Origin of the sequence: Rhizobium sp. Root708 (assembly GCF_001429725.1) — a bacterium.
Lineage (GTDB): Bacteria > Pseudomonadota > Alphaproteobacteria > Rhizobiales > Rhizobiaceae > Rhizobium.
Genome location: NZ_LMHV01000001.1, coordinates 223355 through 280088, shown reverse-complemented (window position 1 = coordinate 280088; position 56734 = coordinate 223355). Strand labels below are relative to the sequence as shown.

The following is a 56734-nucleotide window of genomic DNA, read 5'->3' as shown; positions in this document are numbered from 1 at the left end:
AGGCATTGCCAGAGACAAAGGAAATCTTGGACAAGTGATCGACAATTCCGTTGCAAGCTCAAGCCCGCTCGTGCCAAACAGCCCGCCATGAGCGCAAACATTGACACCTTCGAAAGCCGATTGTCCTCCAATGCGACCGCGATCGAGGCGCTGCTCGACAGATTGCTGTCGACAGAGGTGCTGACCGACGAGATCGCCCGACCGGAACGCTTGCGTGCTGCCATGCACTATGCCGTCCTCAACGGCGGAAAGCGGCTGCGGCCATTTCTCGTTGTCGAGGCGGCGGCATTGTTCGGGGGGGACCGCGATGCGGCCCTGAGGGTCGCCGCCGCGCTTGAATGTGTGCACTGTTATTCGCTGGTGCATGACGATCTGCCGGCCATGGATGACGACGATCTTCGCCGTGGCAAGCCGACCGTGCATATCGCCTTCGACGAAGCGACGGCAATTCTCGCCGGCGACAGTCTGCTGACCTACGCCTTCGACATCATCGCCTCGACGCGAGGCGCTCTAGCGGAATCGAGCAAGGTCGCTCTGGTGCTCGCTCTGGCGCGTGCGGCGGGTGTGGGCGGCATGGCCGGCGGTCAGGCCCTCGACCTCGCGGCGGAAAAAGAGAGCCCGGACGAGCAGGGGATCGTCACCCTACAGGCCATGAAGACAGGCGCGCTCATCCGTTTTGCCTGCGAAGCGGGCGCAATTATTGCAGGCACGCCGGCTAACGATCGTGCCCGGCTGCGGCTTTACGGCGAGAAGATCGGTCTCGCGTTCCAGCTCGCCGACGACGTTCTTGATCTGACGGCGGACGCGGCGACGATGGGCAAGGCCACCGGCAAGGACGCGAGCCGGGGCAAGGGCACGTTGGTCGGGCTGCATGGGCTTGCCTGGGCAGAGGCGACCCTCAACCGGCTTGTTCAAGAAGCCGAAGAGCTCCTCGCTCCCTACGGCGAGCGAGGAAAGGTGCTTGCTGATGCCGCGCGGTTCGTGGCCAATCGCAAAAGCTGAAATGTGACCGTGACAAGATTTCTTCCGGGCTGGCCTCCGGGTGCCTTGCCTCAAAGGAAATGCGTCGCATAAGCTCGGCAGCCGAGACGCTGGCGTGTGCCGGCAAACACGAGGCATCCATGCACGAGACCCTGAGCTACCTGCCGCAGATCCTTCCGGCTTACATCGCCTATATCGTCGCCGTCATCAGCCCCGGCCCGGCCATCATGGCGATCGTCTCGACATCCATGGTGCATGGCCGCAAGGCCGGCATGACGATCTCGCTCGGCATTTTCGCCGGCTCCTTCACCTGGGCCTGCGCTGCCGCCCTCGGGCTTGCCACCATCCTCAACACCTATGCGGTGGCGCTCGAGATCCTGAAAATCTTCGGCGGCCTCTATCTGCTCTACCTTGCCTACAAGGCCTTCAAGGCCGTGCGCGCCAACCCCGATATCCAGCAAGCCACGACACCGAAGAACATGTCGACGCGTGCGCTGCTTCTGCGCGGCTACGGCATTCACGTTACCAACCCGAAGGCGATCTTCGCATGGCTGGCAATCATCGCCCTCGGCATGCCGCAGGGCGCGCCGGCATCCGTCGCCGGCCTGATCGTCGGCATCTGCCTGACGACGGGCTTCATCGTCTTCATGGGCTACGCAGTGCTCTTCTCGACACCGCAGGCACTGAGGATCTATTCAAGCCTGCGTCGCTGGATCGAAGGTGCCATGGCGGCCTTCTACTGCTTCGCAGGGCTGAAGCTGCTCACCAGCCGGATCTGATTTTGGATAGGGAAAGCGACGGCGCGGATTACTCCGCCGCCGTCCTGTTCTGGCCGAAACGCTTTTCGATGTAATCGGCGACCAGCGCCTCGAAATCGGACGCGATATTCGGGCCGCGCAGTGTCATAGCCTTCTGCCCGTCGATATAGACGGGCGCCGACGGGCTTTCGCCCGTTCCCGGCAGCGAAATGCCGATATCGGCATGCTTGCTTTCACCGGGGCCGTTGACGATGCAGCCCATGACCGCGACGTTGAGCGCCTCGACACCCGGATACTTGTCGCGCCAGACAGGCATGTTTTTGCGCAGGTCGTTCTGAATGTTCTGCGCCAATTCCTGGAACACCGTCGACGTCGTGCGGCCGCAGCCGGGACAAGCCGCGACGACAGGAATGAACTGGCGGAAGCCCATGACCTGCAGGATTTCCTGCGCCACCTGCACTTCGCGCGTGCGGTCGCCATTCGGCTCCGGCGTCAGCGACACGCGGATCGTATCGCCGATCCCGTGCTGCAGCACATAGCCCATGGCGGCGGAAGAGGCGACGATGCCCTTGGTGCCCATCCCGGCTTCGGTGAGGCCGAGATGCAGCGCGTGATCGGAGCGCTCCGACAGCATGGAATAGACGGCGATCAGGTCCTGCACCTGGCTGACCTTGGCCGACAGAATGATGCGGTTGCGCGGCAGGCCGATCTCTTCGGCAAGATTGGCGGAGATCAGCGCCGACTGCACGATCGCCTCGCGGGTGACCTGGCGCGCCGAAAGCGGCGAACCGGTCGCCGAGTTCTGGTCCATCAGCGCGGTCAGCAGTTCCTGGTCGAGCGAACCCCAGTTGACGCCGATACGCACAGGCTTGTCGTAGCGGATCGCCATCTCGATGATGTCGCCGAACTGCTTGTCCTTCTTGTCCTTGAAGCCAACATTGCCGGGATTGATCCGGTACTTCGCCAGCGCCTCGGCGCAATCGGGATGATCGGCAAGCAGCTTGTGGCCGATATAGTGAAAGTCGCCGACCAAAGGCACGTCCATGCCGAGACGCAGCAGACGGTCGCGGATGCGCGGCACGGCGGCAGCGCTTTCATCACGGTCGACGGTGATGCGAACGAGTTCGGAGCCGGCCTTGTAGAGCGCGGCCACCTGGGCGACCGTGGCGTCGATATCGGCCGTATCCGTATTGGTCATCGACTGGACGACAACGGGCGCGCCGCCTCCGACGATGACGCCGCCGACATCGACGGCGACGGATGCGCGGCGCGGTTTCGGATCAAAATCCGTAGCTGAAGACATGGATAGAGCTCTTGAACCCTTAAATTTCGTGCCTTTCAGGTGGATCATGACCGTCCGCTTGTCAACCCGCGGCATCCATCACTTTGTTTGACGTCCGCCTCAGTGTCCGCCACCGGAAATGCCGTCGGCGTAGCGCGCCAGATTGGAAAGCGCCAGCACGACGAGGAGCAGCACCGGCAGCGCCATGAACACGACGGAGAAGCCGACATGCTCCGCCACGAAGCCTATCGCCGACGGCGCCACCAGCATGCCGGAATAGCCCATGGTGGTGACGACGGAGATACCGATACCGGCCTTCAGATGCGGAATGTTGCCCGCCGCCGAGAAAGCGATCGGTACCATGTTGGAGATACCGATGCCGCAGAAGGCGAAGCCGAGGATGGCAATCTCCGCATTCGGCGCGAAGCCTGCGAGAAGCATGCCCGCGATGGCGAACAGGGTGCAAATCCTGAGCGTCATGACGCCACCCAGGCGATCACGAACGAGGTCGCCGGCAAACCGCATCGCCGCCATCGTCAGCGAGAAGGCCGCGAAGCCGAAGCCCGAGAGCGCGATTGAGGCACCGAGTTCCTCGCGCAGGTAAAGCGCGCCCCAATCGAGCACCGCACCCTCAGGCATCATCGAGAAGAGCGCGACAAGGCCAAGCAGCCAGGGCAGCGGCACCATCGGCAACCGCGTCTTCTCCTTCTTCGTGTCGGGATGCGGCTGGTCGGCAAGGATCATGTTCCAGGCAACGGCAAGCGTGATGGTGGCGAGAGCCGTGGCGACGACCGCATGCGCGAACACGCCGAAATGCGCGATCAAAAGCCCGCCGAGGCCGGCGCCGATTAAGCCGCCAAGGCTCCAGAAGGCGTGGCAGGACGACATGATCGCCCGCCGCATCGATTGCTCGACGGCAACGGCATTAGCGTTCATGGCGACATCCATGGCGCCCATGAACCCGCCGAACAGGAAGATCGCGATCGCCGCCGTCACGATATTGGGCGCCAGCGTCAGCGCCAGCAGGCCGGGCAGCAGGCAGACCGCCATCGCGAGCGACACGACCCGCGATCCACGCCGGGCGATCTGCGCGCCGGCAATCGGCATCAGCGTCAGCGAGCCAATCCCGAGCACCAGGATCATCAGCCCGAGGTGAAACTTGCTTAGCTCCAGCCGCTCGGCGAACTCGGGAATCTTCGGCGCCCAGGAACCGACCGTGAAGCCGTTGATCAGGAACAGCAGCGACACCGCCGTCCTGTTCCTGGTGACGTAGCCGCTTCTTGCCGGAAGCGCTGTGTTGACGTGATTGTCCATCATTTCATCCATTTTCCGACGGCAACTGCCTCCCTGGCCGATGCCGGATTGACGTATGAGTGTGGCTTACCCAGCCACCACTGTTCTGCACCCGCGATCGCGGTATTGGACGAGCATCTCCGGATCGGCGTCGCGCTCGACGACGAGGCATTCGCAATGGGCAACCGGCAGCACGGCATGGGGGGCGGCCGTGCCGAATTTCTCGGAGGTTGCAGCGACCAACACGCGCCTGCTGCGCGATGCAGCAAAGCGCTTGAACTCGGCATCTTCGAAGCCGAAGGTCGTGACGCCTGATGTCAAATCGATGCCGCAGGCGCCCAGGATGCAGAGATCGGGCGACAAGGCCTCCATATCGCGCATTGCCTTGGCACCCAGCGAGCCTCCCACCTGCCTGTCGAGCAATCCGCCGATCAAAACGACATTCAGGCCCGGCTTCTCAAGCAAGGCCGAGGCAATTGCCGGCGCGTTCGTCGCAGCTGTCAGCACCATGTCGATCGGAAGCGCCGCAGCGATCGCAAGATTGGTGCTGCCTGCATCGAAGAAGACCGTAGAACCCGGCGCGATCTCGGAAACGGCGGCGACCGCCAGCGACTGCTTTCGATCCGGCGCCTGAGTGGCGCGGTGGCTGAGCGTTCCGCCGGCGGGCGATACCGGTAGCGCACCGCCATAGACCCGTTCGCAAAGGCCGGCTGCTGCCATTTCGCGGAGGTCGCGCCGGACCGTATCCTCCGAAACGCCGAATTCCGCCGCAAGTTCGGCGGCGATGACTCGGCCGTCCGATTGCAGCTTGCGCGCAATCGCGCTTTGCCGTTCTGCCAGCAGCAGTTCATTTCCGTTCATGCCGATTTGCCCTGAAAGATTGAAATCAGATGACAACACGTACAAACGTGCACAAACATGCATTGCCAGTCGCTCATTGTTTTTGCAATTCACAAAATGAAACACTCGGTACGAAATCTGCGATAAATGAGAAAATTTTTCGCAGATGCCGATTTTCTTCGCAGTTTTCTGCGCATCGCGGCGCCCTATTTTCTGCAATTTTCAACGCATCGAACACACCTCGTGAATTGGATAGAAAAATGAACCTCCTGAAAACCATCGCCGCTGCAGCCCTGATTCAGGCCGCTGTGCTCCTTCCCGCCGTCGCTGGCGAAAACCTCGCCGCCGTGAAGTCATCAGGTGTGTTCAAGATCGGCACCGAGGGTACCTACGCCCCGTTCACCTATCATGACGACAGCGGCAAGCTCGTCGGCTTCGATGTCGAGATCGGCGAAGCGGTTGCTGCCAAGCTCGGCGTCAAGGCCGAGTTCGTCGAGGGCAAATGGGACGGTCTGATCGCCGGTCTCGATGCCAAGCGCTACGACACCGTCATCAACCAGGTCGGCATCACCGACGCGCGTAAGCAGAAGTATGATTTCTCCGAGCCCTACATCGCCTCGAAGGCTGTGCTCATCGTTCGCGAGGGCGACGACAGCATCAAGGGCTTTGCGGATCTTAAGGGCAAGAAGTCGGCGCAGTCGCTGACCAGCAACTTCGGCAAGCTTGCCGAACAGTCTGGCGCCGAGCTCGTCGGTACCGACGGTTTCGACCAGTCGATCCAGCTCGTTCTAACCAAGCGCGCAGACGCAACGATCAACGACAGCCTGTCCTTTCTCGACTTCAAGAAGCACAAGCCCGACGCCCCGGTAAAGATCGCCGCCCAGCAGGAAAATGCCGACTATTCCGGCATCATCATCCGCAAGGGCGAACCGGAACTGCTGGAAGCTATCAACAAGGCGCTGACCGACATCAAGGCTGATGGCACCTACAAGAAAATTTCCGACAAGTATTTCGGTCAGGACGTTTCGAAGTAAGTCCAGGCTACAGGGAATGTCCCCTCCTCAACCCCTCCCCACAAGCGGGAGGGGCTTTTTATTGGGCGCTTTCCAACTAAGTCCAACATGAGCGCCGGCGCTTAACGGCATTTTGGCGCAAACGGCGCATCCTCCGAGCCTCTCCCCCCTTGTGGGAAGGGGTTGGGCAGGGGTATTCCACGTCAACGCATAAACCGCGAAAGGGAACGCCCGTGCCGCACTGGCTTCAATTGATGGCGGATTCGCTCGTGCCCCTATTGTGGGCCGGGCTGGTCTTCACCATTCCGCTGACATTGCTGTCCTTCACCTTCGGGCTGGTTCTCGGCCTTGCCACTGCCATCGCCCGGCTCTTCGGCGTTGCCCCTTTGGTTGCCATCGCCCGTTTCTACGTCTGGGTCATCCGAGGCACGCCGCTTCTCGTTCAGCTCTTCGTGATTTTCTATGGCTTGCCCAGCATCGGCATCCTGCTTGATGCCTTCCCGGCCGCCCTCATCGGCTTCACGCTCAATATCGGCGCGTATAGCTCGGAGATCATCCGCGCCGTCATTTCGTCCGTGCCCAAGGGGCAGTGGGAGGCCGCCTATTCGATCGGCATGAGCTGGCGTCAGGCAATGAGCCGCACGATCCTGCCGCAGGCCGGACGCGTCGCCGTGCCGCCGCTCTCCAATACATTCATCTCGCTGGTCAAGGACACGTCGCTTGCGGCCGCCATTACGGTGCCGGAGCTGTTCCAGGCAGCGCAGCGTATCGTCGCGACCACCTACGAGCCGCTTATTCTCTATATCGAGGCGGCGTTCATATACCTTGCTCTGAGCTCGGTTCTGTCCGCGCTGCAGGTTCGTCTTGAGCGTCGCTTCGCCCGCTACGGCGGCATGCTGGAGGCAAACGCATGATCGAGCTTTCTCACATCGAAAAGCGCTTCGGCGACGCCATCATCCTCAAGGACATCAGCATCCGCATTCCGGAGGGCAATGTCACGGCGCTGGTCGGTCCCTCGGGCGGCGGCAAGAGCACGTTGCTCCGTTGCATCAACCTGCTGGAGATCCCGACAGCAGGTACGATCCGCCTCGGCGATGAAACGCTGAGCTTCGCGCCTGGCCAGAAGACGGGCTGGCAGGCGATCCAGAAGATCCGCCGACAGACCGGCATGGTGTTCCAGAATTTCCAGCTCTTTCCGCACCAGACGGCCATCGAGAATGTGATGGAGGGTCTCATTACCGTTCTGAAGTGGCCGAAGGAAAAGGCCCGCGAACGGGCGATGGAACTGCTGACGAAGGTCGGCATGGCACACAAGGCCGACGCTTGGCCTTCGACGCTGTCGGGTGGCCAGCAGCAGCGCGTGGCGATCGCCCGTGCGCTTGCTCCATCGCCTCGCGTTCTTCTCTGCGATGAGCCAACCTCGGCGCTCGATCCCGAACTCTCGGCCGAAGTTGTCGACGTCCTCGGTCGCCTCGCCAGCGAGGGTACGACCATGGTGATGGCGACGCACGACCTGCGTCTTGCGTCGAAGATCGCCAATGACGTGGTTTTCCTCGAAGCCGGCAGTGTCGTCGAGACAGGCAGCGCGCGGAACATCTTCACCGCGCCGGAACGCGAGCGCACCAAGCGCTTCATATCAACGATAAACGCCGCCCACACCTACGATATCTAGGCATGAGCGGCGTTTGAATTCGGTGGCATTCAGGAGTGGCAAGTCGCATCAGCGAAGACGCGACTTTGCGTCCCGCTGATTAGTTCTTTGCGCGTTCGACGTAGGAATTGTCTTCCGTCGCGATCACGACGCGGGTGCCGGCATCGATGTGCGGCGGGACGGAGGTGCGGACGCCGTTCGACAGCATGGCCGGCTTGTAGGAAGACGATGCCGTCTGGCCCTTGACGACCGGCTCGGTCTCGGTGATCTCGAGCGTCACGTGGCGCGGCAGCTGCAGCGCGAGTGCGATGCCTTCGTGCATCGACAGAATGCAGACCATGCCTTCCTGCAGATAGGCCTTCTGGTCGCCCATGGTGTCGTTGTCGACGACGATCTGGTCGTAGTTCTCCGGGTTCATGAAGTGGAAGCCTTCACCGTCCTCGTAAAGGAACTGGTGGTTGACGTCTTCCACGAAGGCGCGCTCGACCTGTTCGGTCGTACGCCAGCGCTCGGAAACTTTTACGCCATCGACGATGCGGCGCATGTCGACCTGAGTGACCGGCGTGCCCTTGCCCGGGTGGAAGTTGTTGGCCGTCAGAACGACGTAAAGCTTGCCGTCCACATCGAGGACGTTGCCCTTGCGGACGGAAGAGGCGATGACCTTGACCATAAGAGTTCCTTGTAACTGGGCTTTTGGCGTCGTAGAGGACTGTCGAAATGGTCCCGGAGACGCAATCAGATGTTCTTTGGGGGCGCAACTAACCTAAAATCCGGCAAATTGCCAGCCCTGGATTGACTGATCGGTCAGGACTTGTTCGAATGAAAGCTTCGATCACTAATGTCTCTCCCTGGTGGACGCCCAGCGTTCATACGGACCGTCGCCCGTTCCTGATGGGTCGGAATGCGGTTCAACTGGCTGTGCGGGGCTATTTCCTGAGCGAGGACTTCGTCGAGGTCGACACGGCTGCGCTGCAGGTTTCTCCGGGAAACGAAGCGCATCTTCATGCTTTTGTCACCGAAGCGCTGACGACCGACGGGCAGGCGACGCCTTTTTATCTCCACACCTCGCCGGAATTCGCATGCAAGAAGCTGCTGGCCGCCGGCGAGCGGCGTATTGCGTGTTTTGCGCATGTGTACCGCAATCGTGAGCGCGGGCCTCTTCACCATCCCGAATTCACGATGCTCGAGTGGTACCGAACGGACGAGAGCTATGAGAGCTTGATGGACGATTGCTCGAGGATCGTCGCTCTTGCTGCCGAAACGACAAAGAATCCGAAGTTCGTCTATCGTGGCAAGGAGTGCGATCCGTTCGCGGAAGCGGAAAGGCTGAGCGTTGCCGCGGCATTCGACCGGTTTGCCGATATCGACCTGCTGGCATCGATTTCGTCCGATGGGTCCACCGATACGGAGCGTCTGGCATCAGACGCAAGAAACAACGGGATTCGCGTTGCCGATGACGACGGTTGGGCAGACGTCTTCAGCCGTGTTCTGGTTGAACGCGTGGAGCCGCATCTTGGTGTCGGGCGCATGACGATCCTCGACGAATATCCCGTCTCGGAAGCAGCGCTCGCGAAGCCTTCCACGCGTGATCCCCGCGTCGCCGAGCGTTTCGAAGCCTATATGTGTGGTGTCGAACTGGCGAACGGTTTCGGTGAGCTGACGAACCCCGTCGAACAGCGCCGCCGTTTCGAGATCGAAATGGCGGAAAAGTCGCGGATTTACGGCGAGACCTATCCGGTTGACGAGGATTTTCTGGATGCGCTGGCGATCATGCCGGATGCGAGCGGTATCGCCCTCGGCTTCGATCGTCTGGCGATGCTTGCCACCGGCGCCTCGCGGCTCGACCAGGTATTGTGGGCGCCTGTCGCGGAGTATGGGCGATGAATGTCGTCAGGCCGATCAAGTCTCTCAACGACCTTGCCGAAGCCGGTTTGCTTCAGGGCCGGGATAAGGCTGAGCTTGAGAAGGTAGCCGCGCGCTACGCGATCGCGGTCACGCCGACCATTTCGGGGCTGATCGATCCCGCTGATCCCGCCGATCCCATCGCGCTTCAGTTCGTGCCTGATGCCGCGGAACTCCACGTCACTCCCGAAGAGCGAGCGGATCCGATCGGCGATCACGCGCATAGCCCGGTGGAAGGGATCGTGCATCGATACCCGGATCGAGTGCTCCTCAAGGCTGTGCACGTCTGTCCGGTTTACTGCCGCTTCTGCTTCCGGCGGGAAATGGTCGGCCCCCAGGGACTCGGGACGCTCGACGCGGCGGCGATGACGGCTGCGTTCGACTACATCCGGTCGCACGAGGAGATATGGGAGGTCATTCTGACAGGCGGCGATCCGTTGGTGCTGTCGCCTCGCCGCCTAGGTGACATCATGGATGAGCTCGCATCCATCGGTCACGTCAAGATTGTCCGGTTTCACACGCGCGTTCCCGTCGTCGACCCCGAGAAGATCGATGCGGCCCTGATCGACGCCCTTAAACGTAGCGGCAAGACGGTCTATGTCGCCCTGCATGCCAATCATCCGCGCGAAATGACGGATGAGGCGCGGGCTGCCTGCGGTCGCCTTGTCGATGCGGGTATTGCCATGGTCAGCCAGTCGGTGCTCCTGAAGGGCGTCAACGACGATCCTTCGGTGCTTGCCGAGTTGATGCGGGCCTTTGTCGAGACGCGCGTGAAGCCATACTATCTCCACCACCCCGACCTTGCGCCAGGAACCAGCCATTTCCGCCTGACCATCGAGGAGGGGCAGAAGATCGTTGCCGCGCTGAGAGGTCGGATTTCCGGACTCTGCCAGCCGACCTATATTCTCGATATACCCGGCGGTTACGGCAAAGCAGCCATTGGGGCGCAGCCGATCCGGCATATGGAGGATGGATGCTATGTCGTTTCCGACTTCCAGGGGCGCGAGCATACCTATCCGCCTACCTGATAGTTCAGCCACGCGAAAGACGTACTGAATCAGGACGATTTGTCGCGCACGACAGGCGTCGCCGTTCACGCGGCCTCCAAGTTAAGTTTTTGGTATCTCTCGATTTTCTTGCGCGCCTGCGCTCGCTTCTTGGTTTTTAATGACCGGGGTTATTTTCCTTTAACTACGTCATTTAGGGGAATCTTGGCTTTTCGCGAATAGAGCTAGTGTTATTGCGGCGTTAGTTGCCCCCTCGGGATATGATGATCTTGGAGATATTACGAATGAATACGACAATCCGCGAACTTCTGGTCAAGTTCGGTAAGCTCCCTGTCGCCGTTGACCAAGTGGCGGACGATGCGGATCTCTACGCAGCGGGTCTCACTTCCTTTGCTTCCGTACAGCTGATGCTCGGCATCGAGGAAGCGTTCGACATCGAATTCCCGGATAACCTTTTGAACCGAAAGTCTTTCGCCAGCATTTCGGCGATTGCCAAGACGATCGAAGTCATCAAAGACAGCCGGAAGGTTGCCTAGATGAACATCCCGGTCAAAATCACGGAAGAAGATTTGAGTGTCAGGGTTTCGCGGGTTGCGGCAATCGCTGCCAAGCACGCGGACTCCGTTGATTTTGAAGCGAGATTCCCGACCGAGGCCGTGGAGGCGATGAAAGCCGAACGGCTGCTCGGCATCCAGATCCCCAGCCAGTTCGGCGGGGAGGGTGCAACCATTGCGCAGATCGCCGAGCTTTGCTCGATGCTGGGTCAGGCCTGTTCGGCCGCCGCGATGGTGTTCGCCATGCACCACATCAAGCTCTGCAGCCTTGTCGAGCACGGCGACAGCAGCGAATGGCATTGCTCCTTCATGCGCCGCGTGGCATCCGAGCAGCTGCTCGTCGCATCCGCGACCACCGAGGGTGGTATCGGCGGCAATCTTCGAAACAGCATTTGCGCCATTTCGATCGAGGGCGATATCTGCCGTCTCGAAAAGGATGCAACAGTCATTTCATACGGCTCCCATGCCGATGCGATCATGATCACGTCCCGCGCTCATGCGGATGCCGCGTCTTCGGATCAGGTTCTGACCGTCTTCCTGCGCGATCAATACACGCTCGAAAAGACCCACGTCTGGAACACGCTCGGCATGCGCGGAACCTGTTCCGACGGTTTCCTTTTCAAGGGTGAGGCGCCGGCCAACCAGATTTTGCCGAAGCCGTTTGCAGAAATCGCGGCGCAGTCGATGCTCGCCTCCTCGCATCTCCTCTGGAGCAGCGTCTGGTACGGTATCGCGGTCGATGCGGTCGCGCGCGCCCAGGCATTCGTACGAGCCGCGGCGCGCAAGTCGCCGGGTTCGCCACCGCCAGGTGCGCTGCGCCTTGCCGAGGTTTCCAATCTTCTACAGATGGTTCGATCCAACGTGGTCGCCGGGCTGAAGGCATACGAAAACGCCAAGAGCGACGCTGACAAGCTCTCGTCGATGGGTTTTGCGGTGGCGATGAACAACGTCAAGATCGCCTCGTCGGAGACGATTCTCGAGATCATCAATCATGTGATGCTGATCTGCGGCATCATGGGATACAAGAATGGCACGCCTTTCAGTGTGGGCCGTCATCTGCGCGATGCACATTCCGCGCAACTTATGATTTCCAACGACCGCATACTCGGAAACACATCGAGCATGCTCCTGGTCCACAAGCAGGACACAAGTCTACTGGGGTGATGACATGGATGCACAAGTGACGTTTCTCGATCGACTTTTCGAATCGGGACTTCTCATCGATACCGGGGTCGATGGCCTCTACGGCCGTAGCGGGCAGTTCGAAGACGTCATCGCTGCCTTCGAACGTTTGATCGATAAGTTTGGTGGTGCGGATGGCGCTGAAGCCATGCGTTTTCCGCCTGGCATGAACCGCGCGTTCTTCGAAAAGAGCGGCTACATGAAGAGCTTTCCGCAGCTGGCGGGCACCGTCCACAGCTTCTGCGGCAACGAACTCGATCACGTCAATCTTCTTCAATGCATGGAAGTGGGTGAAGACTGGACGGCGGAGCAGAAGGCCACGGACATCGTTCTGACGCCTGCCGCCTGCTATCCGCTCTATCCGACCGTTGCCAAGCGCGGTCGCCTGCCGGCTTCGGGCGGCCTGTTCGACCTGCAATCCTATTGCTTCCGTCATGAGCCGTCGCAGGATCCAGCGCGCCAGCAGCTCTTCCGGATGCGGGAATATGTCTGCATGGGTACCGAGCAGCACGTCACCGACTTCCGCCAGCGGTGGATGGACCGCGGCGTCGAGATGATGAGTGCCGTGGGACTCGATGTTACGATCGACGTCGCAAACGATCCTTTCTTCGGTCGCGCCGGTAAGATGCTTGCCAACAATCAGCGCGACCAGAACCTGAAGTTCGAGCTGTTGATCCCGATCACCTCGGTCAGCAAGCCCACCGCCTGCATGAGCTTCAACTATCATCAGGATGCCTTCGGCGCGAAGTGGGGCCTCAACCTTGAAGATGGCAGTGTCGCGCATACGGCGTGCGTGGGCTTCGGGCTTGAGCGTATCGCTCTTGCGCTTTTCCATCACCACGGGCTCGACGTTAAGGCGTGGCCGGCAAAGGTGCGTCAAGCGCTGTGGGGCTGAGCGTATCCATGACAGCTGTGTTCCCGGGGATTCGCCCGGAGGGCTACGAGCCACATGCCCTGCATTCAAGCGAGCGCATGTGGCCGGAGACCAACTGCTACGTCGACCTCTGGATCGAGGTGCTGAGCGCTGCCGGCGTTTCGCCGGAAGCCATGCTTGGCTTCACCTTGACGCAGGATTTCGAAGGCGACCAGTTCACCTTCTTCAAGGTGCCTCTCGAAGATCTGGAGGCACTCTACGATATCCGCGTGACGGAGCTCGCGATTTTCGACGAGGTGCATCGGCACGTCGAGACGCAGATCGCGCGTGGCCGGCTTTGCCTGCTCGAAATGGACTCCTTCTACATGCCGGATACGCTGGGCACGGCCTACAGGACCGAGCACGGCAAGACGACGGTTGCAATCAACCGTCTCGACTTCACCAGCAAGCGGATCGAGTATTTCCACAACGGCGGGTATCACGCGTTGCAGGGCGACGATTTCGACGGACTTTTCCAGTTTCATCTCTCGGAGACGAATCCGCCGTTCCTTCCCTATACCGAGTTTGCCAAATTCCCTGAGAGAGTGAAGCCGCAAGCCGAGGTTCTCGACGTGGCAAGACGCCTGCTTGCAACCCATTTCAAGCGCCGTCCGTCGTCGAACCCGATCCGCGCCTTTGCAAGCGTGTTTCCTCAACAGGTAGAGGCGGTTGCAGAGCGTCCGTTCGGCTTCTTCCACAAATACGCCTTCAACACGTTGCGGCAGTTTGGCGCCAACTTCGAACTTGCGGCGGATCACCTGCTTTGGCTTTCCAAAGATGAATTCTCGGTCGCCGTCGATCATGCCCGCCGGATTTCCGAGGTCGCAAAGTCTGTCCAGTTCCAGCTCGCGCGCGCCGTGACCCGCAAGAAGTTCGAGCCTTTGGCGACTGTACTTGATCCTGCCGCAGATGCATGGGATTCCATGATGGCTTCGCTTGCGGAGCGTCTGTGAAGCCGAGGGCCTGACGATGCGGGGGAGACTGGCGAGTATAGGAGCGGAAACGACTCCGCTCAGCGAAGGCTGGAATCTGGTGCTGACGGAGCCGGGCGCCTGCGCCTCGCCGCATGAGTTGCCGCTATCCGGACATGTCATTCCTGCCGAGGTGCCCGGTACTGTTGCTGCGGCCCTGGAGAGAGCCGGCCTGTTCGACCGCGAGAATCCGCGGCCGCTCGACACGCAGGATGCCTGGTATGTCTGCCGCCTATTCGACACCCCGCCGGGAGATGCCATTCTCCGGTTCGAGGGTCTTGCGACGCTCTGCCACGTCTTTCTGAACGGCCAGGAAATCCTCGCCTCCGAAAGCATGTTCACGATGCACGAGATTCCCGTCACGCTTTCGGGCGGCGACGAGTTGGCCATGTGTTTTCGCGCGCTGGCGCCGCGATTGTCCGAGAGCGGTCCGCGCGCCCGGTGGCGGCCACAGATGATTGCGCCACAGGGTCTGAAAAACGTCCGGACGACACTGCTTGGTCGGATGCCCGGATGGTGCCCGGAAATTCATGCTGTCGGACCCTGGCGTGCTGTGACGCTCGTTCGGCGCGATGTGGTTTCGATCGACAATGTCTCCGTGCGGGCGACACTCGAAGCGGATGGAACCGGCAAGCTCAGCGTTTCGCTCTATGCCGATGTCGACAATCCAAGTCTGATGCTGCGATGTGCCGGTCGCGAGCAGCCGTTCGAGAAGGTGGGAGAGAAACACTACTCCGCCATTCTCAGGCTGGCAGACGTCGAGGCCTGGTGGCCTCATACACATGGCGAGCCGCACCTCTATGCGTTTTCGATCGTCGTCGATGGCGTCGAGATCAATGTGGGAAAAACAGGGTTTCGCCGGATCGAGGTCGACCACGGCGACGACGGCAAGAGCTTTGGATTGCGCCTAAACGGAGAGCCGGTGTTCTGCCGGGGCGCCGTCTGGACGACCGCCGACATCGTGCGGCTGCCGGGCCAGCGGCATGACTACGAGCCGTTCCTTCGCCTCGCCGCTGAGGCCGGTATGAACATGATCCGCATCGGCGGGACCATGGCGTACGAAACGCCGGAATTCTATGCCCTGTGTGACGAGCTCGGGCTGCTCGTCTGGCAGGACTTCATGTTCGCCAACTTCGACTATCCGAAGAACGACAAGGCGTTCATGGCTCATGTGCATGCCGAGGTGGAGGAGTTTCTGCACGGCGTCCAAGGGTCTCCTTCGATCGCGGTGCTTTGCGGTGGCAGCGAGATCTATCAGCAGGCGGCAATGCTCGGACTTCCCGCCGAGTTCTGGAATAACCCGATCACCGAGGAAGTCATTCCGGCAATCGCATCGCGGTTGCGGCCCGATGTGCCCTACATTCCGAACTCGCCTTTCGGTGGAGCAATGCCTTTCTCGCCGAATGCGGCGGTGACGCATTACTATGGTGTCGGCGCCTACATGCGCCCGCTCGCCGACGCGCGTCGCGCCGACGTCCGCTTTGCTGCCGAGAGCCTCGCTTTCGCAAATGTTCCGCAGCAAAAGACGCTGCAGCGATATCTCGACGTGCCGCCGGTCCACAGCCCTCTCTGGAAGACGCGCGTGCCTCGCGATCGCGGCGCCTCATGGGATTTCGAGGATGTCAGGGATTTCTATCTCGGCGAACTCTATGACGTCGATCCCACTGTGCTGCGCCGCGAAGACAAGGATCGCTATCTCGATCTCTCCCGGGCGGTCACCGGCGAGGTGCTTGAAGAGACCTTCGCGGAATGGCGCAGGAACGGTTCGCGATGCAACGGCGCGCTGGTCTGGACGCTTCAGGATCTGCTTCCCGGTCCAGGCTGGGGTGTGATCGATTCGACAGGCGAGCCGAAGCCGATCTGGTACGCGATGCGACGCGCGTTCCGGCCCGTGCAGGTGGTTTTGACGGACGAGGGAACCAATGGGCTCGACGTCCACGTCATCAATGAAACCAATCATATCCTAAAGCTTGATCTCGAGATCGTTTGCCTTCGCCGCGGCAAGCAGCACGTCGTCAGCGGTGGACGCATCCTGACGCTGGAGCCGAGAAGCCGCGAAACCTTTGCCGCCACGGATCTTTTCGGTGCATTTTTCGATACGACATACGCCTTCCGCTTCGGGGCGCCGTCGCATGATGTGGTCGTTGCGCGACTGCGCCTGCCGGATGGCGGGCTGGTTGTCGCGGATGCATTCTATTTCCCGATCGGCCGCGCCAAGGCATCCCATGATGCCGATATCAGCGTCGCTCTCACCCGCGACGGCAAGCACTGGTTCGCCGATCTGACGACGGACTGCCTTGCGCAATCGGTCCACCTGACCGCAGACGGGTTCAGGGCAAGCGATGACTGGTTTCATCTCGCGCCGGGGGCACCGAAGCGAGTCGAGCTTGTGCCGTTGCCGGGGAAGACCGAGGAAGACGTGCCATCCGGCAAAGTCGCAAGCATCGGCTGCGCCCGATCCTTTGCCTTCTAAGCGGCACGGTTCGGAAAAATCGACCGGCTTTGCAAACCAATTTTGAAAGACTTTCGCATTAGCATGGCCGGCATCTGACGGCCTTGAACAGGATTGACATGTCGAAGGGAATTATCGCGAATTCGATGATGAATGGAGCGGCAGGAATGCTGCTGCTGCTGACCGGATTCCTTTCGTCCATCATTACCGCGCGTCTCCTGGGACCGGAAGCAAACGGCATCATCGCCTTTTCGCTCTGGCTCGTCGTGACAGGCGCCTCGATCGCCGAACTGGGGTCGAGCATTACGCTCGGAAAGACGCTGCCGCAGCTGCAGGCCGACGGTTTCGACGCGCGTCGCAGGCTTGGGTTCGCGTCGCTGCTCGTCACTGTCATGCTGTGCTCGACGGTCGTGCTGCTTGGCCTCTACACCCTGTTCTTCCTCACTTCGGAAGAGATGCACTGGGCAAAGACGGCGCCGTCGATCGCCTATGTGACCGCCGCGCTGTTCTTCGTCCAGTCGATCGGGTCGTTCGTCAAATTCTACCTTATCAGCGAGCGCAGGCTCGGGGATTTCTTCAGGCTCGCGATCGGCGTCTGCATCCTGCAGCTTGTCGGCGTCGGCGCGGGAGCAATCTTCTATGGCGTCGAGGGCGTGCTTGTCGGTTATCTGCTCGGACAACTCGTGTTCTTCGTCGCGACGCTGCCCATCCTATTCACCAAGCGCGACCGATGCGGCGTGCCGCTGAAGTATCTGGCGACTTCGTCTGTCATGATCTCGACGCAGTTCCTGATCGACTCGATCTTCCTGAACAGGGTCGAAATTCTCTTCCTGCAGCAGTTCTGGTCGGTTGAGATGGTCGGCTTCTATGCGGTCGGTCTGTCGATCGCCAACATCGCGCTGCAGTTGCCCATACAAATGACCGGCAGCCTATTGCCTTATTACTCCGAAAGGCGGCACGCGAGCGACGACCGCGCTTTGCCGGTCGAGGTTTTCGCGGCCGTTACCCGCAGCATGGCTTACATCATTCTGCCGATGAGCTTCGGACTTGCGGCGATCTCGGGCGAATTGGTCCGGGTCATTTTCGGTGAGGCTTTCGAGAGAAGCGGCACTGTCGTGGCGCTGCTCGCGCTTGCGGCACCCTCCTACACTTTCATGCAGACTCTCAGTCTCTATCTTCTTTCGATGGACAGGGTGCGCGATCGCGTTCGCGTCAGTGTTGTTGCCGCCGCGATCATGACGGTCGGATGCCTGGCGGTCATACCTTATTTTGCCGCGGAGGGCGCTGCGGTCGTCAGAATCGCGGTCTTCACGATAATGTGTGTGATCATGGTTCGTCAGACAGGGTTCGGGAAACAGCTTTCGGGCCTATACGTAAGCCTATTGAAGACGGTGACGTCCGCGGCCATTTGCGCTTGTATTGCCGTCGTAGTTTTACACTTCCTAAACGGTTCTATTGGACTTTTGATCGCAATAACGGCCGGGGGGCTCGGTTATATTGTTGCATTGAATATCCTGAACGTAATTCCGTCCGAGGATGCCGAGGTTATGCTTTCAATCGTGGATAAAATGCCCAGCTCGCTCAAGGGGCGCGCCAGGAAGGCTGTGGAGTTCATCGCTCCCGTCAATCGCGACAGAGCCGAAGAAACGGCTCCAGCCGACGTGCAATCAGATGAAGATCTCTATGCGGGAACCGCGGATGGCGCCGGCCGGGAGGCCGCGCTTCCATTTGCGTCCGATCAGACCGTAGCGCTTTACAAGCCTGAGACCACAGGCGTCAGAAAGCGCTCGACCGCGGTGCTTTTCATCAACCCCTGGGGGTTTGAGGAAATGTGCACCCGGCGCTTCTTCCGCGTTGCCGCCGAGCATTTCGCTGACGTTGGCGTGCCGAGCCTACGGTTCGATTATCCGGGTACCGGCGATGCGCTCGATCTCGGTGCTGCGCCCGCGAGCCTCGCGGTCTGGGAAGATTCGATCCGCGCGCACGCTTCGAAGCTCAAGGAGCTCAGTGGGTGCGATCGCATTATCTTCGTGGCCCAAGGCCTAGGCGCGACGCTGGCACAGCGGATCGGCCAGACGATCGACGGCCTGGATGCCGTCGTCATGCTTGCCCCGGTTCTCAACGGGCGTTCCTATCTGCGCGAGCTCAGCGCATGGTCGAAGTTCATCAATCATCATCTCGGCCTGACCGAGGACGATCTTCCGAAGGACCAGCACATCATTGCCGGTCTCGTGCTGCCGGATGGTATTGCGGCCGAGTTGTCGAAGCTGAAGATCGGGACGCCGGAACAGATTGCCGCGCCTCGCTATCTTATCCTGGAGCGTCCCGCGCGTGCCGATGAAACGGCTTTCGCGGACGGACTCAGCGCTCTCGGCGCTGCTGTCGAGCAGCGGTCATTCGATGGCTATGACGATCTTGTCACCGATCCGCTTTTCGCCAAGGTTCCGCTCGGCACGGTGCACATGCTCGCCGAATGGATGGATGCGCAAACGTCGCTCGATAACAGCGAGGTACGGTCGGTGCAGATTGTCGATGCCGGGGTGCTGAAGGGCAACGGTTTCGAAGAGGTGCCGGTACGCTTCGGTGAGTTCAATCATCTCGTCGGCGTGATCTGCCGTCCTATCGGACCCGCAAGCGGCAACGCCGTTCTGTTTCTTTCGACCGCCTACGACCGCCATTGCGGTTGGGGACGTACGATCGTCGACATGGCCCGCAATCTGGCATTGGAGGGGATTGCCTCTCTGCGCTTCGATTCGGCAAATGCCGGCGATAGCCCGCCGCGCCCCGATGCACCGGCTCAGATTCTCTATTCGGCCACCCAGAACGAGGATGCACGCGCGGCCGTGGATCTGCTGGAGACTGTCGTGCCCGGCCCGCTCATGGTGGCAGGGCGTTGCAGCGGCGGATATCTGGCGATCCGCGCTGCCGTCGCGGACGACCGGCTGAAAGCCGCGGTGTCGATCAATCCGTTCGTGTTCTATTGGGATCCGGACCTCGCCGTCGAGAAGAGGCACGTGGTTTCCGTTCCACGCAGCTTCGAGGATTACGGCGAGCGGCTGGCGAGCATGGATACGTTCAAGCGCCTGATCCGTGGCGAGATCGATATCAAGGCGGCGATCAAGAACGTGGTCATTGCCTTCGCACGCCGTATGTCGGTGCGTATCGCTCCGCTGATCGAATATCTGCCGGGCCGTCGTCACACCGCTGTCGAGGTCAAGCGGTCGTTTTCGATCTTCGGCAAGCGGAAGGTGCCGCTAACGTTGATCTACAGTGAAGGCGATGTCGGCCTCGAGCACATGTACTTCCATTTCGGCCCGGGCGGCCGGAAGTTCGCCCGCCATCCGAACGTCCGGCTGGTGATGCTGGCGGATGCCGATCACAACCTTACGCCGCCGGAATCACGACGGACCGTCTTCCAGGAAATCGTTCGGCTGGCAAAGGGGTAAGGCCGGCCTAGCCGGCGATCAACTGCTCGTAGACCGAGATGTACCGGTCCGCGACGACGTCCCAGGAATAATCACCTGCTTCTTTCAGCAGCTGCGCCCGAATTGCGGGCGCACTTGTCTGAAGACGTTGGAAGGCTGCGTCCAGAGCGTCGGCTGCTGTCGCCGCATTGGAAAAGTCCGTTACCGAGATCTGTTCGTGGCGATCCGCGAGCGTCTTGTAGGCTTCGTTGGCGTTCAACACGGGCAGGAGGCCTGCACTCATCGCCTCCAGCGCAACGAGGCCGAAGCCTTCGTAGGCGGATGCCGACGCGAAGATCGACCCGCCGGAGATAATCTGGCGAATAGCGTCGTTTTCAGGCGAAACGTGGATCGTGACCGCCGTTTCGATGCCGAGTTTCTTGGCCTGCTCAATGAGCTCGTTTCGGCTTAGGTCATATTCCACCCCGACGATATCGAGATGCCAGTCTTCCGATCGGGTCCTCAAGGCGGCAAGGGTCTTGAGGAGATTGTCCAGACGCTTGTTCGCCGAGAAACGGCCAATGGTGACGATCCGACGCCGCGGGATCCGGGAAGCCTTGTCGGCAAACTTGCCGATATCGGCACCGTTCTCGATGACGATGGTCCGGCTCGGCGCAATCTTCGAGAACTGCCGGAGATCGGACATGCTGCAGCCGATGACCTTGTCGTAGCCCATGGCCGAAAGGCGGGTGATGGTCTGAAACCACACCTTCTTCAGGGATGCGTAGTTCGGCGTGTGGAAGAAGCCGCCGTGCGTGGTGACGACCATCGGCTTTCGATGCAGCTGTCGCCCCCAGGCGAGCGCGTCGTAAAAGAAATCGATCGCGTGGACGTGGATGAGATCGGCGTCGGAGAGGTGGCGAAACACTTGCGGCGCGATCGGATATCGCGTGCTGCCCGACCACGGGATACGGACGACCTCCGTGCCGTTTATGAATTCATGAGCCGGCAGTTTGGAGTCGGGCACTGTGAACAGCGAGTCCAGCGTAACAACCCGGACGCGGTAACCTCTCTTGAGCGTGTGCTTTGCGAGGTTTGAGACAACGTCCTCCAAGCCCCCGCGGTTCGGCAGGAACTGGCGGATGACGTGGACGATCAGCGGCGCGGAAGCAACTGCTGGCTCTGCGTCTTTGACGTAGGTTTCGACGGCGGACATGGCTCACCCCTTTGGCCGCAGACGGCCAAGAGTTACAATCCAGCCAACAGAACTACGCGCGTCGTTAAAGTGGCGTTTAAACGCCGTCTTTGCTTGTTTTAGTCGTCGGCAAAGTTAACCGATCATGATCCTCAATCAGAAAGCCTTGAAGGTCAGCGTCGTGAGGGAGCGAACGATCCCCGGGATGTTGGCAATGTTGTCGTTAATGAATTTGCCGATATCCTGCCCTTCCTGGATGTAGACTTTCAGGAGAAGATCATAGTCGCCGCTCGTGGAATAAAGTTCCGACACCAGCTCGGTCTGGTAGATGGCGTCGGCAACCTCGTAGGTCTTGCCTGGAGCGCACTGGAGCTGGACGAAAATCGGCTTCATGGGGAGTTCCTGCGTAGAGTTCAGTTCGGGCCGCATAATGGTCGAAATGACCGTATGGACGCAAGCTGTTATGCGGAAGCTTCCAGTACGATCCAGTCGCGAAAGGCCGCCAGGGGCGCATAATCCGCACGCTCAGGCGGATAGGCGAGATAATATCGCTCGCTGCTCTCTGTCTCGCGATCGACGGCGGCGACGAGGTCGCCCCTTTTGCGCTCCTCTTCGATGAGGAATGTCGGCAGCAGCGCCACTCCAAGGCCAGCGATGGCAGCCTGCGCGGCGGTCGCAAACTGATCGAACAGCATGCCATGAACGTTCTGGAACGGCACGGCATTGTCGCCGAACCACTGTTCCCAGGCATCCGGTCGCGTTGTCAGATGCAGCAGTGGCAGGTCGAGCAAATCTTCCGCGCTATTGATCGCGTGGAGATCGCGGAAGATCGGGCTGCAGGCGGGAACGGTTCTCTCGGACATCAGAAATGTCAGCTCGGCTCCCGGCCAATGGGCGTGGCCGAAGTGGATGGCGGCGTCGATCGAATCGAGGCGGAAGTCGAAGGAGGAGAGCCGCGTGACGAGGTTGATCGTCACGCCGGGGTTGGTTGCCAGGAAACGGCCAAGACGAGGCGCCAGCCAGCGCGTTCCGAAGGTCGGGAGAATGGCGAGGTTGAGCGTGCCGCCGTGCGGATTGGCGCGCAGGTTCAGCGAGGCGTTGGAAATACGCCGCAATGCTTCGCGAATCTCGCGAGCATAGCTGTCGCCAGCCATCGTCAACCGCACCGTCTGGCGCTCGCGAATGAAGAGTTCGACGCCGAGTTGCTCTTCCAGAGCCCTGATCTGCCTGCTGACAGCGCTTTGTGTCAGGTCGAGTTCGCGCGCAGCGGCGGTGACGCTGCCGGTTCTCGCCACGGACTCGAAGGCGCTGAGCAGCGATGTGGAAGGTAAAAAGCGTCGCGACGGCAGCATGGGTCATTCCATTTGAGAATGAGCTATTTCCTAAATGTCGATATTTCTGGCTTATGTGCGCTTGTAAAGGACTCTATCGATCAAATTCGGAATGAGCGCGGAGTTCACCATGCAGGCAGGTTTCGTTTCCACAGATCGCATTCGCTCTCTTTTCACGGAGGCGATGTCGCAGATGTATCGGGCCGAGGTGCCCCAGTACGGAACGCTGCTGGAATTGGTCGCCGAGGTGAATGCCGAAGTGCTCGCCATGAATGCCGATCTTCGCGAGCGACTGACGCGTGCGGGCGAGTTGGAGCGTATCGACGTGGAGCGCCACGGTGCGATCCGTCTCGGCACCGCGGAGGAACTCCACACTATCAGCCGGCTCTTTGCCGTCATGGGCATGCAGTCCGTCGGCTACTATGATCTCTCGGTCGCCGGTGTCCCGGTTCACTCCACCTGCTTCCGCCCGATCGACGATCAATCGCTGAGCATCAACCCGTTCCGGGTATTCACATCCCTGCTGCGTCTCGAGCTGATCGAGGATGAAGGGCTGCGTGCGGAAGCTGCGGAGATTCTCGTAAGACGCCGCATCTACACCGAGCGCGCCATCGAGCTGATCGAGCGGCATGAGCGGGCGGGCGGGCTGACCGAGGCGGAAGCGACAGAATTCGTTGCCGAAGCGCTCGAAACGTTTCGCTGGCACGGCGAAGCGACCGTCACTGCCGAGACCTACAAGCGCCTGCATGACGCCCATCGTCTGATTGCCGATGTCGTCAGCTTCAAGGGGCCCCATATCAACCACCTGACGCCACGGACGCTTGATATCGATGCCGTTCAGCAGCGGATGCCTCAGCGTGGCATTACGCCGAAGGCTGTCATCGAGGGGCCGCCACGGCGGGCGTGCGATATCCTGTTGCGCCAGACGAGCTTCAAGGCACTGGAGGAATCGATCCTGTTTGCTGGCGCTGATGGAGTAGCCGAAGGAACCCACACGGCCCGCTTCGGGGAAATCGAACAGCGCGGCGTTGCGCTGACGGCGAAGGGTCGGGCGGTCTACGATCGGCTGCTGGCTTCCGTTCGCGGCGAAGTGCAGGTTGGCGCCGCTGGTGCGAAGGCCAGAGATTATGACGCAGAGCTCTCCGAGCGCTTCCAGCAGCTGCCGGACAACTGGAGTGCCCTTCGGCGACAGGAGCTGGCATTCTTCCATTATTCCGCGACGCCTGCGGGTATTGCGGCTGCGGTCGGCGGACAGCTGCCGTCGAATGTCGAGGAGCTGATCGCGAAGGGATATCTGACGTTCGACCCGATCGTCTACGAAGACTTCCTGCCCGTCAGCGCCGCCGGTATTTTCCAATCCAATTTGGGGACCGACCAGCAGCAGAACTATGCGACCCGGTCGAACCGCGCGGCATTCGAGGACGCGCTTGGCGGGGATGTCACGGACGAGCTCGATCTTTATGCGGAACGGCAGGCCCGATCGCTCGAAACCGCCATCGACTTGCTCGGGCTTGCGGCGCTACAGTTGAGGCCGGTCGCCTGAGAGTTTCCTGAGTAATCCACTGGCGCTACAATGCCGTCTATCTCGTTTCATGGACAAGCTTGATGCTGAATGATCCGCGCTCCCACGGGCTTTGGGAAAAGACCGCTCCACCGGCGCCCGCGACCTCATTTTTGGACGGGAGCATTTCCGCCGACGTCGTTGTCATCGGTGGAGGCTACACCGGCCTTTCGGCGAGCCTGCATCTGGCGGAAGCCGGGGCGAAGGTGGTTTTGCTGGAGGCAAGGGAAGTCGGCTTCGGCGGTGCCGGCCGAAATGTCGGGCTGATCAATGCCGGGATGTGGGTCATGCCGAATGACCTGCCCGGCGTGCTCGGCCCTGTCTATGGCGAGCGGCTGCTCGACCTTCTCGGCAACGCGCCCAAACTGGTGATGGAGCTGATTGAAAAGCACTCGATCTCTTGCGAACTGGAGCGCAATGGCACCCTTCATGTTGCCGTCGGGCCGGATGGCCTGAAGGAGATCGAGGACCGCCACAGCCAGTGGGCAGCGCGTGGCGCCGCCGTGACGTTGCTCAACGCAGCGGAAACAGCGAGACGCGTCGGCACCGACGCCTACACCGGTGCTCTGCTCGACATGCGTGCCGGGACGTTGCAGCCGCTGGCCTATGCCCGCGGTCTTGCTCATGCGGTCGCCGCCGCGGGCGTTCGTCTCCACACGTCGAGCCCGGTCATTGCCGCCGAGAAGAATGGCAGCCGCTGGACGGTTCGGACCGAGAAGGGCGATGTGACCGCCGATTGGGTCGTGGTGTCGACCGATGCCTATAGCGTCGGGCCATGGCAGCAGGTCCGCAACGAGCAGGTGCACCTGCCCTACTTCAATTTCGCGACGACGCCGCTGAGCGACAATCTGCGCAAGTCGATCCTCGCCGGTCGTGAAGGCGTATGGGACACGAAGGAAATCCTGTCGTCCTATCGTATGGACAAGGCAGGACGCCTTATATTCGGCAGTGTCGGGGCGCTGCGCAACACTGGGCTCTCCGTGCACAAGGCGTGGGCCAAGCGCTCGCTGCGCAAGCTGTTTCCGCAGATCGGCGATGTCGAGTTTGAATGCGAGTGGTACGGCAAGATCGGTATGACCGACAATGCTCTGCCGCGATTCCACAAGTTCGCACCCAACGTCGTCGGTTTTTCCGGATATAACGGCCGTGGTATCGCACCGGGAACGGTTTTCGGGCGCACGCTCGCGCAGCATATCCTCGGCCATCTCAGCGAGGCCGATCTGCCCTTGCCGATGACGGCGCCGGCCGAACCGCGCTTCCGCGCCGTCAAGGAATTATGGTACGAGGCTGGCGCGCAAGTCGCCCACTTCGCCGATGCACGTCTTTAAAAATATGAGGTTGGAACACGACATGACTATCAACGCAATCGATCTCGCCACTGAGACAAAGACACTGCTTGCCGACCTTGGCGTCCAGGCGGACCGCTTTACAGGCGGCACGCTTCGCGTCACCTCGCCTGTCACCGGCAAGGAAATCGGCGCGCTGAAGGAACATTCAGCCGGCGACGCAAAGGCTGCAGTCGCCGAAGCGCACAAGGCTTTCCTCGAGTGGCGTTCCGTTCCCGCGCCGAAGCGCGGCGAGTTGGTCCGCCTGCTCGGTGAAGAACTGCGCGCCGCGAAGACGGCTCTTGGTCGCCTCGTTTCCATCGAAGTTGGCAAGATCACCTCCGAGGGGCTGGGCGAAGTCCAGGAAATGATCGATATCTGCGACTTCGCCGTCGGCTTGTCGCGGCAGCTCTACGGTCTGACGATCGCGACCGAACGTTCCGAGCATCGCATGATGGAAAGCTGGCATCCGCTCGGCGTCGTCGGCATCATCTCGGCGTTCAATTTCCCTGTCGCGGTCTGGTCGTGGAACGCAGCCCTTGCGCTGGTTTGCGGCAACTCCGTCATCTGGAAGCCGTCCGAGAAAACGCCGTTGACGGCGCTGGCGACCCAGGCGCTCTTCGAAAGGGCGCTGAAGCGCTATGTTGCCGAAGGCGGCCAGGCGCCGGCCAACCTTTGTGCGTTGCTGATCGGCGGACGCGAGCTTGGCGAGGTTCTGGTCGATAATCCGAAGGTGCCGTTGGTATCGGCGACGGGCTCCACGGCCATGGGCCGGGCGGTTGGTCCACGGCTTTCACAGCGTTTCGCGCGGGCCATTCTGGAGCTCGGCGGAAACAATGCGGCGATCATCTGCCCGACCGCCGACCTCGACCTGACGCTGCGCGGCGTCGCCTTCTCCGCGATGGGCACGGCCGGTCAGCGCTGCACGACCTTGCGCCGCCTGTTCGTGCATGAAAGCGTGTACGACAAACTCGTTCCGCGCCTACAGAAGGCCTATGGTTCGGTCTCCATCGGCAATCCGCTCGAGAGCGGCACGCTCGTCGGGCCGCTGATCGACAAGCAGGCCTTCGACAAGATGCAGTCGGCATTGACAGAAGCCAAGGCCGTCGGCGGCAAGGTCACCGGTGGCGATCGCGTCGAAAACGGTGCCTCCGAGGCTTACTACGTTCGTCCTGCCCTCGTCGAAATGCCGTCGCAGTCCGGCCCGGTGGAGCACGAAACCTTCGCGCCGATCCTCTACGTGATGAAGTACAGCGACTTCGATGAAGCGGTCGAACTGCACAATGCCGTTCCGCAGGGCCTATCGTCGTCGATCTTCACGAACGATATACGCGAGGCCGAGGCGTTCGTTTCGGCTCGCGGTTCCGACTGCGGCATCGCCAACGTCAACCTCGGACCTTCCGGCGCTGAAATCGGCGGCGCGTTCGGCGGCGAAAAGGAGACGGGCGGCGGCCGCGAGTCCGGGTCCGATGCGTGGAAAAGCTACATGCGCCGCGCGACGAATACGATCAACTACGGCAAGACCCTGCCGCTTGCACAAGGCGTCAAGTTCGACGTCGAGTGATCGCTGTTATTCTGCATAGAAGGGCGACGGCGCAATCGTGCCGTCGCCTTTTTGTTTCCGAACAGTCCCTTGTCTAGAAGTGTTCTAAAATTGATGAGATATTTCAAGCATTTGTGATCGACAGGCTTGCGCGTAAACTTGAAATGCTAATTCAAGAAAAATATACGAGCTTCACCGCGTCCGGGACGTGGAGTGAACCAGCATGGAGGGTATCATGGACTTTTCCTTTAACCGTCTTTCGGGTGCAATGGCTGTCGCCACGGCTTTGTTTACGGCAACTGCGCTGACGAGCGGCGTTGCACGGGCAGACGATTCCGAAGGCATCGTGGTCTACAATGCGCAGCATGAAAGCCTTGGTCGCGAATGGGTCGATGCCTTCACCAAGGAGACCGGCATCAAAGTGACGATGCGTCAGGGCAGCGACATGCAGTTCGCCAACCAGATCATTCAGGAAGGCGACGCTTCTCCCGCCGACGTCTTTCTCACCGAGAACTCGCCGGCAATGACGCTGGTGGACAGCGCCGGCCTCTTTGCTCCTGTTGACAAGGACACGCTGGCTCAGGTTCCGGAAGAGTATCGCCCGTCGGACGGCATGTGGACCGGCATTGCCGCTCGTTCGACGGTCTTTGTGTACGACAAGACCAAGTTGACCGAGGACAAGCTGCCGAAGTCGCTGCTCGATCTGGCTGATCCGGCCTGGAAGGGCCGCTGGGGTGCATCTCCGGCCGGCGCTGATTTCCAGGCGATCGTCAGCGCTCTGCTTGAGCTCAAGGGCGAGGAAGCAACGGCTGCCTGGTTGAAGGCACTCAAGGAAAACGCAACCCCCTACAAGGGTAACAGCGTTGCCATGAAGGCGGTCAACGCGGGCGAAGTCGAAGGCGCCGTCATCTATCACTACTACTGGTTCGGCGATCAGGCGAAGACCGGCGAAAACAGCAAGAACGTCGCGCTTCACTACTTCAAGAACCAGGACCCGGGCGCATTCGTCAGCATTTCCGGCGGCGGCGTCCTCAAGTCGAGCCAGCACGCGAAAGAGGCGCAGGCCTTCCTCAAGTACGTGACCAGCAAGGCCGGTCAGGACATCCTGAAGACGGGCACGTCCTATGAATACGCCATTGGCAAGGATGCCGCTTCGAACGACAAGCTTGTTCCGCTGAGCGAACTGAATGCGCCCAAGGTTGATGCTGCGAAGCTCAACAGCAAGAAGGTCACGGAACTGATGACGGCTGCCGGCCTCATCTAAGTTCCTCCGCATCGGTCTTCTAAGCCAAAACTGTTGCTTTTGGCTCAAGAAAACCTTACGGCATGCGCAGTGGCAACCGCTTTTCCATAAGCGGTTGCCTTCCTTTTTCAGCGTTTGAAGGCGGTTGCCTTGCTGCAAGACAATAGATTGCTCGCTCCTGGCCATGATGCGCCAAAGGTGCGGCCAGTTAAGGGATTGGGCCGGCTGCGTTTCCGCATGCCGCATGTCTCCGTCGTCTTCATCGCCTCCTTCGTTGCGTTGCTCAGCCTCGTTCCGCTCGGCTTCATTGCCTGGATCACCATCGATGTCGGCTGGCAGACCGTGCGCGAACTCGTGTTTCGTCCGCGCGTTGGCGAGTTGCTGGTCAATACGGTTTTCCTGGAAGCGCTCACGGTGCCGCTCTCGATCGCGCTGGCTGTCACCTTGGCGTGGCTTACCGAGCGCACCGATATACCCCTCGCGCGGCTATGGTCCTGGCTTGCGGTTGCTCCTCTTGCCGTGCCGGCTTTCGTACACAGCTACGCCTGGGTCAGCCTGGTTCCGGGCATGCGCGGGCTGACGAGCGGCGTCTTCGTTTCCGTGATCGCCTATTATCCGTTTCTCTATCTGCCCGTCGCTGCTGCCTTGCGGCGGCTCGATCCGGCGATCGAGGATGCGGCTGCTTCCCTTGGTCTGAACTCCTGGGGGGTCTTCTTCCGGACGATACTGCCGCAATTGCGATTGGCGATCTGCGGCGGCTCGTTGCTGATCGCGCTGCACCTGTTGTCGGAATACGGGCTCTACGTGATGATCCGCTTCGACACCTTTGCCACGGCGATCGTTGATCAGTTTCAGTCGGCCTATAACAGCCCGGCAGCGAACATGCTCGGCGGCGTGCTGGTCGCTTGCTGCCTGCTGTTGCTTTCCCTCGAGGTGCTGATCCGGGGCAACGAACGCTATGCGCGCGTCGGTTCGGGCGCAGCGCGGCCGACCGATCGGCGCCGTCTGGGCTGGTGGGTAGTGCCTGCGATTGCTCTGCCGCTGGTTCTGGCGCTTCTGACGCTCGGCGTTCCCCTGGTGACGCTGGCGCGCTGGCTCTATCTTGGCGGGCTCGGCATCTGGCGCCTGGATACGGTCGGCAATGCCTTCGGGCAGACGATCATTCTTGCCATTGTCGGTGGTATCCTGGCGACGATCGCGGCGACGCCCATGGCGTGGCTCTCCGTCCGCGCGCCGGGACGCCTTCAGCGCATTCTTGAAGCCTGCCACTATTACGTCGGCTCGCTCCCGGGTGTCGTCGTGGCGCTTGCCCTCGTGACGATCACCGTTCGGCTCGTTTTGCCGCTCTACCAGACATTCGCGACGCTGCTGCTTGCCTATGTCCTGCTCTTCCTGCCCCGCGCGATGGTCGGCCTGCGGGCAAGCATTGCGCAGGCGCCGGTGGAGCTTGAACGGGCGGCGATGGGACTTGGCCGGACACCGTCCCAAGCCGTTCGGCAGATCACCATGCGGCTCGCAGCGCCCGGTGCCGCGGCGAGTATCGCCCTAGTCGCGCTTGGCATTACCAACGAACTGACCGCAACGCTGATGCTGGCGCCGAACGGCGTCGAGACGCTTGCGACGAAGTTCTGGTCGCTCACCAGTGAGATCGACTACGTGTCGGCCGCGCCCTATGCGTTCATGATGGTCGTTCTGTCATTGCCGCTAACCCTTCTTCTCCATGCTCAATCGAAACGGACTGCCGGACAATGACGCTGCTTACCATCAACGGCATCAGCAAGCGCTACAGCCGCGTCCAGGCGTTGGACAACATTTCGCTGAATGTCGAGGCAAGCAGCCGGACGGCGATCGTTGGTCCTTCGGGCTCGGGCAAGACCACGCTTCTGCGCATCATCGCCGGCTTCGAGCAGCCCGATACCGGTCGCGTCACACTTGAAGGCGATCTCCTTGCCGATGGTCCGACTGCCGTTCCCGCGCATAAGCGCGGCATCGGGATCGTATCGCAGGAGGGCGCGCTCTTTCCGCATCTGAACGTTGCCGAGAACATCGGCTTTGGCATCGCGCGTGGCGCGGCTGGCCGTGACGCGCGGATTGCCGAACTGCTCGATATGGTCGAACTGGACCGCAACATGCTGTCGCGTCGGCCGCATCAGCTGTCGGGCGGGCAGCAACAGCGTGTGGCGCTCGCACGCGCGCTTGGCCGCCAGCCGCGGCTGATGCTGCTCGACGAACCGTTCTCGGCTCTCGATACGGGCCTGCGCGAGAACATGCGCAAGGCGGTGGCGCGTGTACTGCAGGCTGCCGGGATTACCACGATCCTCGTCACCCACGACCAGGCCGAAGCGCTATCATTCGCCAATCAGGTTGCGGTGCTGCGTGAAGGACGGCTTGTCCAGTCCGGCTCGCCACAGTCGCTCTACAGACAGCCGCGCGATCGTGAGACCGCCCTTTTCCTCGGTGATGCCGTGATCCTGCCGGCGATCGTCAGGGACGGTCTTGCGGATTGCGCGCTCGGTCGGGTCGCTGTCGATGGCAGCCACACCGGCAAGGTGGAGATCATGCTGCGGCCGGAGCAGATCCGCGTCGTGACGGATGAGAACAATTCGAACTACGGCGGTCGCGTCGTGGAGGTCGAGTTCGGCGGCGCGACCTGCACGGTGTCGGTTTCGCTCGAGGGTGTTGCGCTCCCGCCGATCCTGATCAAGACCTCCAGTGTAGCATTGCCGGCGCGCGGCGACCGCGTTCGCCTCGACATCGCTGGCAAGGCGCATGTCTTTACCGGCCGGGCGTCAAGCTGATCTTCGTTCGGTCTCTCTTACGCTTTCGTCCAGCCAGCCCCCGGTAAAGCCGGCCAGTTCCAAGCCTCGCCGGATTTCAGGCGATCGGCGCATCAGGTTCCAGATGAAGTCGGAGCGATCGTTCTCGATCGACATCACGAGAAGGCCCTGGTCGATGCCGACACAACGGTCATCGACCCAGCCCTCCGGCCGTTTCGTCTTCACGGTCGGATTGAAGCCGCCGGGAAAGCGGTCCTCGTAGAGCAGCTCGGGATAGGTCGAAAGCAATGCGCGCACGCCGTCGATCGACGCCTGGCGATCGTAGGGGAGCGACGCAAGTGCTGCCCAGGGCGCGATCGTGCCGTCATCCGGACCGAGCGGCGCACCGCGGGCGGCATAACCGAGTACGCGCGGGTGGCGACCGCCGCGCATGTTGCGCGTCGGCGGCGGACCATCGGACGCCGAGAGCCCCCAGACATCTCTGTTGTAGCCTACGAAATGGCCGGGATTGCGCTCGGCATACTCACGCTGCACGGCAATCGAGATCCGGGTGTTGCGGAAGTAATCGAGATTCCGCTCCAGCATCGGCTTGTCCTGAATGCCACGGAAATCGATCCAAGCATGCGAGAAGAAATGGATGAACAGTGGGCCGGCGTAGAGATATGGCTGCTCGCCGAACAACATCCATGAATAGCTCGAGGTGAACGCGTCGTAGCTTGCTTGCGGGACCGGATGGGTGGGAGAGGCGAGCGCCAGCGTGTAGAGCAGCACCGCTTCGTCATAGCCCTGCCAGCGCCAGCGCAGGAAACCGCTGCCCGGCTTCCAGCCCATGCAGATGGTCTCGCCCTTGTTCAGCGCCCAATGCCAGTCGATCCGTTCGTAAACAAGCGCTGTCAGCCGCCTGATGTCGGCCTCGATCTCATCAGGACCATCGAAATAGCTTGCCGCCGTCAGCATGCCTGCCACCAGCAACGTCGTGTCGATGGTGGAAAGCTCGCTGTTCCAGGCACGGTGGCCGGTATCCATGTGCAGGAAATGGTAGAAAAAACCCTTATACCCGATCGCGTGTCGTTCGCGGCCCTGATGGCCCTCGGCGAAGAAGCAAAGCGTTTTCTTCGTGCGCTCCGCCGCATCCGCCCGCTCCATCCAGCCGCGCTCGACGGCCACGGTATAGGAGGACAACGCGAAGCCGACCGCCGCGATGCTGCAGGGCACGCCAGCAACGGACGTATCGGCGACGAGGCCGTTGTCGGGGTTGTAGTGTTTCAGGAAATAGCTGAACGCGGCCTTCTGCAACCTGTCGATCAGTGCGCTATCCGCCTCGTCGGTCCGTTGTAGCATGCGTTCTAAGCCCGATTTGTTTCCTGTCCTGTGTTCACCATGTTGAAACGGTCAGCGCAAATCAATCCTTTTTGAGTTGGTTGCCGCGATCCATTGTCGCGTTCTTTTTTCGGGGTTCTCGTTCAAGGTTATATCGGTCACGACAGCGGCGCTGTCGGCACCGTGCTCGAAGACGCCGTCGATGCGATCAAGATTCAGCCCGCCGATCGCAACAAGCGGCAGATCGCCGACAAGTGATCTCCAGTGATGAAGCCGCTCCAGACCCTGGGGAGCCCATTTCATCTGCTTGAGTATCGTCGCGTAAATGGGGCCGAGCGCGATATAATCGGGCTCCGCGGCAAGGGCTTCCGTCAGTTCTGCGGCATCGTGGGTGGAGACGCCGAGCTTCAGGCCCGCGCTTCGGATCGCTCCGAGGTCAGCGTCCAAAAGATCCTCCTGCCCGAGATGGACGAAGTCGCAGCCCTCCTCGATCGCAAGATGCCAGTAGTCGTTGACGATCAACTGGCATCGATTGGCGGCACAGATTGCCTTTGCGTTGCGAATCTCCTTGCGCAGTTCCGTTTCGCCGCGGTCCTTGATCCGCAACTGCACGAGTTTGACACCGAGCGGCACGAGGCGGGCTATCCACTCCGAAGTGCCGACGATCAGATAAAAGGGATCGAGTTTCATGCAAAAACTGCCTTTCCGATGACGGGTGTGGACGGCACCGCCATGTCGCGGGGTTCGAGCATTCCGGCTTCGTAGGCTTGCCGTCCTGCGTCGATCGCTTTCGCGAAGGCGCCCGCCATGGCCACGGGATCGCCGGCGCCGGCAACAGCCGTATTGAGCAGGACGGCATCGAAGCCCAGCTCCATGACCGCCGTCGCGTGCGATGGCCGCCCGATGCCAGCGTCCACAATAAGCGGAACTTCGGGGAAGTGGGCGCGCATCGCCCTCAACGCCGACGGGTTGAGCGGGCCGGCGGCACTGCCGATCGGTGCGCACCAGGGCATCAATACCCTGCAGCCTGCTTCCAGCAGCCGCTCGCCCACGACGAGGTCATCAGTCGTGTAGGGGAAGACCTCGAAGCCTTCGCCGGTCAGGATGCGGGCGGCTTCGACGAGGCCGAAAACATCAGGCTGCAGCGTGTCGTGATTGCCGATGACTTCCAGCTTGATCCAGTTCGTCGCGAAGACCTCGCGCGCCATCTTCGCCGTCAGCACGGCTTCCGATACGCCGTGGCAGCCGGCGGTGTTCGGCAGAACGCGGACGCCGAGCCCTCGGATCATCTCGAAGAAGGCGCCGCCGTTGCGGCCGCCCGCAGCTTCCCGGCGAAGAGAAACCGTCACGATTTCCGTTTGCGACTGGCGGACCGCTTCGGCGAGCTTAACGAGCGAGGGGTACCGGGCGGTGCCCAACAGCAGACGGGATTCGACGTCTACTCCATAGAATGTAGGCATCGTTAGCCTCCCTGCATCGGAGACAGGATTTCGACCCTGTCGTCGTCGTTGAGTGCATAATCCTGGCGATCCTCGCGATGGACGAGTTCGCCGTTCACCGCGGTTGCCAGCCAGTCGCCCTCGTAGTCCAGCGACGTCAGCAACTCTGATAGCGTCGATACTTCGTTGTCCTGGGGCTCTCCATTGACGATCAATTTCATAGGGATCTCTCTCCTCTCGGGTGGTCGCTGAAGGCAAGATTCACGGCTTCCGCCGCCATCGTCGGCGCCAGCAGGAAGCCGTGCCGGTAGAGCCCGTTCAGGGTGATGACGTTGCCGTTGCGGGCGACGTGCGGGAAATTGTCTGGGAATGTCGGCCGAATGCCGGCACCGGTTTCCGTCAAGGTGGCATCGGCAAAAGCCGGATGCACGGCATAAGCCGCATTCAGCAGTTCCATCAGAGACCGGGCGGAAATCGGGTCTGAAAATTCCGCCTCGATCATCGTGGCACCGACCATGAAGAGACCATTGCCGCGTGGAACGATATAGACGGGAATGCGCGGATGCAGCAGGCGGACGGGCCGGGCAAGCGAGATTTCGTCGGTCTTGAGGTAGAGCATCTCGCCCCTGACGCCACGCAGGCCAGGGAGGGTTCCGATGCGGGTCGCGCCGGTGCAATCGATGACGCGATCGTAGCCGTCGTCCTCGTCGGTTTCGGTTGTGAAGATAGCGCCCGCAGCCGCGAGATTGGTGCGGAGCGCCGTCAGAATCTGCCGCGGATCGAGATGGGCTTCGCGCGGGAAGAACAGGCCCTCGCGAAAGCGACCAGCAAGACTGGGCTCGAGCGCGGCGATCTCTGCTTCGTCAACCCATCGATACCCTGTCGTCCGGCCAGCGAACCGCTTCAGCTCGCCGTAGTCGCGCGGTGGCGCCACCACCAGCGTGCCGTTTCTCGTCACTAGTTCTGGCAGGATGGCTTCCCAGCGGTCCGGGGCGTCCTCACCTCTTTTCAGCACCTGGGCGTCAGCGCTTTCGCGCTCGCACCATGGCGCGAGCATTCCACCGGCTAGCCAGGAGGCAGCGCTGGCGAAGTTCGTTTGCGGGTTGACCACCACCACGTCGGCGCCACGTTTTTGCAATTCCCATGCGACGGTGAGGCCGGCGATGCCGGCCCCTTTGACGAGGACACGCATCTCAGCCGGCCGTGCTGGCATCGACTGCCATGTAGAGGTCGCCGCCGTCCCGGTACTTCGCCGCCATGGCGTCCAGCCCTTCCTTTTGCGCCTCGGCGCGGATGTCGTGGGAAATCCGCATCGAGCAGAATTTCGGGCCGCACATGGAGCAGAAATGCGCGACCTTGTGTGCCTCCTTGGGCAGCGTCTCGTCGTGGAAGCTGCGGGCGGTCTCCGGGTCGAGCGAGAGGTTGAACTGATCCTCCCAGCGGAACTCGAAGCGGGCGCGCGACAGCGCATCGTCGCGCAGCTGGGCGGCCGGGTGTCCCTTGGCGAGATCGGCGGCGTGGGCGGCTATCTTGTAGGTGATGACGCCGGTTTTCACGTCGTTGCGATCGGGCAGGCCGAGATGCTCTTTCGGCGTGACGTAGCAGAGCATCGCGGTGCCGAACCAGCCGATCATCGCCGCACCGATGCCTGAGGTGATGTGGTCGTAGCCCGGCGCGATATCGGTCGTCAGCGGCCCGAGCGTGTAGAAGGGGGCCTCGCCGCAGACGGCGAGCTGCTTGTCCATGTTTTCCTTGATCTTGTGCATCGGCACATGGCCGGGGCCTTCGATCATAACCTGGCAATCCCTGGCCCAGGCGATCTTCGTCAGTTCGCCCAGCGTTTCCAGTTCGGCGAATTGCGCGGCGTCGTTGGCGTCGGCGATCGAGCCGGGGCGCAGGCCGTCGCCCAGCGAGAAGGAGACGTCATAGGCGCGGCAGATGTCGCAGATCTCCTCGAAATGCTCGTAGAGGAAGCTCTCGCGGTGGTGATGAAGACACCACTTGGCCATGATCGAGCCGCCGCGCGAGACGATGCCGGTAACGCGGTTGACGGTCAGCGGGATGTAGTGAAGCCGCACGCCGGCATGGATGGTGAAATAGTCGACGCCCTGTTCGGCCTGCTCGATCAACGTGTCGCGATAAACCTCCCAGGTCAGGTTCTCGGCAATGCCCTCGACCTTCTCCAGCGCCTGGTAGAGCGGCACGGTGCCTATCGGCAGCGGCGAGTTGCGGATGATCCATTCGCGGATGTTGTGGATGTTGCGGCCGGTGGAGAGGTCCATGACGGTATCGGCGCCCCAGCGCGCCGCCCAGACCATCTTCTCGACCTCTTCGGCCATCGAGGAGGTGACGGCGGAGTTGCCGATATTGGCATTGATCTTCACCAGGAAGTTTCTGCCGATGATCATCGGTTCGGCTTCCGGGTGGTTGATGTTGGCGGGGATGATGGCGCGGCCGGCGGCCACTTCCTGGCGCACGAATTCCGGGGTGACGTGGTCGGGGATATGAGCGCCGAAGCTCTCGCCGTCCCGGATCATGGCCTCGGCCTGCGCCTTCCGGCCGAGATTTTCGCGGATCGCGATGAACTCCATCTCCGGCGTGATGATGCCGGCGCGGGCATAGGCGAGCTGGGTCACGGCCTTGCCGTCCCTGGCGCGCAGAGGTTGGCGCTTTGCCGGGAATTCGGGCGTTAGCCGCTCGCCGCTGGCAAAGCCGTTGTCTTCGGGGCGCACCTGCCGGCCGTCATAGGCCTCGACGTCACCACGGGCGAGAACCCAGTCGCGCCGCAGCGCGGGCAGGCCGCGCTCGATGCTGATATCGGCGCCTTCGACGGTGTAGATGCCGGACGAATCATAGACCGTGACCGGCGGCTCGCCGGAGGTGGGGTGGACGCTGATCTCGCGCATGGGAACGCGGATATCGGGGTGGATGTCACCTGGGACGTAGATCTTGCGGGAGGCCGGCAGCGGGCCTGTGGTAACTGTTGGGGTGATGGTCTTTGCGGCGATATTCATGGTTTGAGGCTCCAAGTTTTCGATTGGAGACCCAGTCATCAGCCGGAATGATGAAAAGACGCCGGCACGGATTCCATGCGGGAATCCCGGCCTTCGAGCGCTTGCACCGTCCCTACGCCAGTATGAACTGGATCAGGTTCAACGGGTCACTGCGCCACGAAAAGGCCTAGGCCATATCGTCCAGCAGTATCTCAGCCCCTTGCCGGGACCCCCCTGGTGAATGCCTCAACGGTAGGCCGGGTGATACGAATCGTCAAGCGCCGGTCAGGTGACATGACGCTATCCGATGAGGAGCGACGACGAAGAGGCTACGGCGATCTACGGAAAATATATATGGAAATCAGATGCTTATAAATATTTGCCAAAAGATATGAGCTTGCAGGTGGTGCCACTTCGGCAAAGCCCAAAAAGACAAAATCCTCGGGGAACCGAGGATTACAGCGTCTTTAGGAAAATTTGGAGCGGGCGAAGGGGTTCGAACCCTCGACCCCAACCTTGGCAAGGTTGTGCTCTACCACTGAGCTACACCCGCTCATAAATCCATCGGCCTGTGGTAGTCGTTGGGGCCGTTGGCGCCACCTTGCGGCGACGGGCGCTATATCGCCCAAACGATTTTCAAATGCAACAGGGAAATGACGCAAAGGCGAAGAAAAATATCCAGCTCAGACACGGATCTGTCGAGAAGGCCGCAAATGCAGGCGAAAGCGACGGGTGCAAACATTGCAAAAGATCGGCACGAGACTTAATCAGGACCTGTATCACCGCTACACCCAGACAGGACTCGAAATGACCGACGTCACACCCAAGACCGCCGACGATCTATTCACGTTTCTGGATGGGCTGGGGATCAAGCACAGCACGAAGACGCATGCTCCCGTCTTCACCGTTGCCGAATCGGTTGCCCTGCGAGACGAAATTCCAGGTGGGCACACGAAGAACCTGTTCGTAAAGGACAAGAAGGACCAGTTTTTCCTGCTCACGGTCGAAGAAAACGCAGCTGTCGACCTGAAGACGGTCCATACGCTGATCGGCGCAGCGAGCAAGGTGTCCTTCGGCAAGCCGGAAAAGCTTCTTGAGTATCTCGGCGTCCTGCCCGGGTCGGTGACCGCGTTTGGCGCGATCAATGACGGCGGCGGCAATGTGACCTTCGTGCTCGATGCGGATCTGATGAAGGAAGAGATCATCAACTGCCACCCGCTTTCGAACGACGCCACGACGTCGATCGGCAGCGCGGACCTCGTTCGATTTATGGAAGCGACGGGCCACAAGCCGCTTGTCTTGAAAGTGACGTCCTGACATACGATTTTAGCGCTAGAAAAGCCGGCTGACCGGCACGGCGGGAGATACCCATGAGCGGCAACGACAACCCTTACAGCAATTCCTATGGCCAGATGTCCGCTTCGGCGAGCTTCGGCGCGGCGCCGACGGCTGCCGGGGGCTATATCAAGGACACGACCACCGCGACTTTCGCGAAGGATGTCATCGAGGAGTCCCGTAACCAGCCGGTGCTCGTCGATTTCTGGGCGCCGTGGTGCGGTCCCTGCAAGCAGCTCACGCCCGTTATCGAGAAGGTCGTGAATGAGGCAGAGGGACGCGTCAAGCTGGTGAAGATGAACATCGACGATCATCCGTCGATCGCTGGACAGCTTGGCATTCAGTCCATCCCGGCGGTCATCGCATTCGTCGGCGGACGTCCGGCGGATGGTTTCATGGGGGCGGTTCCTGAAAGCCAGATCCGCGAATTCATCGATCGTTTTGCCGGTCCGGCCGGCGCTGATCAGGCGGCCGAGATCGAGGCTGTGTTGAAGGAGGCTGACGAGCTGCTCGTCGGTGGAGACGTCAACGGTGCCGCGCAGCTCTACGGCGCCGTCATGCAGGCGGATCCCGACAATGCCAAGGCCCTTGCCGGCATGGCAAACTGCATGATTGCCGCAAATCAGCACGAGCAGGCCCGTGAGGCGCTCACCGAACTTCCCGAAACGATTGCCAGCGATGCCGCAATACAGGCGGTTCTCAAAAAGCTTGAGCAGATCGAAGAGGCCCGGAAGCTCGGCGATCCGGTTGCGCTCGAACAAGAGCTTGCGAACGATCCGGACGCCCACGAAGCCCGACTGAAGCTTGCGAAGATCCGCAACGTCGAGGGTATGAGAGACGAGGCGGCGGACCATCTGCTCTACATTATGCGCAAGGACCGCAGCTTTGACGACGACGGTGCTCGCCGCCAGTTGCTGCAGTTTTTCGACGTTTGGGGCTTCAAGGATCCGGCGACGGTTGCTGCCCGCCGCAAGCTTTCGGCGATGCTCTTCTCGTAAGTTTATCGTATTGACCCTTGCGTTTTCGGAGGCGTACTCCACATTTCCGTAGGTGCGGGCGCGGGGCTTTTTCCGCCCCGCCATTATGCGGGACCAGCCTTCATGCAAGTGGGGAATGCTAGATATCTCAAGTCCGGTGATCTGCCTGATGCGATCGCCGTGTTTCCTCTGGCGGGTGCGCTGTTGCTGCCCACCGGTCAGCTGCCGCTCAATATTTTCGAGCCACGCTATCTTGCGATGTTCGATGCGGCACTTACCGGGAATCGACTGATCGGAATGGTTCAGCCGGCGCTTGGCGAAAGCGATGAGCGGCATGGTGAAGCCAACCTCGCGTCCGTTGGTTGTGTTGGCCGAATCACATCCTTTGCCGAAACCGGGGATGGCCGGTACATCGTTTCTCTGACCGGCATCTGCCGTTTTCGGCTGCTGGAGGAGAAAGAGACGCATAATCCCTTCCGAATCTTCCGGATCGCGCCTTTTATCGCCGACCTTTCTGCCCGCGACGAGGAAGACGCGGTGGACCGCGCAGCGCTTCTGACGGCCTTCAAGGCCTATCTCGACGCGAACAAGCTGGAAGCGGACTGGGAGAGCGTCGAGCGTGCCAGCAATCTGACGCTGGTAAACTCGCTTGCGATGATGTCGCCCTTCGGGCCGGCGGAGAAGCAGGCGCTTCTGGAGGCGCCCGATTTGAGGACGCGGGCTGAAACGCTGATTGCCATCACGGAGATCGTCTTGGCGCGCGTCTTCGGTGACTCCGACACCGTTCTGCAGTAAGAACGGCGATGGACGAAAAACTAAGCCGCGTCGATCCCAAGCTGCTTGAGTTGTTGGTGTGCCCTTTGACCAAGGGGCGCCTGACATACGATCGCGAGCACAACGAACTCGTTTCGGAAAAAGCACGGCTCTCCTATCCGATCCGTGACGGAATTCCGATCATGCTGGTGTCCGAGGCACGCCGTCTCGACGACTGAAGCCGAAAGGCTTTAGATCGTTTGTCCGGCGAGCAGTCTCGGATTATCCGGGGCCGTGGTGCCGGCAGCCTGGCCGATGAAGAAGGATTTGAGACCGGGCAAGCGTTCGACGATCCCGAGGCCGACATCGCGGGCAAGGCGAATGGGCGCCAGATCGTTGGAAAACAGTCGGTTCAGCACATCCGTGGTCACGCCCATGCGGAACGTGTCGAAGCGCCGCCATGCCTGGTAGCGTTCAAGCGTATTGATCGAGCCGATGTCGAGGCCGAGCCGATCGGCTTCGACGATCGTTTCGGCAAGAGCGGCCACGTCCTTGAAGCCGAGGTTCAGACCTTGGCCCGAAATCGGATGGATGCCGTGGGCCGCGTCGCCGGCAAGCGCAAGGCGCGGCGCGACGAAGGCGCGCGCAAGCGTCAGGCCAAGCGGGAAGGCGCGCTTGTCGCCGACGACCTTGACGGCGCCGAGCTTATGCCCGAAGCGGCGCTCCAGTTCCTCTTCGAAAACGAGATCGTCCGAGCGCACCAGCCGGGCGGCCTCCTGCGTCGATTCCGTCCACACCAGCGAGGATCTGTTGTTCTTCAATGGCAGGATGGCAAAAGGGCCGGCGGGCAGGAAATGCTCTTCGGCGCAGCCGTTGTGCGGCCGCTCGTGCTCGACCGTCGCCACGATGCCGGATTGGCCGTAGTCCCAGCTGACGGTCTTGATGCCGGCGAGTTCGCGGACATGGGAGCGGACGCCGTCGCACGCGACCACCAGTCGCGCCTCGATGGTCTCGCCGTTGGAGAGGCTGATTTCGGCGTGGGTGTCGCCACTGTTCAGGCCGGTCGCACTCACCCCGTGGAGGATTTCGATGCCCAGGCGCTCGCAAGCACCCCGAAGGGCGCGGACCAGTGAGAGATTCGGAACCATGTGCGCAAACGGCCGTCCATCCTGGACCTCGCCGTCGAAGGTGAGAAAGACCGGCCGGACCGGATCCGATGTCTTCGAGTCGGTCACGATCATCTTGTTGATCGGCTGGGCGTCCGGCTCGATCTCATTCCAGATGCCGAAAACCTCGAGCATTTTCGTCGCCGCCGCAATGATCGCCGAGGCGCGCATATCTTTTTCCCAAGCGCCGGCGGGAGCGGCCTCGACGATGGCGACATTCAGGTGCGGGGCCGCTTGCTTGACCGCCACGGCAGCCGAAAGGCCGACATAACCCGCACCAACAACCAGCATGTCCCGCATAGCGTCCCGTTCCGTTCCTTGTGAATATCGTATTGATCTATATAGATCATCGGCACCGCACTTCCTACGTCCGGAGCCCTACAAAAATGACGCACAGCACCGAAAGGCCGACGGCGATGGAGACGCTTCTATCGACGCTCGACCTCGAACCGATCGAGGTGGACATTTTCCGCGGGGTGAGCCCGCAGGTCGGTTGGCAGCGTGTGTTCGGTGGCCAGGTCATCGCACAAGCGCTGATGGCGGCGCAGCGAACCGTCGAGCGCGAACGTCTCGTGCATTCGCTTCATTCCTATTTCATGCGGCCGGGGGATCCCTCGGTGCCGATCGTTTATCAAGTCGAGCGCATTCGCGATGGTTCCAGCTTCAACACGCGCCGCGTCGTGGCCATCCAGCATGGAAAAGCGATCTTCGCGCTTTCGGCGTCTTTCCAGATCGAGGAGCCGGGCTTCGATCACCAGATCACCATGCCTGACGTACCGATGCCGGATGCATTGCTCGACGAGCAGCAGATCGCCAGGCAATATCTCGCGAACGCGCCGGCGGCGATCCGCAAATACTGGGAGCGCGAGCGGCCGATCGAGATCCGCCCGGTATCGCTTACACACTATTTCTCCGACAAGAAGCTCGATCCGGTGCAGCATGTCTGGGTGCGCGCGACGGGGCCGGTGCCAGATGATCGGCTCTATCAGGCCTCGGTGCTTGCCTACTTGTCGGACATGACGCTGCTCGATACTTCGCTTTACCCGCACGGCACGTCGATCTTCAATCAGACGATTCAGGTGGCAAGCCTTGATCATTCCATGTGGTTTCACCGGCCGATACGGTTTGACGACTGGCTGCTGTTCACGCAGGACAGCCCTTCCGCATCCGGAGCGCGAGGGCTGACGCGTGGTAGTCTCTTTGCGCGAGATGGTGTCCTGATTGCGTCGGTCGCTCAGGAGGGTCTGATTCGCAAAAGGGCAAATGAATAATTTATGTGCATATTTGCACATTTGGGTATTTTTTAAGCGATTATCGCGCGGTCATTTGCCTCATTATTGGCTATCCATTTTATAATCTTTATTTTTCAATAACTTAGTTTCCATATCGAATCTGGCACGCCCCTTGAATGTATATCCCCGGTCGCTGTTGGTGAACGTCAGCGGCAAGGAGAGTCGGCTCCGCGCCGAGGATAATCAAGGATGGGAAACCAGATGAAAATTGTGATGGCCATTATCAAGCCGTTTAAGCTCGATGAGGTCCGCGAGGCCCTCACGGCAATCGGCATTCAGGGCCTGACCGTAACCGAAGTAAAGGGCTACGGGCGCCAGAAGGGACATACCGAAATTTACCGCGGCACCGAGTACGCGGTCAGCTTCCTGCCGAAGCTCAAGATCGAAATCGCCGTCGCGTCCGAACTCGTCGACAAGGCGGTTGAAGCCATCGCGTCGTCGGCCAAGACCGGCCAGATCGGCGACGGCAAGATCTTCGTCTATTCGATCGACCATGCCGTGCGCATTCGTACGGGCGAAACCGACGCAGAAGCGCTGTAAGAACGACAGAGCAAGGAGCTTTTTTCCAATGTCAATTTCGAAGTTTTCTTCCCATTTTGCGCGGCTCGGCGCTGCGTCCGCTGCGCTCCTCGCGCCGGTCGTCGCCTTTGCCCAGGATGCAGCCACCGCAGCTGCTCCGGCTGCTGCTGCCGCTCCGGTTCCGGACAAGGGCGATACTGCCTTTATGTTCATTTCCACCCTGCTCGTTCTCTTCATGATCCTGCCGGGCCTCGCTCTTTTCTACGGCGGTCTCGTCCGTGCGAAGAACATGCTCTCCGTTCTGATGCAGTGCACGATGGTTGCCGCCGTCCTGATGCTCATCTGGGTCATCTACGGTTACTCCTTCGCATTCGGCGGTTCCGACAGCCCCTATTGGGGCGGTACGGCGAAGCTCTTCCTCGCCGGCGTAACGAAAGACTCGACGGCAGCGACCTTCTCGCAGGGCGTGGTCATTCCTGAGTTCATCTTCGCGATGTTCCAGATGACCTTTGCCGCCATCACGCCTGCCCTGATCGTCGGCGCCTTCGCCGAGCGCATCAAGTTCTCCGCAGTCGTACTGTTCTGCGCATTGTGGGCAACGTTCGTCTACTTCCCGATCGCTCACATGGTCTGGGACGCAAACGGCCTGCTCTTCAAGATGGGCGCTCTCGACTTCGCCGGCGGCACGGTCGTTCACATCAACGCCGGCGTTGCCGGTCTGATCGGTGCGATCATGGTCGGCAAGCGCACTGGCTACGGCAAGGACATGATGGCTCCGCACTCGATGACGCTGACCATGGTCGGTGCATCCATGCTGTGGTTCGGCTGGTTCGGCTTTAACGCCGGCTCCAACCTCGAAGCCTCGGGCGGTGCAATGCTTGCAACGGTCAACACCTTCGTTGCCACGGCTGCTGCCATCGTTTCGTGGGCAGGCGTCGAAACGCTTACCCGCGGCAAGGCTTCGATGCTCGGTGGCGCTTCCGGTATGGTTGCCGGCCTCGTTGCCATCACGCCTGCCGCCGGTATCGTCGGTCCGATGGGCGCGATCGTCATGGGTCTCCTCGTCTCGCCGCTTTGCTACTTCTTCGTCTCCGTCGTGAAGAACAAGTTCGGATACGACGATACGGCTGATGTCTTCGGCGTTCACGGCATTGGCGGCATGTTCGGCGCAATCGCAACCGGCGTATTCGCAAGCGCGTCGCTTGGTGGCGTCGGCTATGCCGAAGGCGTTACGATGAGCGGCCAGGTCGTCACGCAGCTGACGGCGATCGTCACCACCATCGTCTGGTGCGGTATCGGTTCTGCCATCCTCTACAAGCTCGTCGACGTTGTTGTCGGCCTGCGTGTCCCGGTCGAAGCCGAGCGCGAAGGTCTCGATCTCGCAACGCACGGCGAAGCCGCGTACCACTCCTAACAAGGGCTTACGGCGCCTGATCTTGGCGCCGCTAAACATCCCGTCGCGGCCTATTCGTCAAGTTTAAGCCGCCTTTGGCCCGAGCCCCACGGTTCGGGCCTTTTTATTTGCGTGATGCAAGATGTGGGTATCGGATGGTTAACATCGCTTTAACTGTCCTTTGATTAGGTAGAGCGGACGCATTGGGCGCGAACCGTTTCGCGATTCGCACGCTTTCCAGGCATTGGACGGGTAAACACATGGCAAGAAGCACATCGCCAGCAATGGATGGCCGGCCGGAACGTTTCTCCCTGTCGGGGTTCATGTTCCGACAGGCCCAGACCCTTTTGGGTTTCGCTATCTTTCTGCTGCTTGCGCTGGCGATCGCAGCACTGGCGACGTGGAATGTGGCCGATCCGAGCTATTCCTACGCGACTGGCAACGAACCGACCAATATACTGGGCTACGGTGGCGCGGCTTTTGCCGATATCCTCATGCAGTTCTTCGGCCTCGCAAGCGTGGTGGCGTTGCTGCCTGTGGTCGCCTGGGCACTCGCGCTCATCTCGGGACGCCGGCTTAGCCGGATTCCCGCCAGAGCAGCCGCCTGGGGTCTCGGATCGGTCCTTGCTTCCGCGGTACTCGGCTGTTTCCCGCCGCCGCTGACCTGGCCTATTCCGAACGGCATCGGCGGCGTGATCGGCGATATGATCCTGCGGTTTCCGGCGCTCTTCGTCGGCGCCTATCCGACCGGTGCGTTCGCAACGGCCGTCGGCTGCGTCTTTGCCGTTCCCACCGCGTGGATGATGCTGTTTGCGGCCGGTCTCGTTGGGCGCACAGAAGAAGAAGAGGCCGAGGACGAAGCCGAGCAGTATGAGGCAAGCCGTTCAAAACTTCGTTCCGTCGGTGACGACGAAGAGGATGAAGATGATGGCGGCGGCTGGCTCGCATTTGGTGCGCTGACCCACGCCTGGTACATGAGCCAGGCCCGCATGCGGCGGCTTTTCGGCATAAAGCCGCGCAAGCGCCAGCACGATGATTTCGAATCGCCGTACGATTTCAATGACGATGAATTCGGCAAGATGAACGAGCCCGTTCGCGCCAAGGCGCCGTCGGCACGCGGCGAACGGATGGATCCGTCGATGGAGCCACGCGCCGCCTCGCAGCGCCGGATCGTCTCCGCTCCTTCGATCTCGCTCAATGACGAGGACGAGGATGATGACGGTTCGTTCGATGCCGACATGCCTCCGCGCCCCGCTGATATCCTGCCTGATGACGACGACTGGATGATGCGTGCGCCGGCGAAACAGACCGGTGGCAAGGCGCAGCCAAGAGTTTCGCAGCCGACAGGCCGCCCGAAGCCGGGCGCCCGTTCGGATCGCGAGCAACAGGGTTCGTTCATTCGTCCGGAGGGTTTCCAGCTTCCTTCGATGCATCTGCTCGCAGAGCCGAAGAATGTCGTGCGCGACTCGACACTGTCCGCAGATGCGCTGGAGCAGAATGCTCGCATGCTCGAGGGCGTGCTGGAAGATTTCGGCGTCAAGGGCGAGATCATTCACGTTCGGCCGGGCCCTGTGGTTACCCTCTACGAACTGGAGCCTGCTCCGGGCATCAAGTCGTCGCGGGTGATCGGCCTTGCCGACGATATCGCCCGTTCGATGAGCGCGATCGCCGCTCGCGTGGCCGTCGTGCCGGGTCGTAACGCCATCGGTATCGAACTGCCGAATTCCACTCGCGAAACGGTGTATCTGCGCGAGCTCATCGCATCGCGCGATTTCGAGGGTTCGAAGGCGAAGCTCGCAATGGCTCTCGGCAAGACGATCGGCGGCGAAGCCGTCATCGCCGATCTCGCCAAGATGCCGCACTTGCTGGTGGCCGGGACGACCGGTTCGGGTAAGTCCGTCGCCATCAACACGATGATTCTCTCGCTGCTCTATCGCATGACGCCGGAGCAATGCCGATTGATCATGATCGATCCGAAGATGCTGGAACTCTCGGTCTATGACGGGATTCCGCATCTTCTGTCGCCTGTCGTCACCGATCCGAAAAAGGCCGTCGTCGCGCTCAAGTGGACCGTCCGCGAGATGGAAGAGCGCTACAAGAAGATGTCGAAGATCGGCGTGCGCAACATCGACGGCTTCAACAGCCGCGTCGAGCAGGCGCTGGCCAAGGGCGAGGTCATTTCGCGCACCGTTCAGACCGGCTTCGACCGGCAGACGGGCGAGGCGATGTACGAGACCGAAGAGTTCGATTTGCAGCCGATGCCATACATCGTCGTCATCATCGACGAAATGGCGGACCTGATGATGGTTGCGGGCAAGGACATCGAAGGCGCCGTGCAGCGCTTGGCGCAGATGGCGCGTGCCGCCGGCATTCACGTGATCATGGCAACGCAGCGCCCATCGGTCGATGTCATCACCGGCACGATCAAGGCGAACTTCCCGACCCGCATCTCCTTCCAGGTGACGTCGAAGATCGACAGCCGTACGATCCTTGGCGAACAGGGCGCCGAACAGCTGCTCGGCATGGGCGACATGCTCTATATGGCAGGTGGTGGTCGCATCCAGCGCGTCCACGGCCCGTTTGTTGCCGACATGGAAGTCGAGGAGATCGTCTCCTACCTGAAGACGCAAGGGTCGCCTCAGTATCTCGACGCCATCACGGCCGATGACGACGAGGACGGCGAGTATGGCGCCGGACCGGCCGGTACCTCCAACCTCGGCGATTCGGATGATCCCTACGACCAGGCTGTGGCCATCGTTTTGCGTGACGGAAAGGCTTCGACGTCGTATATTCAACGCAGACTTGGCATCGGCTACAACAGAGCCGCATCGCTGATCGAGCGGATGGAGCAGGAGGGCATCATCGGACCGGCGAACCATGCCGGGAAGCGGGAAATCCTCGTTCCGACCGAAGGCGATGTTCTCGACCGTTGAGCGTCCGATTTTTTTCATGCCGAAGCGGACTTCACGGAAACCTGATCGCTCTGAAAACGTTAGCTTTGGCGGTCCCGTGAACACGCCTTGAAGACGCCGCGTTTCGACAGCATTCAGACTGCATAAAGGAGACCTAAATGACAAACTCCGATTCCTTCCTGGATCGCATTCTGCTGACGCGGCGCCATATGCTGGGCGCTATGGCTGTCGCTGCGGCGTCCACAGCCTTGCCGGTCAATCTTTTCGCGCAGGCAGCGGCGGCTGCGTCCAACAACGCTACCGCGCAGGCGATCGCGGACCATTTCTCGAGCGTCGCGTCCATGCAGGGCGAGTTCGTTCAGTTCGGTCCGCGCGGCGAGCAGACCGGCGGGAAATTCTTTATCCAGCGCCCCGGCAAGCTTCGCTTCAACTATGATGATCCGTCGCCGATCAGGGTGATCGCCGACGGCAAGAACGTCGCGATCGGCAATATGAAGCTGAAGACCTGGGACCTCTATCCGCTGTCAAAGACACCGCTCAGCCTTCTCCTGGCGCAGCGTATCGACCTCTCGGCCGGTTCGGTGAAAAGCGTCAAGCAAGAGTCGGATCTGACGACCATCGCGCTCGGCAACAACACGGTTTTCGGCAATTCGACGATCACGATGATGTTCGACCCGAAAACCTACGACCTGCGGCAGTGGACGATTACGGACAATCAGGGCAAGGACACGTCCGTCATGGTGTTCAACGTCAAGACCGGCATGCAGTTCGACGACAAGGTCTTCCGTGTGCCTTACGAAGTCATCCCGGGTACAGCCGCCTACCGCGACTGACCCCGGGCACAGCCGGCTATCGCGACTAATTCCGCGCCCAACGCTGTTTCCAAAGCGCCCCTCCAGTGGGGCGCTTTTTCTTTGCGCGCGCGTTCCCTCGGCTCGATCTTTGCTCTAAAGGCAAGACCGAAAACGTCTCAAGGGTATCCGCATGAGCTTCTCGATTACCACCTGGAATATCAATTCTGTCCGGCTGCGCATGCCGATCGTCGAGCAGTTCGTCCTCAAGCACAAACCCGATATCATCTGCCTGCAGGAAACCAAGGTTCCGAACGAGCTCTTCCCGGCGGCGCCGTTGCGCGCGATGGGTTATGAACACATCATTATCCATGGCCAGAAGGGCTATCATGGCGTAGCGATCGCCTCGCGCATTCCATTGACGGAAGACCACCGGCAGGATTACTGCAAGGTGGGAGATGCGCGCCACATATCGGCTGTGTTCGAGCGTGGCGGCAGGCGCGTGCGACTTCATAATTTCTATGTGCCGGCCGGCGGTGACGAGCCGGATCGCGCCATCAACCCGAAATTCGGCCACAAGCTCGACTTCATCGAAGAGATGAAACTGCTGAAGGCAAATGGTGAGGCGAACACCTCGGCGATCCTCGTCGGCGATCTGAATATCGCGCCGCTGGAGCACGATGTGTGGTCGCACAAGCAGTTGCTGAAGATCGTCAGCCATACGCCCGTCGAGACCGAAGGGCTGTTGGAAATCATGCGCCGCGGCGCTTGGCTCGATCTGATGCGGCATCACGTTCCGGAAAGCGAGAAGCTTTATACGTGGTGGAGCTACCGCGCCAAGGACTGGGAGGCTGCCGACCGCGGGCGCCGTCTCGACCACATCTGGTCATCGCAGGACCTGGGGCCGCACCTGAAGCGTATCGAGATCTTCAAGGAGGCGCGCGGCTGGGAGCGTCCATCGGACCACGTACCGGTTACCGCGCACTTCGATTTCTGAGGTTCGTCAGGCGAAACGGTGAAGTTCCGCTGCCGCCCTGGCGGCAAGCGCCGCGATGTTGTCGCGAATTCGGTTCTCGATCAGCAGCGCGGCGTCGGGATATTCCTCGATCAGACGATGGAACAGCGGACGGGTAATCCTGATGATCCCCGTATCCTCCGTCGCAACGGCCGTGAACTTGCGTTCGACCAGAGTGATCAGAGCCAGCTCTGAAAGTAGTGTCCCTGCGCCCACCACCGCCTGCACTTCCGGTTGGCCGTCGCGGCCCGTGCGGCTGAGCTCGATGCGCCCGCTGAGAACGACGTAGGCGCTCTCGGCGGGGGAGCCTTCCCGAAACAGCATCTGCCCGGCTGAAATCACCCGACGATCGGCGCCGAAAGCGATCAGTCGCAGCTGGTCCTCCGACATGCCGCCGAAGAGAGCTATCTGCGACAGCAGCCGGATATCGTCGTTAAGAGCCATTACGGAATGATCTTGTAGCCGCCGTTTTCCGTCACCAGAATTTCGGCGTTTGAGGGATCGCGCTCGATCTTCTGGCGCAGGCGATAAACGTGGGTCTCCAGGGTGTGCGTCGTGACGCCGGAATTGTAGCCCCAGACTTCCTCGAGAAGCACGTCACGGGTGACGACCTTCTGCTCCGCCCGGTAAAGATAGCGAATAATCGCCGCCTCTTTCTCGGTGAGCCGTATTTTCTGGCCGTTTTCCAGGGTCAGCAACTTCTGGCTCGGCTTGAAAACATACGGGCCGACATTGAAGGTGGCGTCTTCGCTCTGCTCATGCTGGCGAAGTTGCACGCGGATACGGGCAAGAAGCACGGCGAAACGGAACGGCTTTGTTATATAGTCGTTGGCGCCGGCTTCCAGGCCGAGGATCGTGTCGGAATCGGTATCGTGGCCGGTCAACATGATGATCGGCGCCTTGAGGCCGCCCTTGCGCAGAAGCTTCACCGCCTCGCGCCCATCCATATCCGGCAAACCAACGTCCATGATCAGAAGATCGATCGGTGTCGCGCGCGCTTTCTCAACGCCCTTCGTGGCCGTCGTCTCCTGGAGAACCGTAAACTCTTCGTAGAGGGAAAGCTGCTCCGTGAGAGTCTCGCGGAGGTCGTCGTCGTCATCCACCAAAAGGATGGTGCGTGCGGTCATGCGGCTCAAATCCTCACCTTCGGCTTCCTAGTCGTACGCCAATTTCGATCATTGGCAAAGATCGGAAGACCAAGCGTTGTCGTATATTCTGCTATATGATTTCAATCGATCCCCAAGCAATGCAAAGACATGTGAGAAAGATGGAAAAAACAAGGCGGACGCGAACTATACAGTCAACGATGATTATCGTTCGTCCCGCACCGCGCAATAAAAGCCGTGCACTGATCCAATTCGATACGCTAAGGATCCCTGCAGCCATCGGTCGTTCCGGCCGAACAGTCACGAAGCTGGAGGGTGACGGAGCAACGCCGATTGCCTCGATGAGGATCCTCCATGGCTTTCGTCGCGGGGAGAAGCCGCACCACCTTCAAACGCCGCTTTCCCTCCGGCGTATCGGTGCCAAGATGCTGTGGTGCGACCAGCCTGATCATCCAAGCTACAATCGCCTCGTCAAGGCGCCGTTTCGGCCGAGCCACGAGGAGATGAAGCGGGCGGATGGGCTATACGACGTCTGCCTGGTGCTCGATTGGAATGTCCGTTCGCGAGCTCGCAATCGTGGCTCTGCAATCTTCTTTCATCTGATCAGACCCGGCTACGAACCGACCGCCGGCTGCGTCGCCGTTCATCCGCGTGACATGCGCCGTCTGCTACCTTTCATGCGCAAGGGTACCGTCGTTCGCGTTCTCTAGAACCGGGGGATGATAAACGGCGATTGGCGACCTATATGCGTCTCGACCGGCGTCGGGGCTTAAAGGCGCGCAGGCAAGCCCGTTGCACGACGAGCTCAAACACGCCCGTGCAATTCTGAGTTTTTGGAGAGAAAACAGTGGCACAACAACCCGTCATTACCTTCCACGATGGAAACACTATTCCGCAAGTTGGCCTCGGTGTGTGGCGCACGCCCGCCGATATCGCAGCGCCCACCGTTCGCACCGCGATTGCAGCCGGCTATCGTCACGTCGATACCGCCGCTATCTATGAAAACGAGGACGGGGTTGGAGAGGGGATCAAGTCGTCCGGCGTGCCGCGGAGCGACATTTTCCTCACCACCAAGCTCTGGAACGACAATCAGGGCTACGATGCGACGCTCACGGCGTTCGACAAGAGCCTGAAACGCCTCGGGACCGACTATGTGGATCTCTATCTCATTCACTGGCCGGCGCCGACGCGCAACCGCTACGTCGATACGTGGAAGGCCTTCATCCAGCTGAAGAAGGATGGGCGTGCCCGGTCGATCGGCGTATCGAATTTCTATCCGGAGCATATAGACCGTCTCGTTGCCGAAACGGGCGTCGTTCCCGTCATCAATCAGATCGAACTTCATCCCGACTTTCAGCAGAAGGCTTCGCAGGCCGCGCACAAGAAGCTTGATATCGCGACCCAATCCTGGAGCCCGCTCGGCCAGGGCAAGCTGATCGACCATCCCGTCATCGGCGGAATTGCCAGGAAGCACGGAAAAACACCGGCTCAGACGATTGTTCGCTGGCACATGGACAGCGGGCTGGTGGTGATCCCCAAGTCCGTCACGCCGTCGCGTATCGAAGAGAATTTTCAGGTGTTCGACTTCGCGCTCGATGACGACGACATGGCGGCGATTGCCAAGCTCGATGATATCGGTGCTCGCATGGGGCCAGACCCCAAGACAGCGACTTTCTGAAGCTCACGGGCGGCGTAGTGCGCCGCCTCTCCACTCACGCTCAGAACTCTGAGAGATCTGAGGTCGCGCCCGATGTCGCAACGTCAGCCAAGCATTCGTGGGGTCACGAACGATTCGAGGTGACCGCTCGATGGCAACAGAGTTTGCCACGCTTTTACGCGGATCACGGCAAGGCCAGCGGTCGGGAATTTCTCGGCCATACGCGTTCGCGCACCAAGGTCACCCCCGCCGACAAGATCCAATGCAAAATCCTGGAGGCCGGGATTATGGCCGATGACCAGCAGGCTTTCGACGGATGGGTCGATGGATCGCAGCAAGGTGGCAATGGCACTTGCGTCGGCCTCGTAAAGATCTGCGGCGTCACGTTTTGTCGGGGCTTTCGGAAGGCTGGCGGCGAGGAGGTCCCAGGTTTCCTGGGTGCGCCGTGCCGTGGATACCAGCGCAAGGTCTGGGCGGATCTTGTGATCGGCCATGAAGGCAGCGATCAGAGGTGCAGCTTTTCGGCCGCGTTCGGCGAGCGGGCGATCGTGGTCGTCCATGCCGTCAGGCCAGGCTGATTTAGCGTGGCGGAGCAGATAGAGATGGCGTGCGTTCTGTTTGCTGCTCATGAGGCTCATCCGAAATTGGCGGCCTCGGGCGTGCCGCAACGGCAACGACTTTTGCAAAGTCCCGAGAAGGGCGCCTCTCCCCGATGGGGAGAGGCAATTTCGATTAGTTCCAGTCGCGGATGTCGACGAAGTGGCCAGCAATCGCTGCCGCTGCGGCCATTGCCGGAGAAACAAGGTGCGTGCGGCCCTTGAAGCCCTGGCGGCCTTCGAAGTTGCGGTTCGAGGTGGAAGCGCAACGCTCGCCCGGCTTCAGGCGGTCGTCGTTCATGGCGAGACACATGGAGCAACCCGGCTCACGCCAGTCGAAGCCGGCCGCCTTGAAGATCTTGTCCAGGCCTTCCGCTTCCGCCTGTTCCTTCACGAGGCCGGAGCCCGGAACGATCATGGCGCTGACGGTCGCGGCGACGGTCTTGCCCTCGACGACCTTGGCAACTTCGCGCAGATCCTCGATACGGCCGTTCGTGCAGGAGCCGATGAAGACGCGGTCCAGTGTGATGTCGGTCATCTTGGTGCCGGGCTTCAGGCCCATGTAGTCAAGCGCGCGCCACTTGGAGGTGCGCTTGTTCTCGTCCTGGATCTCGTCGGGGTTCGGAACAGCGCCCTGAACGGAGATGACATCTTCCGGCGAGGAGCCCCAGGATACGATCGGCGGCAGCGAGGCGGCGTCGAGAACGACGACGCGGTCGTAATGAGCGCCTTCATCGGTCTGCAGCGTCTTCCAGTAGGCGATTGCCTGCTCCAGCGTTTCGCCCTTCGGCGCGCGTGGCTTGCCCTTGATGTACTCGAAGGTCTTTTCGTCGGGCGCGATCAGGCCGGCGCGGGCGCCGCCTTCGATCGTCATGTTGCAGATCGTCATGCGGCCTTCCATCGACAGCGCGCGGATCGCTTCGCCCGCGAATTCGATGACGTGGCCCGTGCCGCCGGCAGTTCCGATCTCGCCGATGATGGCAAGGATGATGTCCTTGGCCGTGACGTGCGGCGGAAGTTCGCCATCGACACGCACGAGCATGTTCTTGGCCTTCTTCTGGATCAGCGTCTGGGTTGCGAGAACGTGCTCGACTTCCGAGGTGCCGATGCCGTGCGCCAGCGCGCCGAAAGCGCCGTGGGTCGACGTGTGGCTGTCGCCGCAGACGATGGTCATGCCAGGCAGGGTAAAGCCCTGCTCGGGACCGACGATGTGAACGATGCCCTGGCGCTTGTCGTTCTCGGAGTAATACTCGACGTTGAATTCGGCGGCGTTGATGGCAAGCTGCTCGACCTGGATACGGCTTTCCTCGTTCTTGATGCCGAGGTGGCGGTCAGGCGAGGTCGGGACGTTGTGGTCGACGACAGCCAGAGTCTTTTCCGGTGCACGGACCTTGCGGTGGCTCATGCGCAGGCCTTCGAATGCCTGCGGAGAGGTCACTTCGTGGACCAGATGGCGGTCGATGTAGAGAAGACAGGTGCCGTCGTCCTGCTGGTCAACCAGGTGATCGTCCCAGATCTTGTCGTAGAGAGTACGCGGTGCGCTCATGGCGTTATATCCGTATTGAAGGCATGGAGAATGGGGTTTTGGCGGGTAGGGCCGCCAGCCGTAATTCGATCAACGAAGTCGGCTGTTGAGTGCACCGAATACGGACGCAAAGAAACGTGCCGGCAGGCGGTAATGATCCTGCAGCACGAAAATATGCGCGCCAATGCACTTGAACTTGCTTTCCATGTGCCGTCACATATCAATTTTTGGCGACGGCGGCAATTTGAATCATGCCGCCGCTATCGCCGGTCTCTCCTGCGCATCCGCTTCTCGACTTGTCGCAACGCAAGCGACAGGCCAATCGTCAGGATGAGATAGATGTAGGTGACGATCGAGTAGGTTTCAAAGAAGCGGAAGGAGCCGGAGGCGTAAATCTTGCCCATCTGAGTGATATCGGAGACGCCGAGCACCGAGACAAGCGAGCTGTCCTTCACCATGGCGACGAAATCGTTCGAGAGCGGAGGAAAGATCACCTTCACGGCCTGAGGGAAGGTGACGAAGCGAAAGCGGTGGTACCGCGACAGGCCGAGCGCCTTGGCGGCTTCGATCTGTCCGTGATCGACGGACTGGATGCCGGCGCGGAAGACCTCGGCGATGAACGACGAATAGCCGATCATCAGCGCGATGATCGCGCGCCACATCAGCGAGAAGTCGCGCACCAGGATCGGCTCGGCAAGTCCCAGCCGCACCAACGGCGTGATCAGGACGTTGTAGGCTGCGACGATCCCGGGAGCGCCGACGAAGGCGACGTAGAAGAGCAGCACCAGCATCGGCACGCCGCGGATCACCTCGACGTAGAAACGCGAGATCTGGCGCAGCACGACGCTGTCGGACAACCCGAGCAGTGCGATCCCGAGGCCAAGAACAATGGCAAGCACGAAGCCGATCAGCGTCACGAAGACCGTGATGCCGATGCCGTTCGCGATAGTGCGGAAGACCTGCGCGTAGATGTCGTTGGTAATGATGACGGCGGCAAGGATGAGGCCGATCGCGATGAGGGCGACCAGCCACCACGGATAGTCGCCCTTACTACGCCCGCCGGGGGGCGGCTGCGGAGCCATCATAGGGTGGCCGGAAGCGCGATCATTCGCCCATCTTGTAGTCGAGGAACCACTTTTTGTTCAGCGCATCGAACGTGCCGTCAGCCTTCAGGCTGGCAATGGCGGCGTTGACGGGCACGACAAGGTCGGCTCCCTTAGGGAAGATGAAGCCGAAGTCCTCGGTGCCGAGCGGGCCGCCGACGACCTTGAGGCCGCCGTTCGATGCGTCGACATAACCCTTGGCCGCGACGCTGTCGGTGAGAACGACATCGACGTCGCCTGCCTTCAGGGCCTGAACCGTGGCGCCGAAGGTTTCGAAGAGCTTGATACGCGGGTTCTGCTCGTTGCCGTCGAGGATTTCATAGACGGCCGTGTAGAAAGGCGAAGTGCCGGGCTGTGCGCCGACGAGGCCATCATTGAAGGCGCCGAAGGTCTTGGCGTCGCTGAAGCGCTTCTCGTCACCACGGACCAGCATGAACTGCTGCGAGCGCATGTAGGGATCGGAGAAATCCACCTTTGCCTTGCGGTCATCCTTGATGGTGATGCCGGTCATGCCGATGTTGTACTGGTTGTCGGAGACAGCCTGGATCATCGCGTCCCAGCTGGTGTTCTGGTACTCGACCTTGAAATTCAGCCGCTTGGCAATCTCGTTCATGGCGTCGTATTCCCAGCCGATCGCCTTGCCGGATTTCGGATCGACGAACTGTAGCGGCGGGTAGGCGTTCTCGGTAACGACAACGACGGTCTTGCCCTTGAGATCGGGAAGGTCTGCGGCAAAGGTCGCCAGCGGCGACAGAACGAGAGCGGTCAGTCCTGCAAGGACGGTGCGGCGGAACGGCATTAAATATCTCCCCGAAATATAGCTCGCGAAACCTGTCATAGTTGCGAAGCGGATAGCAAGAGAATTGCCGCATGTCGCCGGTCAAAAACAGAAAAGGCGGCCCAAAGACCGCCTCTTCCAGCGAAGATTTTTGCGAGATGCATTGCAAGTGTAGCCGGCGATGCGCCCAAGACGGCAACGCTCCCTTTGATGGCGCCAAAGCTACTTGTCTTTTGCCGACGCGATGCCGTTCAATTTCTCAATCGCGCTGGCCGGCAAGGTGATATCGGCGACCGCGAGGTTTTCCCTGAGATGGGGGCGGGACGAGGTGCCGGGTATCAGCAGAATGTTCGGCGCGCGCTGCAGGAGCCAGGCAAGCGCAACCTGCATTGGCGTCGCGCCAAGATCGGCTGCAACATCCGAAAGCGTAGAGGATTGCAGCGGCGAGAAGCCTCCAAGCGGAAAGAACGGCACATAGGCTGTCCGCTCTGCCGCAAGCTGGTCGATCAGTGCATCATCTTCCCGATGCGCGAGATTGTATTGGTTCTGGACGCAAACGATCTCGGTGACCTTCCGGCCATCGGCAATTTGCTTGGCGGTGACGTTGGAGAGACCGATGTGTTTGACAAGGCCCTGGCGCTGAAGGTCGGCTAGAACCGTGAGAGGCTCCTCGAGAGATCCTTCTGCGGGGCCATGAACATCGAACATGGCACGCAGATTGACCACCTCGATCGCATCGAGGCCGAGGTTCTTCAGGTTGTCGTGGATTGCCTGCGTCAGTGCCTCTTTCGAGAAGGCCGGGTTCCAGGACGCGTCCGCGCCGCGCGTCGCTCCGATCTTGGTGACGATCACGAGGTTGTCCCTGTAGGGGTGTAGTGCCTCCCGG

52 protein-coding genes, 1 tRNA gene and 1 riboswitch (1 of these 54 only partly in view) are annotated in these 56734 nt (G+C 60.8%); of the genes, 31 read left to right on the top strand and 22 right to left on the bottom strand.

The window, feature by feature from the left end:
- Positions 1-87: 87 nt before the first annotated feature.
- Positions 88-1002 (top strand): polyprenyl synthetase family protein, encoded by a 915-nt coding sequence (locus ASE04_RS01360; protein WP_056810732.1) that lies wholly within the window; start codon positions 88-90, stop codon positions 1000-1002.
- Between the two features lie 119 nt (positions 1003-1121).
- The gene (locus tag ASE04_RS01355) at positions 1122-1760 is read left to right on the top strand and encodes a LysE family translocator (protein ID WP_056811303.1); all 639 of its coding nucleotides are present in this window, start codon (positions 1122-1124) and stop codon (positions 1758-1760) included.
- Positions 1761-1788: 28 nt separating this feature from the next.
- On the opposite strand, the gene ispG is transcribed toward ASE04_RS01355, so the two are convergent.
- From ispG to ASE04_RS01340, 3 genes are all read right to left on the bottom strand, one after another.
- Positions 1789-3042, bottom strand: coding sequence for a flavodoxin-dependent (E)-4-hydroxy-3-methylbut-2-enyl-diphosphate synthase (gene ispG, locus ASE04_RS01350; RefSeq protein ID WP_056810727.1), 1254 nt, complete (start codon positions 3040-3042; stop codon positions 1789-1791).
- Between the two features lie 99 nt (positions 3043-3141).
- Positions 3142-4335: an MFS transporter gene (locus ASE04_RS01345; protein WP_056811300.1), complete on the bottom strand. Its 1194-nt coding sequence runs from the start codon at positions 4333-4335 to the stop codon at positions 3142-3144.
- 66 nt (positions 4336-4401) lie between these two features.
- Complete coding sequence (locus ASE04_RS01340; RefSeq protein ID WP_056810724.1) at positions 4402-5175, bottom strand: DeoR/GlpR family DNA-binding transcription regulator; 774 nt, start codon at positions 5173-5175, stop codon at positions 4402-4404.
- A 239-nt stretch (positions 5176-5414) separates the two neighbouring features.
- On the opposite strand from ASE04_RS01340, the gene ASE04_RS01335 reads away from it, so the two are divergent.
- The 3 genes from ASE04_RS01335 to ASE04_RS01325 all read left to right on the top strand — a co-directional run bounded on the left by ASE04_RS01335 (position 5415) and on the right by ASE04_RS01325 (position 7839).
- A complete protein-coding gene (locus ASE04_RS01335; protein ID WP_056810721.1) occupies positions 5415-6188 on the top strand; it encodes an amino acid ABC transporter substrate-binding protein in 774 nt (257 codons plus the stop codon).
- Positions 6189-6400: 212 nt separating this feature from the next.
- Positions 6401-7081 carry an amino acid ABC transporter permease gene (locus tag ASE04_RS01330; protein WP_056810718.1) on the top strand — a complete coding sequence of 227 codons (681 nt, stop codon included), beginning with the start codon at positions 6401-6403 and terminating at the stop codon, positions 7079-7081.
- On the top strand, positions 7078-7839 hold the full coding sequence (locus ASE04_RS01325; RefSeq protein ID WP_056810715.1) for an amino acid ABC transporter ATP-binding protein: 762 nt from the start codon (positions 7078-7080) through the stop codon (positions 7837-7839). The genes ASE04_RS01330 and ASE04_RS01325 overlap by 4 nt, the downstream gene beginning before the upstream one ends.
- A gap of 79 nt (positions 7840-7918) precedes the next feature.
- Here ASE04_RS01325 and efp read toward each other — a convergent pair whose 3' ends face one another.
- Complete coding sequence (efp, locus tag ASE04_RS01320) at positions 7919-8488, bottom strand: elongation factor P (RefSeq protein ID WP_056810712.1); 570 nt, start codon at positions 8486-8488, stop codon at positions 7919-7921.
- A 149-nt stretch (positions 8489-8637) separates the two neighbouring features.
- Here efp and epmA point away from each other — a divergent pair, with 149 nt between their 5' ends.
- The 8 genes from epmA (at position 8638) to ASE04_RS01280 (ending at position 20245) form a co-directional block, all read left to right on the top strand.
- Positions 8638-9702, top strand: coding sequence for an EF-P lysine aminoacylase EpmA (gene epmA, locus ASE04_RS01315; protein WP_056810709.1), 1065 nt, complete (start codon positions 8638-8640; stop codon positions 9700-9702).
- Complete coding sequence (locus ASE04_RS01310) at positions 9699-10748, top strand: lysine-2,3-aminomutase-like protein (RefSeq protein WP_056810705.1); 1050 nt, start codon at positions 9699-9701, stop codon at positions 10746-10748. Before epmA ends, ASE04_RS01310 begins: the two co-directional genes overlap by 4 nt.
- A gap of 263 nt (positions 10749-11011) precedes the next feature.
- Complete coding sequence (locus tag ASE04_RS01305) at positions 11012-11263, top strand: acyl carrier protein (protein WP_056810702.1); 252 nt, start codon at positions 11012-11014, stop codon at positions 11261-11263.
- Complete coding sequence (locus tag ASE04_RS01300; RefSeq protein WP_056810699.1) at positions 11264-12445, top strand: acyl-CoA dehydrogenase family protein; 1182 nt, start codon at positions 11264-11266, stop codon at positions 12443-12445.
- A gap of 4 nt (positions 12446-12449) precedes the next feature.
- Positions 12450-13358, top strand: coding sequence for an amino acid--[acyl-carrier-protein] ligase (locus ASE04_RS01295; RefSeq protein WP_056810696.1), 909 nt, complete (start codon positions 12450-12452; stop codon positions 13356-13358).
- Positions 13349-14329, top strand: a complete 981-nt coding sequence (locus tag ASE04_RS01290) for a DUF1839 family protein (protein ID WP_082597219.1) — start codon at positions 13349-13351, stop codon at positions 14327-14329. Before ASE04_RS01295 ends, ASE04_RS01290 begins: the two co-directional genes overlap by 10 nt.
- Before the next feature lie 16 nt (positions 14330-14345).
- On the top strand, positions 14346-16820 hold the full coding sequence (locus tag ASE04_RS01285) for a glycoside hydrolase family 2 protein (RefSeq protein WP_056810690.1): 2475 nt from the start codon (positions 14346-14348) through the stop codon (positions 16818-16820).
- 98 nt (positions 16821-16918) lie between these two features.
- A complete protein-coding gene (locus ASE04_RS01280) occupies positions 16919-20245 on the top strand; it encodes an oligosaccharide flippase family protein (RefSeq protein ID WP_056810688.1) in 3327 nt (1108 codons plus the stop codon).
- A 7-nt stretch (positions 20246-20252) separates the two neighbouring features.
- Here the strand turns inward: ASE04_RS01280 and ASE04_RS01275 are convergent, their stop codons facing one another.
- From ASE04_RS01275 to ASE04_RS01265, 3 genes are all read right to left on the bottom strand, one after another.
- Positions 20253-21419: a glycosyltransferase family 4 protein gene (locus ASE04_RS01275; RefSeq protein ID WP_056810683.1), complete on the bottom strand. Its 1167-nt coding sequence runs from the start codon at positions 21417-21419 to the stop codon at positions 20253-20255.
- A gap of 135 nt (positions 21420-21554) precedes the next feature.
- Positions 21555-21791, bottom strand: a complete 237-nt coding sequence (locus ASE04_RS01270) for an Lrp/AsnC ligand binding domain-containing protein (RefSeq protein ID WP_056810680.1) — start codon at positions 21789-21791, stop codon at positions 21555-21557.
- A gap of 68 nt (positions 21792-21859) precedes the next feature.
- The gene (locus ASE04_RS01265; RefSeq protein ID WP_056810678.1) at positions 21860-22750 is read right to left on the bottom strand and encodes a LysR family transcriptional regulator; all 891 of its coding nucleotides are present in this window, start codon (positions 22748-22750) and stop codon (positions 21860-21862) included.
- A gap of 109 nt (positions 22751-22859) precedes the next feature.
- On the opposite strand from ASE04_RS01265, the gene hglS reads away from it, so the two are divergent.
- From hglS to ASE04_RS01235, 6 genes are all read left to right on the top strand, one after another.
- Positions 22860-24272, top strand: a complete 1413-nt coding sequence (gene hglS, locus ASE04_RS01260) for a 2-oxoadipate dioxygenase/decarboxylase HglS (RefSeq protein ID WP_156408675.1) — start codon at positions 22860-22862, stop codon at positions 24270-24272.
- 62 nt (positions 24273-24334) lie between these two features.
- Positions 24335-25618 (top strand): NAD(P)/FAD-dependent oxidoreductase, encoded by a 1284-nt coding sequence (locus tag ASE04_RS01255; protein ID WP_056810670.1) that lies wholly within the window; start codon positions 24335-24337, stop codon positions 25616-25618.
- 22 nt (positions 25619-25640) lie between these two features.
- Entirely contained in the window at positions 25641-27179 is a 1539-nt protein-coding gene (amaB, locus tag ASE04_RS01250; protein ID WP_056810666.1) for an L-piperidine-6-carboxylate dehydrogenase, read from the top strand.
- Positions 27180-27393: 214 nt separating this feature from the next.
- Positions 27394-28422 carry an iron ABC transporter substrate-binding protein gene (locus ASE04_RS01245; RefSeq protein ID WP_056810663.1) on the top strand — a complete coding sequence of 343 codons (1029 nt, stop codon included), beginning with the start codon at positions 27394-27396 and terminating at the stop codon, positions 28420-28422.
- Positions 28423-28551: 129 nt separating this feature from the next.
- Complete coding sequence (locus tag ASE04_RS01240) at positions 28552-30153, top strand: ABC transporter permease (protein ID WP_244490310.1); 1602 nt, start codon at positions 28552-28554, stop codon at positions 30151-30153.
- A complete protein-coding gene (locus ASE04_RS01235) occupies positions 30150-31199 on the top strand; it encodes an ABC transporter ATP-binding protein (RefSeq protein ID WP_056810658.1) in 1050 nt (349 codons plus the stop codon). The genes ASE04_RS01240 and ASE04_RS01235 overlap by 4 nt, the downstream gene beginning before the upstream one ends.
- On the opposite strand, the gene ASE04_RS01230 is transcribed toward ASE04_RS01235, so the two are convergent.
- The 7 genes from ASE04_RS01230 to ASE04_RS01200 form a co-directional block, all read right to left on the bottom strand.
- A complete protein-coding gene (locus ASE04_RS01230) occupies positions 31191-32519 on the bottom strand; it encodes a glucoamylase family protein (RefSeq protein ID WP_056810655.1) in 1329 nt (442 codons plus the stop codon). The two genes, ASE04_RS01235 and ASE04_RS01230, sit on opposite strands and share 9 nt — an antisense overlap.
- A 51-nt stretch (positions 32520-32570) precedes the next feature.
- Positions 32571-33188, bottom strand: coding sequence for a thiamine phosphate synthase (locus tag ASE04_RS01225; RefSeq protein WP_056810651.1), 618 nt, complete (start codon positions 33186-33188; stop codon positions 32571-32573).
- Complete coding sequence (locus ASE04_RS01220) at positions 33185-33958, bottom strand: thiazole synthase (RefSeq protein ID WP_056810649.1); 774 nt, start codon at positions 33956-33958, stop codon at positions 33185-33187. The genes ASE04_RS01225 and ASE04_RS01220 overlap by 4 nt, the downstream gene beginning before the upstream one ends.
- A 2-nt stretch (positions 33959-33960) precedes the next feature.
- Positions 33961-34158, bottom strand: a complete 198-nt coding sequence (thiS, locus tag ASE04_RS01215; protein WP_056810647.1) for a sulfur carrier protein ThiS — start codon at positions 34156-34158, stop codon at positions 33961-33963.
- Positions 34155-35129 (bottom strand): glycine oxidase ThiO, encoded by a 975-nt coding sequence (gene thiO / locus ASE04_RS01210; protein WP_056811297.1) that lies wholly within the window; start codon positions 35127-35129, stop codon positions 34155-34157. The genes thiS and thiO overlap by 4 nt, the downstream gene beginning before the upstream one ends.
- Before the next feature lies 1 nt (position 35130).
- Positions 35131-36951 (bottom strand): phosphomethylpyrimidine synthase ThiC, encoded by a 1821-nt coding sequence (thiC, locus tag ASE04_RS01205; protein WP_056810644.1) that lies wholly within the window; start codon positions 36949-36951, stop codon positions 35131-35133.
- Between the two features lie 91 nt (positions 36952-37042).
- Positions 37043-37176, bottom strand: a riboswitch (TPP riboswitch).
- 232 nt (positions 37177-37408) lie between these two features.
- Positions 37409-37483: transfer RNA gene (locus tag ASE04_RS01200), tRNA-Gly, on the bottom strand.
- A 254-nt stretch (positions 37484-37737) separates the two neighbouring features.
- Between ASE04_RS01200 and ASE04_RS01195 the strand changes: the two genes are divergently transcribed.
- The 4 genes from ASE04_RS01195 (at position 37738) to ASE04_RS01180 (ending at position 40234) form a co-directional block, all read left to right on the top strand.
- On the top strand, positions 37738-38247 hold the full coding sequence (locus ASE04_RS01195; protein WP_056811294.1) for a prolyl-tRNA synthetase associated domain-containing protein: 510 nt from the start codon (positions 37738-37740) through the stop codon (positions 38245-38247).
- 53 nt (positions 38248-38300) lie between these two features.
- Positions 38301-39263, top strand: a complete 963-nt coding sequence (gene trxA / locus ASE04_RS01190) for a thioredoxin (RefSeq protein ID WP_056810642.1) — start codon at positions 38301-38303, stop codon at positions 39261-39263.
- 102 nt (positions 39264-39365) lie between these two features.
- Entirely contained in the window at positions 39366-40037 is a 672-nt protein-coding gene (locus ASE04_RS01185) for an LON peptidase substrate-binding domain-containing protein (RefSeq protein ID WP_056810639.1), read from the top strand.
- Between the two features lie 8 nt (positions 40038-40045).
- A complete protein-coding gene (locus ASE04_RS01180; RefSeq protein ID WP_056810636.1) occupies positions 40046-40234 on the top strand; it encodes a Trm112 family protein in 189 nt (62 codons plus the stop codon).
- 12 nt (positions 40235-40246) lie between these two features.
- On the opposite strand, the gene ASE04_RS01175 is transcribed toward ASE04_RS01180, so the two are convergent.
- Positions 40247-41494 carry a ubiquinone biosynthesis hydroxylase gene (locus tag ASE04_RS01175; protein WP_274533857.1) on the bottom strand — a complete coding sequence of 416 codons (1248 nt, stop codon included), beginning with the start codon at positions 41492-41494 and terminating at the stop codon, positions 40247-40249.
- Between the two features lie 53 nt (positions 41495-41547).
- Between ASE04_RS01175 and tesB the strand changes: the two genes are divergently transcribed.
- From tesB to xth, 6 genes are all read left to right on the top strand, one after another.
- A complete protein-coding gene (tesB, locus tag ASE04_RS01170; RefSeq protein WP_056810629.1) occupies positions 41548-42432 on the top strand; it encodes an acyl-CoA thioesterase II in 885 nt (294 codons plus the stop codon).
- Positions 42433-42642: 210 nt separating this feature from the next.
- A complete protein-coding gene (locus ASE04_RS01165) occupies positions 42643-42993 on the top strand; it encodes a P-II family nitrogen regulator (RefSeq protein ID WP_056810626.1) in 351 nt (116 codons plus the stop codon).
- Between the two features lie 28 nt (positions 42994-43021).
- Positions 43022-44386, top strand: a complete 1365-nt coding sequence (locus ASE04_RS01160) for an ammonium transporter (RefSeq protein WP_056810623.1) — start codon at positions 43022-43024, stop codon at positions 44384-44386.
- 239 nt (positions 44387-44625) lie between these two features.
- Positions 44626-47298: an FtsK/SpoIIIE family DNA translocase gene (locus ASE04_RS01155; protein WP_056810619.1), complete on the top strand. Its 2673-nt coding sequence runs from the start codon at positions 44626-44628 to the stop codon at positions 47296-47298.
- A gap of 137 nt (positions 47299-47435) precedes the next feature.
- On the top strand, positions 47436-48110 hold the full coding sequence (locus ASE04_RS01150) for an outer membrane lipoprotein carrier protein LolA (protein WP_056810616.1): 675 nt from the start codon (positions 47436-47438) through the stop codon (positions 48108-48110).
- A gap of 151 nt (positions 48111-48261) precedes the next feature.
- Entirely contained in the window at positions 48262-49065 is an 804-nt protein-coding gene (gene xth, locus ASE04_RS01145) for an exodeoxyribonuclease III (protein ID WP_056810613.1), read from the top strand.
- 6 nt (positions 49066-49071) lie between these two features.
- Here xth and ASE04_RS01140 read toward each other — a convergent pair whose 3' ends face one another.
- Positions 49072-49527 (bottom strand): cyclic nucleotide-binding domain-containing protein, encoded by a 456-nt coding sequence (locus ASE04_RS01140; RefSeq protein ID WP_056810610.1) that lies wholly within the window; start codon positions 49525-49527, stop codon positions 49072-49074.
- Complete coding sequence (locus ASE04_RS01135) at positions 49527-50210, bottom strand: response regulator transcription factor (RefSeq protein WP_056810607.1); 684 nt, start codon at positions 50208-50210, stop codon at positions 49527-49529. Before ASE04_RS01135 ends, ASE04_RS01140 begins: the two co-directional genes overlap by 1 nt.
- A gap of 140 nt (positions 50211-50350) precedes the next feature.
- Between ASE04_RS01135 and ASE04_RS01130 the strand changes: the two genes are divergently transcribed.
- Entirely contained in the window at positions 50351-50899 is a 549-nt protein-coding gene (locus tag ASE04_RS01130) for a L,D-transpeptidase family protein (protein ID WP_082597218.1), read from the top strand.
- 137 nt (positions 50900-51036) lie between these two features.
- Entirely contained in the window at positions 51037-51867 is an 831-nt protein-coding gene (locus ASE04_RS01125) for an aldo/keto reductase (protein ID WP_056810604.1), read from the top strand.
- Positions 51868-51950: 83 nt separating this feature from the next.
- Here ASE04_RS01125 and ASE04_RS01120 read toward each other — a convergent pair whose 3' ends face one another.
- The 5 genes from ASE04_RS01120 to ASE04_RS01100 all read right to left on the bottom strand — a co-directional run.
- The gene (locus ASE04_RS01120; protein WP_156408674.1) at positions 51951-52475 is read right to left on the bottom strand and encodes a SixA phosphatase family protein; all 525 of its coding nucleotides are present in this window, start codon (positions 52473-52475) and stop codon (positions 51951-51953) included.
- A 103-nt stretch (positions 52476-52578) separates the two neighbouring features.
- Positions 52579-53988, bottom strand: coding sequence for a 3-isopropylmalate dehydratase large subunit (gene leuC / locus ASE04_RS01115; RefSeq protein WP_056810599.1), 1410 nt, complete (start codon positions 53986-53988; stop codon positions 52579-52581).
- Positions 53989-54227: 239 nt separating this feature from the next.
- Positions 54228-55049, bottom strand: a complete 822-nt coding sequence (locus ASE04_RS01110; protein WP_056811287.1) for an amino acid ABC transporter permease — start codon at positions 55047-55049, stop codon at positions 54228-54230.
- Between the two features lie 22 nt (positions 55050-55071).
- A complete protein-coding gene (locus ASE04_RS01105; protein WP_056810595.1) occupies positions 55072-55869 on the bottom strand; it encodes a transporter substrate-binding domain-containing protein in 798 nt (265 codons plus the stop codon).
- Between the two features lie 201 nt (positions 55870-56070).
- A protein-coding gene (locus ASE04_RS01100; protein ID WP_056810593.1) for an aldo/keto reductase family oxidoreductase crosses the window boundary here: on the bottom strand, positions 56071-56734 show its 3' portion. It continues 215 nt past the right edge of the window; the window shows 664 of its 879 coding nt (coding positions 216-879); its start codon lies beyond the right edge, outside the window; its stop codon occupies positions 56071-56073.

What these genes read in the sequence shown, in the direction of transcription:
- ASE04_RS01360 (WP_056810732.1), top strand. Translation starts at nt 88, where the DNA reads ATGAGCGCAAACATTGACACCTTCGAAAGCCGATTGTCCTCCAATGCG.
- ASE04_RS01355 (WP_056811303.1), top strand. Translation starts at nt 1,122, where the DNA reads ATGCACGAGACCCTGAGCTACCTGCCGCAGATCCTTCCGGCTTACATC.
- ispG (WP_056810727.1), bottom strand. Translation starts at nt 3,042, where the DNA reads ATGTCTTCAGCTACGGATTTTGATCCGAAACCGCGCCGCGCATCCGTC.
- ASE04_RS01345 (WP_056811300.1), bottom strand. Translation starts at nt 4,335, where the DNA reads ATGGACAATCACGTCAACACAGCGCTTCCGGCAAGAAGCGGCTACGTC.
- ASE04_RS01340 (WP_056810724.1), bottom strand. Translation starts at nt 5,175, where the DNA reads ATGAACGGAAATGAACTGCTGCTGGCAGAACGGCAAAGCGCGATTGCG.
- ASE04_RS01335 (WP_056810721.1), top strand. Translation starts at nt 5,415, where the DNA reads ATGAACCTCCTGAAAACCATCGCCGCTGCAGCCCTGATTCAGGCCGCT.
- ASE04_RS01325 (WP_056810715.1), top strand. Translation starts at nt 7,078, where the DNA reads ATGATCGAGCTTTCTCACATCGAAAAGCGCTTCGGCGACGCCATCATC.
- efp (WP_056810712.1), bottom strand. Translation starts at nt 8,488, where the DNA reads ATGGTCAAGGTCATCGCCTCTTCCGTCCGCAAGGGCAACGTCCTCGAT.
- epmA (WP_056810709.1), top strand. Translation starts at nt 8,638, where the DNA reads ATGAAAGCTTCGATCACTAATGTCTCTCCCTGGTGGACGCCCAGCGTT.
- ASE04_RS01310 (WP_056810705.1), top strand. Translation starts at nt 9,699, where the DNA reads ATGAATGTCGTCAGGCCGATCAAGTCTCTCAACGACCTTGCCGAAGCC.
- ASE04_RS01305 (WP_056810702.1), top strand. Translation starts at nt 11,012, where the DNA reads ATGAATACGACAATCCGCGAACTTCTGGTCAAGTTCGGTAAGCTCCCT.
- ASE04_RS01300 (WP_056810699.1), top strand. Translation starts at nt 11,264, where the DNA reads ATGAACATCCCGGTCAAAATCACGGAAGAAGATTTGAGTGTCAGGGTT.
- ASE04_RS01295 (WP_056810696.1), top strand. Translation starts at nt 12,450, where the DNA reads ATGGATGCACAAGTGACGTTTCTCGATCGACTTTTCGAATCGGGACTT.
- ASE04_RS01285 (WP_056810690.1), top strand. Translation starts at nt 14,346, where the DNA reads ATGCGGGGGAGACTGGCGAGTATAGGAGCGGAAACGACTCCGCTCAGC.
- ASE04_RS01280 (WP_056810688.1), top strand. Translation starts at nt 16,919, where the DNA reads ATGTCGAAGGGAATTATCGCGAATTCGATGATGAATGGAGCGGCAGGA.
- ASE04_RS01275 (WP_056810683.1), bottom strand. Translation starts at nt 21,419, where the DNA reads ATGTCCGCCGTCGAAACCTACGTCAAAGACGCAGAGCCAGCAGTTGCT.
- ASE04_RS01270 (WP_056810680.1), bottom strand. Translation starts at nt 21,791, where the DNA reads ATGAAGCCGATTTTCGTCCAGCTCCAGTGCGCTCCAGGCAAGACCTAC.
- ASE04_RS01265 (WP_056810678.1), bottom strand. Translation starts at nt 22,750, where the DNA reads ATGCTGCCGTCGCGACGCTTTTTACCTTCCACATCGCTGCTCAGCGCC.
- hglS (WP_156408675.1), top strand. Translation starts at nt 22,860, where the DNA reads ATGCAGGCAGGTTTCGTTTCCACAGATCGCATTCGCTCTCTTTTCACG.
- ASE04_RS01255 (WP_056810670.1), top strand. Translation starts at nt 24,335, where the DNA reads ATGCTGAATGATCCGCGCTCCCACGGGCTTTGGGAAAAGACCGCTCCA.
- amaB (WP_056810666.1), top strand. Translation starts at nt 25,641, where the DNA reads ATGACTATCAACGCAATCGATCTCGCCACTGAGACAAAGACACTGCTT.
- ASE04_RS01245 (WP_056810663.1), top strand. Translation starts at nt 27,394, where the DNA reads ATGGACTTTTCCTTTAACCGTCTTTCGGGTGCAATGGCTGTCGCCACG.
- ASE04_RS01235 (WP_056810658.1), top strand. Translation starts at nt 30,150, where the DNA reads ATGACGCTGCTTACCATCAACGGCATCAGCAAGCGCTACAGCCGCGTC.
- ASE04_RS01230 (WP_056810655.1), bottom strand. Translation starts at nt 32,519, where the DNA reads ATGCTACAACGGACCGACGAGGCGGATAGCGCACTGATCGACAGGTTG.
- ASE04_RS01225 (WP_056810651.1), bottom strand. Translation starts at nt 33,188, where the DNA reads ATGAAACTCGATCCCTTTTATCTGATCGTCGGCACTTCGGAGTGGATA.
- ASE04_RS01220 (WP_056810649.1), bottom strand. Translation starts at nt 33,958, where the DNA reads ATGCCTACATTCTATGGAGTAGACGTCGAATCCCGTCTGCTGTTGGGC.
- thiS (WP_056810647.1), bottom strand. Translation starts at nt 34,158, where the DNA reads ATGAAATTGATCGTCAATGGAGAGCCCCAGGACAACGAAGTATCGACG.
- thiO (WP_056811297.1), bottom strand. Translation starts at nt 35,129, where the DNA reads ATGCGTGTCCTCGTCAAAGGGGCCGGCATCGCCGGCCTCACCGTCGCA.
- thiC (WP_056810644.1), bottom strand. Translation starts at nt 36,951, where the DNA reads ATGAATATCGCCGCAAAGACCATCACCCCAACAGTTACCACAGGCCCG.
- ASE04_RS01195 (WP_056811294.1), top strand. Translation starts at nt 37,738, where the DNA reads ATGACCGACGTCACACCCAAGACCGCCGACGATCTATTCACGTTTCTG.
- trxA (WP_056810642.1), top strand. Translation starts at nt 38,301, where the DNA reads ATGAGCGGCAACGACAACCCTTACAGCAATTCCTATGGCCAGATGTCC.
- ASE04_RS01185 (WP_056810639.1), top strand. Translation starts at nt 39,366, where the DNA reads ATGCAAGTGGGGAATGCTAGATATCTCAAGTCCGGTGATCTGCCTGAT.
- ASE04_RS01180 (WP_056810636.1), top strand. Translation starts at nt 40,046, where the DNA reads ATGGACGAAAAACTAAGCCGCGTCGATCCCAAGCTGCTTGAGTTGTTG.
- tesB (WP_056810629.1), top strand. Translation starts at nt 41,548, where the DNA reads ATGACGCACAGCACCGAAAGGCCGACGGCGATGGAGACGCTTCTATCG.
- ASE04_RS01165 (WP_056810626.1), top strand. Translation starts at nt 42,643, where the DNA reads ATGGGAAACCAGATGAAAATTGTGATGGCCATTATCAAGCCGTTTAAG.
- ASE04_RS01160 (WP_056810623.1), top strand. Translation starts at nt 43,022, where the DNA reads ATGTCAATTTCGAAGTTTTCTTCCCATTTTGCGCGGCTCGGCGCTGCG.
- ASE04_RS01155 (WP_056810619.1), top strand. Translation starts at nt 44,626, where the DNA reads ATGGCAAGAAGCACATCGCCAGCAATGGATGGCCGGCCGGAACGTTTC.
- ASE04_RS01150 (WP_056810616.1), top strand. Translation starts at nt 47,436, where the DNA reads ATGACAAACTCCGATTCCTTCCTGGATCGCATTCTGCTGACGCGGCGC.
- xth (WP_056810613.1), top strand. Translation starts at nt 48,262, where the DNA reads ATGAGCTTCTCGATTACCACCTGGAATATCAATTCTGTCCGGCTGCGC.
- ASE04_RS01140 (WP_056810610.1), bottom strand. Translation starts at nt 49,527, where the DNA reads ATGGCTCTTAACGACGATATCCGGCTGCTGTCGCAGATAGCTCTCTTC.
- ASE04_RS01135 (WP_056810607.1), bottom strand. Translation starts at nt 50,210, where the DNA reads ATGACCGCACGCACCATCCTTTTGGTGGATGACGACGACGACCTCCGC.
- ASE04_RS01130 (WP_082597218.1), top strand. Translation starts at nt 50,351, where the DNA reads ATGGAAAAAACAAGGCGGACGCGAACTATACAGTCAACGATGATTATC.
- ASE04_RS01120 (WP_156408674.1), bottom strand. Translation starts at nt 52,475, where the DNA reads ATGAGCAGCAAACAGAACGCACGCCATCTCTATCTGCTCCGCCACGCT.
- leuC (WP_056810599.1), bottom strand. Translation starts at nt 53,988, where the DNA reads ATGAGCGCACCGCGTACTCTCTACGACAAGATCTGGGACGATCACCTG.
- ASE04_RS01110 (WP_056811287.1), bottom strand. Translation starts at nt 55,049, where the DNA reads ATGGCTCCGCAGCCGCCCCCCGGCGGGCGTAGTAAGGGCGACTATCCG.
- ASE04_RS01105 (WP_056810595.1), bottom strand. Translation starts at nt 55,869, where the DNA reads ATGCCGTTCCGCCGCACCGTCCTTGCAGGACTGACCGCTCTCGTTCTG.